This is a genomic window from Akkermansiaceae bacterium, assembly GCA_019634595.1.
Classification (GTDB): Bacteria; Verrucomicrobiota; Verrucomicrobiia; order Verrucomicrobiales; family Akkermansiaceae; genus Luteolibacter.
The window spans coordinates 1207036-1264706 of the sequence record JAHCBC010000001.1 but is presented as its reverse complement, the minus strand read 5'-3'; the positions used below and the strand labels follow the sequence as shown (position 1 = coordinate 1264706).

Genomic DNA, 57671 nt, shown 5'->3' with positions numbered 1-57671 from the left:
GCGGCATTCATGCCGGGAGAGTGGATGCGGAAACTGGTGCCGTGGATGTGGATCGGCTCCCTGGTGCTGCTGCTGCTCTGCTTCGTGCCGGGCATCAGCGTGGAGATCTACGGCTCGAAGCGCTGGATCCAGGTCCCGCTGGTGGGTCAGTTCCAGCCTTCCGAACTGGCGAAGATCGTCACGGTCATGTCGCTGGCCGCGTGGTTCGCCCGCTGGCAGACGGAAGTGTCCACCTTCTGGCGTGGCTTTGTCATCCCCGGCATCATCGTCGGGTGCCCGATCCTGGCCATCGCGGCGGAAACGGACGTCGGCACGGCGCTTTCCCTCTCCGTCGCTGCGGGTGCGGTCCTCTACGCCATCGGCACCCGGCTGTCCTTCATCATCCCGACGGCGCTCGGCGTGATCTCGCTGGCTTCGGTCTACGTCTACAACAACCAGAACCGCTGGTCGCGGATCGAGGCGTGGCTGGACCTTGAGAATCCCGTGCACCAACTGGACAAGGGGATGCAGCAATGGCGCGCTCTGCTGGCGCTGGGCAACGGCGGCCCGTGGGGCGTGGGCCTCGGCAACGGGGTGGAGAAATTCGGCACGCTGACCTTCGCCCACATCGACTTCATTTTCCCCGTCATCGGTGAGGAGCTGGGCCTGCCGTTCACGCTCGGCGTGATCGTCTGCTACGTCCTCATTGCGGTGGCGGGCACGGCCATCGCCGTGCAGGCGACGAATGTCTTCAACCGCTGCCTGGCCATCGGCCTGACGGCGGTGATCGTGGTTCCCGCGATGGTGAACATCGGCGTGACCACTGCGGTGCTGCCGAACGACGGCCTGCCGCTGCCCTTCGTGAGCTACGGCGGGACGAGCCTGGTGTTCAGCCTTGCGGCGGTGGGGTTGCTGGTGGGCATCCACCGCGTCTCCAACCAAGCTCCACCGAGCGCCTTCCCGCTGGGCAAGGATACCCGGCTTTCCGTGAGGCTGTGAGCGGGGAATGTGGCTGGGCCATCTTGGCCCAGGCCGTTGCCGGAGCATCCTGCTCCGGTCTTCTGCTGGGATGGCTCCCCATGGAAGATCACACTAGGTTTGAGAGCACTCCATTGTTCATGAACGGGCAGTGGTTCGGGGCGGGACGCCCCGGCAACGGTTTGCGGCCTTGTGGAAGACGCAGCAGGGCCGCCATGTCGCTTCGCTCCATTGAGGCAGGATGCCCCAGCCACGATGGCACAAAAAAACCGCATCCGGTGAGGGATGCGGCTTTCTGAAAGTCCTGTTCCAGCGGATCAGCGCTTGGAGAACTGGAAGCGTGCGCGTGCGCCCGGTTGACCAGCCTTTTTCCGTTCCTTCATACGAGGGTCACGGGTGAGGTAGCCGAGGGGCTTGACGAGCTTGCGGTTTTCCGGATCGACCTTGGTGAGGGCGCGGGCGATCGCGTGGCGGATGGCGATGGCCTGGCCGTGGATGCCGCCGCCTTTGACGACGACCTTGAGGTCGAACTTGTTCACCGCTGCGACGTGCTGGAACGGTCCGAGGATGGCGTTCTGCAGCTCGACGGTCGGAAGGTACTCTTCGAACGAGCGGTCGTTGATGATGATCTGGCCGGTGCCTTCGGAGAGCCAGACGTGGGCCACGGCGGTCTTGCGGCGGCCGGTGGCGTTTTGAGTTGCGGTGGCGGACATGAGAGGTCGTTATTTGGAATTATTTGACGGCGTAGGCGACCGGAGCCTGGGCTTCGTGCGGGTGGGACTCACCTGCATAGACCTTGAGCTTGCCATACTGGGCGCGGCCGAGGCGGTTTTTCGGGATCATGCCCCAGACGGCGCGTTCGACGAGGAGGACCGGACGGCGCTCGCGGACTTTGGCAGGGGTTTCGACCTTCTGGCCACCGACGTAACCGGAGAAACGGGTGTAGATCTTCGAGGTTTCCTTGGTTCCGGACAGGACGACCTGATCGGCGTTGATGACGACGACGAAATCGCCGGTGTCAACGTGGGTGGTGAAAGTGGGCTTGTGCTTGCCGCGAAGCAGCCGGGCTGCCTCCACGGCGACCTGGCCGAGGACCTTGCCCTTGGCGTCGATCACATACCACTTGCGCTCGACTTCGTGCGGCTTGGCGGAAAACGTCTTCATGTGCGTCAAATAAGGAAATCTCCGCGCGGTTCGGCGGAGGGGCGGGCAAACTAGGGAGCGGGCTTTGTGCTGTCAACCGGGAAATATTCCGACCGGGCGGGATTTTCACGGAAAGCGGGCGATTTCACTCCGGCGCGTCCGTCGGGCGGCTCATCGGGGCGTTGATGGGTGGCGGCAGGGGGCCGGTGCCGGAGTCGCCGATGGCGGCCTGGGTTTTGATCGCCCCGGCGATGGCCTTGGCGAGCTTTTCGCGGTAGGCGGGGGACTGGGCGAGGCGGGCCTCCGCGGGGTTGCTGAGGTAGCCGCACTCGATCAGGACGCAGGGGATTTCCGGATTCCGGGTGAGGCGGAGGCGGCGGCGGACCAGCCCGCGGTTTCCTGATTCCGACGGGCTGACGCCGGCCATGGCCCGCTGCAGGCGCACGGCCAGTCCGTGGCTGTCCACCCGCCAGTAGTAAGTCTCCGGCCCGCGGATGCCGGACGGTCCGCTGTTGTAGTGGACGCTGATGAGGATGGCGTCCCCATGGTGGTTGGCGCGGACGACCCGGTCATCCAGGTCGATGAACTCGTCTCCGGAGCGCATGAGGATGGTGCGGAAGCCGCCCAGTTCCGCCTTGATGCGCTTGGCCGTGTCCAGGGCCAGTTCTTTTTCCTGCTGGCCTGTGTGCCTGCTGACTGCCCCTGGGTCCTTTCCGCCGTGGCCGGCGTCGATGATGACGGTGCGGAATCCCTTCGGGCCGGGACGGTGGCCCCAGTGGTCGCGCCCGGAGGACGATCCGGTGCCGGAAGGCGCGCCGCAGGAGACGAGAAATGCGGTGACCGCCAGGGTCAGGACGGGTTTGAAGGGGAAATCCATGACTGGAGAGTGGAGGTTTTTCCTCCGTCAGGCGAGCGGGGAAATAGGTAGCTGGCGTTACTGGGACCGCGGGATTCATCCCGCTTGGCTTCGCCGGATTCCACGTGGCGGAATAAATTCCGCGGTCCCAGTCCGGAGCATTGGCATGCCCGGCGGTCCTTCACCGAAAAGTGCTTGAGAGCGTTGACGGTTCCGGAAATACTGTTCGCATGATCTCTTGTTTGTTCAGTTGCGAACACGCCACCTGTGCCGTGCCGGAGGCGTTCCGCGAGACGTTCAAGGGGTCGGAGGAAATCGTGACCTCGATCAAAGGATGGGATCCGGGGGCGCTGAATCTGGCGCAGGGGTTTTCGATGAAGTTCCGCACGCCTCTGGTCCATGGAGATGTGACGCGGCTGTTGATCGACCTGAACGAGGAGGGGGATCTGCGGTGGAGCAATTTTTCAGGCAAGCTGCCGGAAGCGACCCGGGCGAAGCTGGTGGACCGTCATGAGCGGCCCTACCGGCTGGCGTTGAGATCCCGCGTCACGGAGGATCTGACGCGGAACCACCGGGTGTTGCACGTGATGATCCACACGGAGGAAGGCGGGCCGGAACTGCTGCTGGAGATGGTGCGGGATGGATTTGCCCGTGAGGTGGCGGACGGATGGCGGAACGGGCTGTCCGCGAATGGGGTGGAGATGAGGGTGATGAAAATCGACGGCAACGGGCTGATGGAGCGGCTGGTGGTGAACTATCCGGAGGATCGCTACGGGCTGCTGCGGCTGAAGGTGCCTCAATCGTATTTCCTGGAAGGGAAGCCGCTGCGGTGGGAAACGCTCAAAAAATTCCTGCTGTCCTCACTGTCGCAGGTGGTGGCGGGTCTGGAGGAGTAAAGGGGGGCTGCCGCGAATCCCGCAATAGAGCGAATCTTGAAGAAGCCCATCTGTTGTCTTTGCGTTTCTTTGCGGCTTCGCGGTAGATTTTCCATAGTTCGCGATTGCAGTTGGAGGACAGGAATGGGAGCGAAGCGGACATAGCGGCGTAGCCGCAATGTCCTCCCTCCTTACCTCACCTTGCTCAGGTTCTCCGCCTTCCTCGCCAGGATTTTTTCCCGGATCGCGGTGAGGGGATCATCATTGCCCGCGGCGCTTGCATCCAGCATGGCGATGGCGGAGTCACAGGCCGCCGCCGCCTCCGCGTGGCGGCCGACGGCTTCGTGGATGTCCGCACGCAGCAGGGAGGAGGAAGCGGAGGGGCCGTATTTCTTCACCAGGGCGGCCACGCGGGCGAGCGCCTGCTCGTGCCGGGAAAGGGAGATCTCCAGCGGGATGGCCGCCTGCTGGAGCGCGACGATGGGGCCGAACACGGCGACGGCCTGATCGAGTGTCGAAAGGGCGAGCAGGGAGTCACCCTCCTGGTTCCGCTCCCGGATCCACGCGGCGGCGGTCAGGAAGTCGCCGGGGTCCACGGCGTCCTTGAACGAGACATGGCGGAGCTTCGCTGCGATGGCTGCGTTTCCGTCGCCGCTTTCCTTCCGCAGGCGGGCGAGCCATTTCCACGCCGGTGGGAACCCGGGGAAACGGCGGGTTGCTTCCTCCGCCTGGACCAGTGCATGCGGCAGGTTGCCTTCCGCATGGGCCAGCCTCACGGATATCAGGACAATCTCCGGATCGTCCGGGGAAAGGGCGAGCGCGCGGACCACGGACGGGCGGGCGGTGTCCGGGTGGTTCCTCCGCAGCAGCAGCTCCGCGCGGCGGAGGTGGAGCATGGCGTCGTCCGGTGTCTCCGCCAGGTGCTTGTCCAGTTCCGCCAGGCTGTGGGCGGGGTCAGGATGGGCGGTGGCGGGGAGAACGGAGAAGAGGAAGATAGGGAAGAGGAAGACGGCGACCGGTGATCGCCGCCACGATGGGAGCTTCTTCATGGGCGGACTGCCAGGCGGAGGAAAATGGTGTCGGCGGGTGGGCCGGCGGTGATGGTGAGGGTGGCCTCCACGGTTTCCGGATCGGCATCCGGGGTGGAGACCGTGCGGGTGGTGATGGTCGCGGTGCGGGTGCCGTCCCCTTGCCCGGAGGTCCGCCATGTCACCAGATCGGACGACCACTGGATCTCCCCGGTCACGTCCTCCGCCGCCTTCGAGCGGGGGAAGGTGGCGGTGAAGACGCCGCCGGTGGCGGAAATGGTGCGTATGCCGGAGATACTGCCTGTATAGTAGTCGATGAGGTCCGGCGAGCCGTTGCCATCCCGGTCGCCCGTGTGGGCGGTCTGCCCGCGGGCATGGAGCCACGCGCCCAGCGGTCGGTCGCGGATGACGGCCTGGGCGGAAGACGGTGTGCCCGTCACGTAGGCGGCGTTCGGGGACAGGGTGAGAATGAGGGTTTCCGGGCCTTCCGCCAGGTCATCCGGCAGGACGGTGGTGGTGATGGCCGCGTCCGCCTGTCCGGACGGGATGCGGACCATTCCCGGCAGCGCGGTGAAGTCCACCACCGGGGAGGCGGTTCCGGAAAGGGTGTAGCGGACATCCAGATCTCCGGTGAGGGAGCCGGTCCGTGCCACCTGGAAGGCCAGCGAACGGTCCGGCCCGAACTCGCCCGCATCGCCGTCCGTGGTGGTGAGCGTCACGGTCGGCGCGGCGGTCACTTCGATCTCCACGGGCATGGCGGCGGTCTCCAGCCCGCTGTTGTCCGTGGCCCGGGCGATGAGCGTGTGGATGCCCTGGGGCGCGTCGTTCCAGATGAAGGTGAAGGGAGCCACGGTCGCCTCACCGATGGGGGTGGTGCCGGAAAAGTAGCGCACGCGGGCCACGGTGCCGTCGCTGTCGGTGGCATTCACCTGCAGCGTGACCGGGGTTCCCTGCGCGAAGGACGCGCCGTTCGCCGGGGCGGTGAAGGAGACGCTGGGCGGGAACTGCGTGCCGCCGGTGGTGAAGGTCCGCACGGGCGTGCGGGTCACGCTTTTCCCGTCGCTCACCTCCGCATACCATTCGTAGCGGGTGGCGGGGGCGCGGCCGGTCCAGGTGAGGGAGGACGTGCCGGGGGCGACGGTGCGGCTTCCCAGCTCCACGAAGGGCCGTCCGCGTCCGGAGAGGTCCACATCCAGGTTGAAGCGGCTGTCCGCGTCCGTCTCATAGCGGTTGAGCGTGGGGGAGTAGGTCTGCACCTCCACGCGGTTGAGGGACGGGCGGAAGGTGAGGATGCGCAGCCAGCCGTTGCCGCCCTTTTCGCGGCTCTGATAGTCCGCCAGCAGGGAGTGGACGGTGCGGCCCTGGTAGGTGTCCGAGCGGCGCCCCTCCCCGGCGATGTGGCCGCCGTGCATGAGGATGAGGTTCGGGTTGCCCTTCAGCGCGTCATAGATGGCCTGGCCCTGCGGGCTGAAGGAGGCCGGATTTCCGGTGCCCACCGTCCAGTGGGTGGTGATGATGCCGCAGTGGTTCGGGTGGGACTTCAGCAACGCGTCCGCCCACGCCATGTCCTCCGCGTCCGGTGTGGTGTCATACTCGAAGGTGATGACGATGAAATCCAGGCCGCCCGCGGTGAAGGTGATGTAGTTGTTGTCCGCGCTGTCCGGGACGGAGGTGCCGCCGTAGTAGGGCTTGTTCCGGAAATGGTTCAGCCCTGTGGTGGGATGGACGCCGAAAAAGCGGTTGAAGCCCGTGGTGGTGCCGTCCGCATTGCCGATGGGCGTCTGGTCATGGTTGCCCACCGCCATGGAGTAGGGGATGCCGTGGGGCAGCATGGTGGTCAGCGGATTCTCCAGCCGGTACATCGCGTTGGAGGCGTTGTTCCATTGTTCCGTGGAGGTGGACGGGTTGTCGCCGTTCTGGGTGATGTCCCCCAGGTGGAGCACGGCCGCGATTTTCAGCGCGTTGCGCTGCGCGACGATCCAGTCCGTCTGCGCGGAAAAGATCGCTGCCAGATTCCCGCCCTCGTTTTCCGAATACCACTGCGTGTCCGGCAGGGCGACGACGGAGAAGTCGGAAAGCGGGCCGCCGTCCGTCTCCCGGCCGAACCAGCGCACGGTCAGCGAACTGTTGTCAGGGTCCGTGGTGGTGACGGTCAGCGCCGGGTCATGGATCACGCCGGCCTGCTGGTCGGTGGGCGTGGCCGGCTCGATGTCCGGCGGGACGTTGAGGTTGAAAGGCGCGCCCTGTGTGCGGAACACGCCGTTGGTGAGGGTGCCGGTCACGCCGGAGCCGCTGCCGTCCGTGAGGGTGGTGCCGGAGGCTTCCTCCGCGGAGTGGCGTGTCACCAGTCCGGTGGTGGAGGGTGGCGCGGCGTTCATGCCGCCGCGGATCTCCGCCTGGGTGCGCGCGCGGTTCCAGACGCGCACTTCATCCATCATGCCGAGGAAGAATCCCGCCGGGGTGCCGGACGCGTTCATGGCGCTGCCGTAGGTGGTGTTGCGGTCGGCGTCCGGGGATGGGGCCTGGTTGCCGGTGTCGCCCTCCGCCTCCAGGTTGCCGTTCAGGTAGAGTTTCCACGCGCTGCCGTCGAAGCTGGCCGCCGCATGGTACCACACGCCATGGGTGAGTTCCGTGCTGCCGATGAGCGGATGGTTTTCGCCCACGGCGGCGTCCTTGAAATCCGCGGCCAGCTTTCCGCTGTCCTCATCGATGCCCAGGAAAAAGTCGCTGCCGGTGCCGTCGGAGCGGCCCTTCGCGATCAGCGGTATGGCTTGCAAGCCGCCGCTGTTCACGGAAACGCCGCCCGGCTCGCGGCGGAACCAGCATTCGACCGTGAATTTCGTGAGCTGGTGGGCGGCCGGTTTGCCGAGGTTCACGTAGTCGTTGTAGCCGTCGAAGAACAGTCCGCCGGTGCCCGGTGCCGGGGTGACGGAAAGGTTCGCGGTGGAGGAACGGGTGACCAGTCCCTGGTTGTCCGTAGCCCTTGCGTTGATGGGGTGGAAGCCGAGCGGCGGATTGCTCCACACGAACTGGTACGGCGCGGTGCGGTCCTCCGAGATGAGCTTCTCGCCATCGTAAAAGCGGACCATCGATACGCCGCTGTCATCCGTGGCGGTGGCGGAGAGCGTGACCGCGGTGCCTTGCCGGACGGTGGTGTTGTTCGCCGGGGCGGTGAGGGAAACGGTCGGCGGTGTGCCGGCATTCGCGGTGGTCGAGAAGAAAGCGAAGCTGAACGCATCCTCCGTGGCGGAGCTCATGTTCTGAAGCGGGACGTCCGGGAGGTCGCGGCTTTCCACGATCCAGCGGCCATTGTCGCCATCCCACTCCGCGGATACGATGTTGTCCGCGTTGTTGGACGCGCCGCCCTCCGGACTGACGATCAGCACGCCGGTCGTCGCGCTGTGGCCGGGGATCTGGATGTACCACTGGCCGGTGCCGCCCTTTGTGACGGTGAAGCTGCCACCGGAGATGTCCGTGGTCGCATTGCCATTCACGCGTCCCATCGCGACCAGGCGGTTGGTGCCCACGGCGGAAACGGGCAGGTAGGCGAAGGCGACGGGATCATTCTCATAGGCCGTGCCGTTCACCCCGTTGTCATGGCAGTAGATGGTGAAGGTGCCGTCGGTGTTCGCCTTGGAAAGCGCGTAGTTGTCCTCGTTCTTCGCGCCGGAGACCAACAGGATGCCGTTCTGGGATGCGTTCGCCACCAACGGCGAAAGCCGTAGCTGGTAGATCCCCTCCGTCGTGGTGGAGTCCGTGAAATGGGTGCCCAGGGTGAGGCCGGGGGAGGCGGTCAGCTTGCTGATGTTGCCACCGTTCTCCGCATTCTCCGCCACGCCGCCGAGCCACGTGTCATAGGGCAGGAAGACGAAGGAGACGTCGATGTTCGCCTCATCGCCCTCCGGGGAGCGGAAGACGGGGATGTAGTAGCGGGTGCCGGAAGTCTGGATGGCGGTGGTGGCGTGGTGCGGGCCTGCGGCCGGGCCGCCGACCGCGCTGTCATCCCGGATGGTCTGCGCCGTGCAGGAGATGAGGACGCCCGCCGCGGGGTCGTTCGTGTTCTTCAGGTTGACGTTGTAGTCGCCGCGGTTCCCGCCGGTGACGAGGTTGGACGACGATCCCCCCGCTGCCTGGGTGAGCGTGACGGAGGAGGATTCGTTCCCGCCGTTGTTCTGCCTCACCCGGATGGTGCCGAACTCGGTGGCTGCATGCAGGGGCAGGATGATGAAGGCGGAGAAAAGGAGGGGCCGCATCTGGCGGGGAGGATCAGGGAGTGGTTATGAAGCGGCCCTTGCTCCACCCATCCGGAGATGGGCGGGGCAGGGGCCGTGCGGTGATTCGGGAAATGCCTTGTCAGGGCGCGGCGGGTGCCATGTTGGCGGCGGCGACCTGGGCCGGCTTGGCGGGTTCCGGCGCGTTGCTCGGTTCCTCCAGTTGCAGCACCTTCACCGGGTTGCGCGGGCGGTTGCCGTCGGCGGAGTAGATGACCAGGCGGCGGTAGCTGCCGCGGCACGGCTCCAGGGCGGCGGAGTGGCACAGGCGGTTGGTGCCGTCAGCCAGCAAGTACGAGACTTGTAGTGGAGTCATCCGGTCGGACGGCAGCTTGCGGGTGTAGCTCATGCCGGGGTTGAGGCGGATCTTCTCCTTCTCGATCTCCAGGCCCACCGGGTAGGCGGAGACGTTGGAGAAATGGAGGTTGCCCTCGGCGCGCGCGGCGGCACCGTCCGGCACGATGATGGTGTTGGCGGCGGTCCACTTCGGTCCTTTCCGCCAGACGATGGCGAGGCTGGCGTCACCGGCGGAGAGCGGGATGTCCAGCCATCTGCCGCTGTGGTCGGAGTTCAGCGAGACACGGCGGGCTTCCGGCTCCGGCATCACCAGCGGTGCGGAGGTCTGGCCCAGGCGCAGGCGGAGCTGCATGTCCGCCTTCTGCTTTTCCTCCCCCTGCTTCAGCGGGAACGGGATCAGCAGCGTGCGTGGTGGCACCATGTCCGCGGGTGGCGCGATCTCATGGCGCACGCCTTCACGGACTTCCTGCTTGAACGGCGGCTGGTCGCCCACGGCGAGGACCCTCAGGCGGTGCTGGGGAGCGTCCTGCGAAAAGGCGATGCCACACATGCAGGACCAGAATGCGATGAAGGAATTTCTCAACATACGGCGGCAGCATACCCGTCCGCCGCCGCCGCCGGGAAACCCTCCGTTGTGACAGCATCGCAACATTTCCGGGAATCCATTGTGCCTGCGTTGGCGGGGGCGGAAGCGACGGTTTCGTTGCAGTAATTCCATTTCGCCAGAGCGCGGATGGGCGTCATTTACGCCGCCGTCCGGCACCCATGCACGGTGTCCGGTTTCTTCCCAACATGCCTTCCTCATCATGAGATCATTTCAAAAATACCTCTACACCGCGCTCGCGGCGGCTGTCGCCACCGGCGGTGCGCATGCTTTCAGTGATCCTCCAGTGACGATCAATTTCCAGAACGGTCTGGACGACTATTGGGGCGGTTTCGAGCGCCGCATCAGCACCGGAACCATGCGCACCCCTGGTGCCTTGGAGTCCGCACCCGTCGGCTCCCGTGAGATCGACGGCATGGAGTCCACCGGCCAGGCCGAGTTCTACGTGGACGGCGGAGCGAACGCGTTCAACGACCGCGGCTTCGCCCACATCCTGATCCGCTTCGACGATCTCGTGGGCGCCGGCAGGATCCCGGCCGGCGCGAAGATCACCAGCGCGAAGCTGCACGTCATCCAGAAGACGCACGGCAACGCGCAGAGCGGTGACGTTTTCACGGTCTTCCGCCTCGCCCGTCCTTTCGACAGCAACTCCAGCTCCAACGTGCTCGAGAACCCCGAGGCCGACTTCGGCGCGGACGGCATCTTCGGTGATGTGGACTGGATCCTCGGCAGCTTCCGCCCGCCGAACACCGCCACCACCGCCGCCACCGTGACCGCGGACATCACGCGCGCCGTGCAGTCCTGGGTTGATGGCGCGCCGAACAACGGCATCGGCATCGCGCCGGAGCAGGGCACCAATGCCTGGAGCTTCCACAGCTCCGGCTCCACCCAGAACCTGCGCCCCCGCCTGGAAGTCACCTATGTGACCGGCACGGACGTGCAGGCGAAGGACTTCCAGCCCGGCCTCAACGGCTACGCCGGCCTGGAGGACATGACGCTCCGCACGGGTGGTGCCTCCATCCTTGGCAAAAACGCGGGCACCCTTGGCTTCGACTATCCCGAGCCGGGAACGACCCAGCCCGACATTCCCGGCCTGATGCGTTTCAGCGGGCCGGAGGTTGAGGCGCTCCTCAACGACCGCCGCGTGGAAAAGGCGACTTTCCGCCTCTATACCGCGAACGTCAGTAACGCGCAGAGCCCCGGACCATTCACCGTCCACCGCCTGCTGGTCCCGTTCTCGGAAACGACGGTCCGCGGTGACTTCGCCCCGGACACCGGCGGAATGATCGCAGCAGGGCAGATCACCCCGCCCATCGGCACGTTCACGGATCTTCCCCAGTTCCGGGTGGTGGACATGGATGTGACGGCGGCAGTGAAAGCATGGGGCTACGGAGCGCCGAACCACGGCCTCTACATTGCCGCCGGAACCTCGGATGCCTGGAGCGTCTATAGCTCCACCGCTTCCCAGGGTACCGGTGCGAACCTGATCCAGAGGCCCGGCCGCCAGCCGTCGCTCTCGATCGTGACCAGTCCGCGCCGCCCGGTGGAGGTGACTTTCCCTGAGTCCGACACGCGCCACACCATCGGCACGCCGGTCACCTTCCAGGCCACCGCCACCCCCATCGCCCCGGCGACCATCACCCGCGTTGACTTCGTGGTGGACGGCGCCGTGGTCGGCACGGATGCCAATGCTCCCTACACCTTCACCTACCCGGCGGACAAGCTGGGCAACTTCGTCCTGATCGCCAGGATGGTGGGCAGCGATGGCGTGGAGGTTGGCAGTGACAACGTGAACTTCTCCGTCGTGCCTCCTTCCGGTTCGGGCGGATTGTATTTCGACGGCATGGCCGACCATGTCGCCCTCGGTGACCCGGCGGAACTGAAACTCTCCACCTTCACCGTGGAGACATGGTTCAAGCGCGAAACCAAGGGCATCACCACCACCACCGGTGGCGTGACCGGCATCCCGCTGGTGGCAAAGGGCCGCAACCAGGCGGAGAACTCCACGCTGGATACCAACTGGTTCCTCGGCATCCGTGAAGCGGACGGCGTCCTGCTGGGCGACTACGAGGCTCTCTCCGGCGGTGCCAACGTGCCGATCACCGGTGTGACCCCCGTGCCATACGGCCAGTGGAACCACGCGGCGATGACCTTCGACGGTGCGAACTTCCGCCTCTACCTCAACGGAAAGCTGGAGCGCATCATCGCCACCACCGTCCAGCCCCGTGCGGACAGCATCCAGCACGCGTCCATCGCCACGGCCATGGACTCCAACGGTCTCGCCGAGGGCTTCTTCGGTGGCTACCTCGACGAGGTCCGCATCTGGAACGTGGCCCGCACCAGCGAGCAGATCCGTGCGAAGCTGAACGCGGAAGTCACCACCGAGACCGGCCTCGTCGCCCGCTGGGGCATGACCGAGGGCACGGGGACCACGTTGACCAGCAGCGTGACACCCGCCGTCATCGGCAACTTCTCCGGTTCGCCCGTGTGGGCTTCCGGCGCGGTCTTCAGCAACAACGAGCTGCCCACCGTGGTCTTCACCGCTCCGGCCAATGGATCCACCTATGCCACCGGCCAGTCGGTGGATGTCACGGTTTCCGCCGTGGATCCGGATGGAACCGTCGCCAAGGTGGAGTTCCATGACAACGGCGCGCTCGCACACACCGCGACCGCCCCACCGTTCACCTGGCCTTACACCGTGCTGTCCGGCAACCGCCGCCTCACCGCGGTCATCACGGACAACCTCGGTGGAGTGACCACCACGGATGCCGGCCTGCTGCTCGCCGGCACCCTCACCGCACCGACCATCCAGGGACTCAGCGCGGGCATCATCGACGGTGGTGACGAGGAGATCTTCCTCGGCGGCACGCCGAAGAACCCCGCCACCTGGGAAGTGGTTTCCAGCACGGATGCTCCGCTGTCCTTCACCAATCCGGGCACCACGCTCGGTGAGATCGCCGTGCAGGTGAACGGTACCGGTGTTCCATTCAACTCCGGCGTCCTCCTCACCACCAACGTGGTGCTGGACGGCAACACCGCCTCGCTCGACAACCTCGTCCCTCCCTACGTCTCCGGTGGCAACTACCGCGTGGCGAGCTGGGACAACAACGGTCCGGGCGAACTGGAGCCGCTCACCACTCCGGAGTCCTCCTCCTTCGCGATGGGTTTCTTCCCCTACAACAAGGGCTGGATCGGCACCACCATCGCGGCGGACGGCACCGTCGGAGCCGGTGCGGGCGCACTGCCTGCCGGTGTGACGGTGACGAACGGAGCCGTCGGTTCCTACATCATCGCCGGTCTCCCGACCGATGGCAATGTCATCGCCGTGGCCGCCGGCCAGAACTCGGACGATGTGGCGACCGTGAGGCGCTCCGGCTCGGACTTCTGGGAGGTGCTCATCCGTGACAACAACCAGAACGCGGAGAACGCATCGTTCACCTTCCTCTTCATCCCCTCCACCTCCGGCAGCGTGTTGAGCGGGCAGATCCAGAATGAAGCGCAGGTCGCCGGCCTCAACCGCGAAGCGGCGATGGTGGGGGTGAATACCCGCCAGACCGTGCAGGGCTATGAGATCACCTTTGGTGACGGCAGCGTGATCAATCCTTCCAACACCGCCCTTTTCATCACTGGTGACGGTGGTGCGGGCAACGGTGCGGACAACATCTACTCCTACATCGCCAACGGTAACTCCTTCACGGTGTTCTCCCATGACCTGCCGGGCCTCAACGGTGTGTTCCAGGCCGGTGGCTTCCGCTTCCTGGCCGTGCCGCTCAACCCGCGCGTGGCTGGCAATGACGAAGTCGCCGTGAGCGTGACCAAGGCATTTGCCACGGAAGGCGTGGAGGGTGACAACAAGCTGACTTTCACCGTGGGCCGCTCCGGCTCCACCACGGCGGCGCTCAATGTGAACTACACCCTCGGCGGCACCGCGGACGCCGGAACCGACTACACCACCCCGGCCGGCGTGGTGACCATCCCCGCCGGTGCGACTTCCGCGGTCATCACCATCGATGTCCTCGAGGACCAGCTCCTGGAAGCCGATGAGACCGTCACCGTGACGCTCGCCGCGGGCGGTGGCTACTCGCTGAGCCCCTATGTCACGAGCATGGGCACCATCCGCAACGCCGCATCCAACCTGGAGAGCACCACGCTCACCTTCCAGCAGGGACTCAACGACTACACCGGCACCTTCCAGCGCCGCATCGTCCGCGGCGCCACGATCGACTCCGCATCGAACGGTGACAGCAACCCGAATCCGAATCCGGAACTGCCGGATCTGGTGGTGCAGAACTACTCGATGGACGGTGGCGTTCCGGACGCGAACGACATGCTCCGCTTCGACAACCTCATCGGCTCCGGCCCGGGCCAGATCCCGGCAGGCGCGCGTATCCTGAAGGCGGAGCTTTCCATGCTCACCGTGGTGGCTGCGGATGCCCAGTCCGGCGGCCCCTATGTGGTCGGCAGGCTGACCGAAGCGGTGAGCCGTGATACGACCTACTCCATGGTCCACGGCGGCGCAGGGGATGTCGTCAGCGGCATCCGCGGCATCGTGGACCGGGAAAACCTCTCCGCCGGCTTCGGCCAGGTGGCGCAGGGTGAGTGGGGTGTGGCGGATGTGACCGACATCCTCCGTGGATGGGTCGAGCGCGGCCTGCCGAACCATGGCTTCGGCCTGTTCTCCGGCGGCACCTCGGATGCCTGGAACTACTGCACCATCGGCAACACCACCGTGGCCAACCGCCCGAAACTGGTGGTCACCTACACCACCGTGGCGACCGAGGAATACAACCTCGTCGCGGACCGCAGCGCGCTGTTCAATTCCCGCCCCGGCAGCAGCACCTTCGATGGTGCGGAACTCCCGGACCAGGGATTCCTGAAAACCGCCCCGAACGACACGCAGGAGGCGATGCTCCGCTTCCCCGTGGACTTCGCCGACGGTACCGTTGGCTCCATCCCGCTCGACCGTGAGATCGTGAAAGCGGAGCTGATGGTCCGTACGGGTGGAAACTTCGACTCCTGGACGACAGGTTCCGCTTCGATCCACCAGGTGATCACCCCGTGGACGCCCGCCACCAGCTACGGCGTCAACGGCGCGCAGGTTGGCGTGAACGTCGCCGCCAGCTCCGTCGCCGCGAAGGGCATGGGTAACCGCAGCCACTCGTGGGTGGATGTGACCCACATCGTCCGCAACTGGCGGGCAGGTGCTGCGAACGAAGGCTTCAATCTGAAGCTGAGCAACGCGCAGAACTGGGGCTTTCACTTCCCGGGTGACCAGAACAGCGCCTTCGTGCCGATCCTCAGGATCACCACGGACCGCGGCGCCAACATTCCGGTGGAGACTCCGTTCGAGGAATGGGCCCGCCTTTCCGACTCCGCCGGCATCCTGATGACCGACGACACGGACGGCGACGGCATCCTGGCTCTGGTGGAGTATGCCCTGGGCTTCAGCCCGAAGGCACACGACACCCTCCCCGGCGTGATCCGCAACGGCGACACCGTCTCCATTTCCTTCCCGAAAGGCACCCTTGCCGCCGGTGACGGGAAGATCTCCTACGAGATCCTCGGCAGCACGGACCTGGTTGACTGGACGGTGGAAACGGCTGCCACCCAGACCTCAACCGCCATCACGCTCAGCATCACTGAGAGTGAGACGAAGAAATTCTACCGCCTGCGGGTGGTTCACACACCTTGAGTTCATCCGGACGCCCAGCCCGCTTCACGGCGGGCCGGGCGTCACTTTTGTTTTTTGCTCCGCTCTTTGAATTTTTTGTTTTCCGACATGCCAGCCAACAAAGGAAAGAACATGGGAACGCCGGTTGAGGCGGCTCCACGAAAGCCCCGCAGGGGCAGGCCGGGCTTCTCACTCGTCGCGACCATGACGTGCATGGTCCTGCTGATGGTGGTGGCGATGGGGATGTTGAGCCTGTCCGCGGTCACCGTCCGCAAGGTAGGCAGGGACGGCGCCCGCCAGGAGGCGGAGGCGAACGCCCGCATGGCGCTGATGCTCGCCATTTCACAGATCCAGGAGCACCTGGGACCGGACCAGAGGGTGTCCGGTGACGCGCGGATCACCGCGCAGGGAAAGGGTAGGCCCACCAACCCGAACTGGGTGAGCGTGTGGCCCACCAACCAGAAGAGCGGCGAGCCATGGATCCGCCGCAATGGTGAGAAGGGGGGGCTCATGGACCTCCGCGGGGAGAACCGCAACCCCCGTGACGGACGGCTGGCCCTCCTGGTCAGCGGCAATGAAAGGACCATCGTCCATGAGGATGATGAGACCCTGGATGACGCGAACTCCGCCATCCTCGTGGGTGAGAGATCCATCGGCACGGATGCCGGGAAATCCGAGCTGGTCCGCGCGCCGCTGGTGGCGCTGAAGGATCAGGACGGGGAACGTGGCAGATATGCCTGGTGGGTGGGTGATCTCGGCACGAAGGCGAATGTCGCCACCAAGGACGCCGCGTCCGAAAGCTATTCCCCCGACATGGCGATGATGCTGGCGCAGGATGCCTCCTGGCAGGCATTCGGCAAGGATGACATCCCCACGGAGGCGCGTGGCGGCCTGGTCAGCGACGGCCAGTTGGCCCTTTTCGACGACAACCGGAAGCTCAGGAATTTCCACGGATACACCGTCTGGTCCTCCGGTCTGCCCGTCAACGTGCGTGACGGAGGCTGGAAGCGCGACCTCACCGCCTACCTGTCCAGCAACGGGAATGTCCCGGACAACAGGGGGGCGGGAGGCCTCCCCGGCCTGGATGACCGTGACAGTATGGTCGGTTCCGCGAACGACCGCGCGGACCGTGATTCATGGGACCCGGGCCAGAGTTCCCGCATCCGGCCGGTCGCGCCGAAGTTCGGCCTGCTCAGGAAGTGGGCCGCGCGTGCGGACTCCACCCCGGCCGGGAACTTCATCGCCGGCACGGAAACGGGTGACACGCTCACCACCGCCACGGCCCAGGGTGAGCTGAACGTCGGCAACAGCAACAAGGTCGCCGACTTCAAGACCCAGACCCAGAGCAAGCTCATGCCCATCCTCGCGGAGGGATCGATCTACTATAACCTTAGTTACTATCAGATCGTCCCCGCGGATCCGAGGAACCCCTACGGCCTGCGCGTCCACTACTACCCGCGGGTGGTGCTGTGGAATCCCTACAACTTCGAACTGAGGGTGCCTGACTCCGCGATCCTCCTGTTCATCAACGGCAGCAAGTCCGTCGAGCTGTCCCTCACCGGCGGCATCAAGCGGACCTACCGGATGAACTGGGGTGGCGGCGGGGCCAGCCGGGGTTCCATGTATTTCAAGATGAGCGGCGCCACGCTGGGGCCAGGTGAGTCCGCGGTATGGTCACCCGCGTCGAACAGGGTCTACAACGAGACGAGCTTCGGCCAGAACCTGCTGTCACCGTCCGTAGCCCCCAGCCCCACGCGCAGCTTCTACCAGGACCGCCGCACGCTGGACTCCGCGCCTCTCTTCGAGCTGAAGAACAACACGGACCCCTCGCTCAGGCTGGAACACAACAGGACCTCCGCGCCGCCCATCGACTGGCGGGAAGTGGTGCCTGGCACCAGTTCCACCAACCTGCAGGCGGCCATGTACACCCAGGCGGATGACTATTTCATGTCCTGGAAGCCGTTGTCGGCCTCATCCTTCAATACCACCACTTTCCGGGATTTCCCGATGGGACGCTTCGTTTCCTGCGCCTACCAATATGGTGATGAGGACGAGATGCCGGTGGAGTGGACCTCGCTGGATCCCGTGCCATTCCCCGCCATGTCCGGGACCACCGGCACGGTGAGCGTCACCCCGGACCGCCGCACCCGGGACGGCTTCCGCTTCCGCTGGTCCCAGGAAACGGAGTCGAACATGATCGGCTCCGGCAGCCTCAGCGGCTCGGCGCACCTCGAGGACTCGCCCATCGGCAACTGGAACGTCCGCGCTTCCTATTCGTTCCGCAGTCCTTTCGACAACGTGACGGACGTAGCCCCGAACTTCTTCGGCATCTACACCCGGGATCTCTTCGACACGGAGGTGGACTGGAACAACATGAACCCGCGTGCCCAGGACGGGAAGTTCCTGGGGGACCCCTTCGACCAGCCGGTCCGGGCGCCGCAGAAGCGCATCCTCTTCGACGTCCCGCGGAAGGGCACGGAGATCGCCTCGCTGGGTGCCTTCCAGCACGCCGCCCTTTCGGAAATGGTGTGGCATCCCACCTATGCGGTCGGGAACTCGCTGGTGGATCCGCGGGTGCCGCAGGACCGTACGGAACCGGACCGCAGCCTGCCGATCAACCGTGACAAGGGCGGCTGGAACCAGGACTCCATCGGCTTCTCCACCGAGGACGGCCGTTCGAACACCAATGGTGAGAACGCCACCACCAACGAGGACAACTGGGCCTTCCACGCGCGGCGGCTCCTCCAGAACGCCGCCTTCGACAACACCCTCATCTATGACCTCGCCTACGAGCTGAACCACACGCTCTGGGACGGCTACTTCCTTTCCAGCGGCACCCCCAGGCAGAAAAAGGCGTTCCTCGACAACCCGGCTGAGAACCCGCTGCCCAACGGACGCATCCTCCCCAACCGGATGGCCGGACCCATCGATGAGGATGACCTCACCGACTTCCACCGCGCCGCCTCCCGCCTGGTGGTGGATGGTGCCTTCAACGTGAACTCCACCAGCGTGGAAGCGTGGGAATCCCTGCTGCTGTCGAACCTGGGCGTGAAATACAACGACAAGGTCGCTTTCCCGCGCTTCCTCGATCCGCAGGAGGGAACCTGGAACGGCGGGGATGCCACCAGCAACAGCGCCTGGGCGGGACAGCGTGTCTTCAGCAAAGAGGAGATCCGGGAACTGGCGGAACAGATCGTCAGGCAGGTGGAGCTGCGCGGTCCGTTCCTCAGCATGGGGGACTTCGTCAACCGCCGGCTCACGATGGATGAGTATGGCAAGAAAGGCGCGCTGCAGGCCGCCATCGATGATTCCGGCGTGAACAACGCGTTCGAGCGGCAGTGGCCGCTGGACAACCAGAGGTCCCTCCCGGACTTCGTCCACCCGGACCACATCCGCGACGCCACCCGCATGGAGCAGACGTCGAAGCCGGACACCACCGCATGGGGTGCCCTGGGCTTCCTCACCCAGGCGGACCTCCTCCAGTTCCTCGGCCCGGCGCTGACCGTCCGCTCGGACACCTTCAAGGTCCGCGCCTACGGCGAAAGCCTCGACAAGCAGGGCAACGTCGTCGCCCGCGCCTGGTGCGAGGCCATCGTCCAGCGGACCCCCGGCTATGTCGATCCGGAGGACGACATGATGCTGCTGCCGAAGGACCTCAACGAGACGAACCAGAAGCTCGGCCGCCGCTTCCGGATGGTCTCATTCCGCTGGCTGAAGCAGGGCGAGGTGTGATGCCGGAATGTGGCTGGGGCGTCCCGCCCCAGGCCGTTGCCGGAGCATCTTGCTCCGGTCTTCCGCCGTTCGCTCTGGGGCCATGGACAAGCCCTCCATCCTTCCCATGGGTCCGCATGGAAAGGACGGCATCCTTGGTGGATGGGAAAAGAAGAACCCCTCAGAGGCTCTCCACCAACTTCTGCATCTTGCGGCCGTACTCGACATAGGAGTCGTAGCACTGCTGCCAGTCCACCAGCGTCGGATCCGGCGCGTGGAAGACCGTGGCGACGTGCGGCTCGATGGCGATGTAGCCCTGGTAGCCGTTGGCGAGCGCGTCGGCGATGATCTCGCGCACCTTCGCCTTGCCCTCGCCGGGCATGGTGTACTCCGGCTCGATGTCATCGGCGACGGGGTTCAGGCTGTCCTTCACGTGGATGTGGACCACGTGTTCGCGCACGGCTTGCCAGAACTCGAACGGATCCTGCCACGGATATGGCTCGGCCTTCGAGCGGTCCTTCTGGAACATCGGGTTGCCGGTGTCGAAGATCAGCTTCATGCCCGGGATCTCCTCCAGGAGCTGCAGCGTGTGGCTGGCGGAAAAGCCGCCCCAGTTCATGCAGTTCTCATGGGCGGCGATGAGGCCTTCGCCCTCGAAACGCTTCACGATCTCCCGCAGGCGGCGGACGCGTTCCTGTTCCTGCTGGTCCTGGCCCCATGGCTCCTGGCCGTAGGACATGATGCGGACGATGCCCGTGCCCAGCCGCTTCATGCGCGGGATGCAGCGGTCGATCTCACCGATGGTGATGTCGAAGTCGCTCGTGATCTTCTTGCCCCAGCTCCCCAGCAGCGAGCCGAACTCCGGGATGCGGACGCCGGCCTCATCCAGGCGGTCCGCCACGCGGTTGAACTCGTCTTCCGGCAGGTCGTGGATGTTCGCGCTGCCCACCATGCGGGCGGAAATATTGCTCCAGCCGATGTCCTTGGTGGCCTGGATCTGCTTGTCGAGGTCGCGGGAGGCTTCATCCGCGAAGCCGGTGAATCGGTCGGTGGGGAAAGTCATGGTTTCGGAGGTCGGTGGGTTGTGGATTCCCGCGGGGTTGGTGCGGGGACGGTCCATTGATCGACTGATCCGGAAGAAACTTCAAACGCAATGTGGCAATGCGGGTGATCTTGGTCATCATCCACGGCGGCGGAGCGGGGGATTTGCTCCGCCGCCAAGCCCATATCATGAAAAGGTGGATTTATTGCATGGGGTTGCTGGCCGGGCTGGTGACCGGAGCTTCCGAAGTGTCTGCGGTGGAGGTTCTGAAGAGCATGGGGAGGAACTCGGAGGGGCAGTTGGGGACGGGCATCCTGCCCTCCCGCATCATTGCTTCCGGAGTGGCGGGTGTCGCCACGGGGAGCAGCCACACGTTGTTCGTGCGGGACGACGGGGAGCTGTGGGGCATGGGTTCCAACTACTACGGGGAGCTGGGAAGCATTTCCAACCAGGGCACCAAGGTTCCCGTCCTTCTGGGTGGGGATGTCGCCCGGGTCGCCGCGGGGACTTACCACAGCATGTACCTGAAGAGGGATGGCACCCTGTGGGAAACCACCCGGTATGGTCCGGGCGGAGTATCTTTCAGCCAGATCGCGGCGGGTGTCTCAACGCTGTCGGAGGGGGCAGGTCATTCCGTTTGGGTGGATGGTGCGGGAGTGATGTGGGGGACCGGGACGAATTACTACGGCGAGCTGGGCGAGGGTTATAACTCCCTGGCATTCCACACCATCCCGGTGCGCGTGGGGGACGGAGTGAGGGAGGTGGCCGCGGGCTACTACAATACGTTCTATATCCTGGACGACGGAAGCCTGTGGGTGATGGGAGATTCCTACGGATCCCAGCGGAGAAAGCTGGCGGAGGACGTGGTGGCGGTGGCCGCCGGTGACGCGCACGGGCTTTTCGTGAAGTCGGACGGAAGCCTGTGGACCATCGGCAGGAACTACGAGGGGCAGCTCGGCACCGGGGACAATACGGCCCGTTCATCTCCGGTCCGGATCGCCGAGGGGGTGGTGTCCGTGGAGGCGGGGCAGTCGAACAGTTTCTTCATCAGGGCGGACGGGACCCTGTGGGGCATGGGAGGGAACACCGTGGGCAGTCTGGGAGACGGCACGAATGATCCGGTGAACGTCCCCGTGAAGATCGCCAACCAGGTGCGTGGGGTGTCCGCGGGAACGGCGACATCGTTTTTCGTGAAAGCGGACGGCAGCCTGTGGGCGATGGGGGCGGATGACTACGGGCAGATGGGGGACAGCACCGCCCGCGGCTCCAGCGTGCCGCTGCCGGTCGCCGCGGAGGCCAGCGGGATCTCGGCGGGACTTTATTGCAGCGGTTTCACCAAGGACGGGGACTGGTGGAGCGCCGGGTTCGAGGGGATCGTCGGTGACGGTGCCCGTCCCTATCCGGTGCGGGCGGCGGCGGATGTCCGTGCGACGACGGGGGATTTCAGGCACCGCCTGATCCTGAAGAAAGACAAGACGCTCTGGGCCCAGGGGGAAGGGGCATATGGAAAGCTGGGGGATGGGACGACCAACAACCGCCCGCAACCGGTGAAAGTCGCCGTGGATGTGGTGCGCATCGGCGTGGGGAACAACTACAGCGCCTTCGTGAAGGAAAACGGGGACGCATATGGCATGGGCTACCTGGTCTGGGGGCTGAATGTGCAGCCGCAGCCGCTGAAGTTCGCTTCCGGGGTGGCGGAGATCATCCCCGGCCAGAGCCATCTGCTTTACCTCACCACCTCCGGGGTCTTGTTCGGCTTCGGGGACAACACGTATGGCCAGCTTGGGACCGGCTTCACATCCGGCCCGTATGCCATCGAGTCCTCCTACAATGCGAAGAAGGCGGCGACCGGACGGTACCACACGCTGATCCTGGAGAAGGACGGCTCCCTGTGGGTGACGGGGCGCAACCACCGGGGCCAGCTCGGTGATGGTTTGGGCGCGAACCGGCACCTGCCGCACAAGCTGGTCGCCGGAGGCGTGGTGGATGTGGCGGCGGGCTTCGACCACAGCCTGTTCCTCAAATCCGACGGCACGCTGTGGGGGATGGGCGCGAATGACAAGGGGCAGCTCGGGATCGGCGGCGCGGCGGACCAGTCCTTGCCCGTGATGATCGCGGACCACGTGACGTCCATCGCCGCGGGCGGCACCCACAGCCTGTTCACCCAGTCCAGGACGCCGGCGGACATGTTCCGTGACTGGACGGCGCTGCGCTGGCTTTCAGGGGAGGACGCGCTGCCCTCCGCCACTCCCGCCGGGGATGCCACGCCGAACCTGCTCCGGTATGCCTTCAACATCGCGCTGGACGAGCGTCCGTCCGGTCTCGCCCCCGGGGCCGGAGATTCCGGCATGCCCCGCGTCGGACTGGTGGCCGGGGAGAGCACCTCGCCTTCCTTTTTCCGCTTCGAGTATGTGCGCCGCAGGAACAGCGGGCTGGTCTATACGCCGCGGCTTTCCACCACGCTGCTTCCCGGCTCCTTCACGCCGATGACCGGCACGCCACAGGTGACCCCCATCGACCACCAGTGGGAGCGGGTCATGATCCAGGAACCCTGCGATCCCTCCACCACGCCGAAGTTGTTCGGCCGCGTGGACGTCGGATTGCCCGCGGATTGATGCCAGGGCGGCGGGTGGGGACGCTCACTCCTTCGGCCGCTTCATCAGGATGATGAACTCCCTCTGGTGGTGGTCGGCGTCGGTTTCCAGCACCCCGGTCACTTCCCAGCACTGGTCGCCCAGGCGGTTGAGGTAGTCCTGGAGGTCGGAGGGGGTGGAGATCCCGCCGTGGCCCTTCGCAGCGCCGAATTTCACGGTGCGATATTCCCAACGGATCATGTCAGGAATACGCGGGCACCGGCGTTTTTCTTGCCGTTCCACCCCGGGTCTGCCGCCCTCACCCCTTGAAAACCAAATCGGCAGATGACGCCGCGGGGGGAATCACCTGCCGATCTCTTTTTGGGGGGAAATCTGCCGCCGTTCCGGTCGGGGGGAGTCCGTCGCGGCTGACGGATAGGACCATGTCACGAAACCGGCCATCAGGGTATTACGCGATCGCGGGACACTCCCATTGTTGCATCCGGCGGAAAACCGTGCCATTGTCTTCTCATAAGAACCGCAGCCGGTGTGCTGGCAGCGGGACTGTTATCCGGGGGGAAAACAGTCCTGCGAGGCCACCGGCTGCGGCTTTTTTGTTTTCAGGCCCTTGGTCGGATCATTGGCAGGGACCGCATTCCATGCGCTCAGGTGGTGGAAAGCCCTATCACCCCACGATCCTATCCTTTTCAAGACGCGCCGCCCCATTGTCCGCAAGTGGATGCCCAATCCATATCCGGGATCGGAAGATTTCATCCGCTATACCCCACCTGACCGCATGGAATGCGGTCACTGCCTCTTGTCCGACTGCCGTATTCGGCGATCACAGTGACCCACCAATCCAAAAAAGAAGGCCGGGGACTTTCGTCTCCGGCCTCCAGCTTCAGGAATGATGGGGAAGGAAGATCACAGATAGACCTTCTTGCCGTCGTTCTGCGCGCTCTCATAGATGGCACGGATGACGGCGACGGGCTTGCGCGCCTCGCTGGCGGAGACGGTCGGCTCGCGGCCCTCGCGGATGGCGTTGACCACTTCCTCGAAGTTGCGCTGGTGCTGGTAGTAGCTGATGGCGGACGGATCGTTCGCACCCACGCCGATTCCCACGCCCTTCATGTATTTCGAGCGGATCTCGGTGTCCTCCGGCTTTTCGTCGCGGAAGTCCCAGATCTCGAAGGATTCATCGGCCAGGAACACGGAGCCGTCCGTGCCGGAAAGCTGGACGCGGGCCGGGTGGCCGTCCTTCGACCAGGTGCAGGTGGACGCCTCGATCACGCCGCGCGCACCGTTCTCGAACTCGACGATGGCGACAACGATGTCCTCCACCTCGATGTCCGTGTGGGCCAGCAGGGCGGCGTTCGCCTGGACCGACTTGATGGGACCGGCGAGGTAGATGAGGGAGTCCACCGTGTGGATGGACTGGTTCATCAGCGCGCCGCCACCATCCAGCGCCCAGGTGCCCCGCCATGCGGCGGAGTCATAGTAGGACTGCTCCCGCCACCATTTCACATAGGCGGAGGCGCTGGTGAGCTTGCCGAAGCGGCCTTCATCGGCGGCTTTCTTGAAAGCGTCCATGCCGGGGTGGAAACGGCGGTTGAGCACGGCGGCCAGCGTGCGGTTGTTCGCCGCGGCGGCTGCCATCAGCTCGTCCACCCGCTCCACGGTCACTTCCAGCGGCTTCTCGCAGATCACGTGCTTGCCCGCGTTGAGCGAGGCGAGCGCGGGGCCGAGGTGTGCGCCCGACGGCGTGCCGATGGTCACGATCTCCAGTTCCGGGTCGGAAAGGAACTCATCGATGTTCGAGTAGGCCTTCGCGCCATATTCGGCGGCGAGTTTTTCCGCGCCTTCCGCCCGCAGGTCGAAGACGGAGTGGAGCGTGCCGCCGGTCATGGCGGTGATGGCCTTGGCGTGGAAGTGGCCGATCATGCCGGCGCCGATGATTCCGAATTTCATGGGAAAGGATGGGAGTGGGGTTTGGGCTGCTGGGAAGGTATTACGTGACGCATGGAGAATCGGATGGACCGGCGAGTTTTGGCAAGAGTCCATTCGGGTGAGTCCCCCGCACGGTCCTCAGAACGGCTTCGTGTAGCCCAGCCATGCGGCGTAACCGGCGGCTGCCAGGCTGAGGGCGAAGCCCATCCATGGCGGCAGGACGTTCCGCTTTACCAGCGCCGGGGCCACGCCGATGAACAGCCAGATGCCCAGCTTCACCATCCACCAGTACTGGCCCATCGGCGGTTTCTTGAGGATGGCGAAACCGATCAGCAGGATGAGGACCAGTGAGATGCCATGGAGCGCGCTCGCGCCCTTTTTCCCGGAACCACCGAGGAAGATCGCGCCGAGGGAACCAAAGAGGGCCAGCGCGCTGGCGACGTGGAGGGTGTGGAGGATGAGTGGATTCATGGGTTGTGGGAAACGGGATGCCGTGGAGCTTCTCCACCCGCTCCGGCGGGCGCAAGACTCTTCCTGCCGGATGGAAACCGCGGGCGAAGTTGTAATGTGGCGCGGCGGAAACCGTGCTATGATACCCGGTCATGAAAAGGTTCATCCTCTGGATCGTCGTGCTTGTTTCCGGGTTCTACGCCTTCATCGCGGGGCCGTTCATCCCGGATCCGCTGCCGTTCCTGGATGAGGCCATCGCGCTGGCCATTTTCCTGAAGGCCACCTCCGCGCTGGGCTATGACGTCCGCCGTTTCCTGCCCTTCCTCGGAAAGGCGAAGGCCGCGGGCGGAAAGAAGGCGGGCCAGCCGCAGTCGAAAGACATGACAGTCGATGTTTGATTTTGCGGCTCCACCATGGAAGATCCACGGCCTCCCGACCGTAAGATCGCATCCCCATGGACGAACCCATCCAAGAATCCGCCGCCGCAACCGCTCCAGACCAGAAAAAACGCCGGTGGGCATTGACCCTGTTCGGGCTGGCCGCCATCGGCGGCCTCGTCGCGATGCCATTTCTCGCCGGTCCTCCGGATGGGGACAAGATGCCGGACATCGTGCGCTTCATCGGCCACTTCCACCCGGTGATGCTCCACCTGCCCATCGGCGTGTTCTCGCTCATCGCCCTCCAGGAAATCGGCGCCATCTTCCTGAAAAAGCGCGGCGAGCGCCGTGAAACGCCGCTTTTCCCGATGTTCTTCGGTGCGATCACCTGCATCATCGCGGTCATCGCCGGATTCATGCTCTACCACGGTGGCGGCTATGAGGGGAACGAGCTGGCGGAGCGCCACCTGTGGGGTGGCCTGGCCTTTGCCGTGGCCTCCGTGCTGGTCCTCATCGTAAAGGCATGGACCATCGCCTCCGTGGCGAACCAGGCGTTCTACCGCCTCCTGTTTTTCGCGAACATGGGCATCATGAGCTTCGCCAGCCATGACGGTGCCTCCATCACCCACGGTTCGGACTACCTCACCTCCTACGCCCCGGACCCCATCCGCAAGCTGCTGGGCCTGCCGGAGCGCAAGAAAAAGGGCACTGGAGAGGGTGGTACGCCGGAGAAGGCCGTCTCCCCGCAACAGAAGGTCGTCTATGACGACATCATCGCGCCGATCTTCGAGAACCGCTGCAACCAGTGCCACAAAGAGGAAAAGGCGAAGGGCAAGCTGCGGATGGACAACTACGAGATGCTCATCAAGGGCGGCAAGGAAGGCCCGTCCATCGAGCCTGGCTCCGCGGAAAAGAGCAACATCATCGTCCGCATGTCCCTGCCGCTCGACGAGGACGAGCACATGCCGCCGGATGGCAAGCCGGAGCCGGAACCGCATGAGGTCGTCCTCATCAAGTGGTGGCTCGACAGCGGCGCGGACCCGAAAAAGACCCTTGGCGAGATGGGTGAGATCCCAGCTCCGGTGAAAGAAGCGCTGGCCAAGCTGCCATCCAACCACGCCGCCGTCATGGAGGAAGTCGCCGCCAAAAAGGCCGCCGGTCCGACGGATGACCTGAAAGGCACCGTCATCCAGCTCCAGAAAGAGTATCCCGGCGCGGTCACCTTCGAGTCCCAGCAGTCCTCGAACATCACCTTCTCCGCCGTGTCCCTCCGGGGGAGCCTGGACGACGCTGGTTTCGCCAAGCTGGAGCCCATTTTCCCGAACCTCGTGGAAGTCGAGCTCTCCGCCACCAAGGTGACGGATGCCTCCGTGGCGAAGCTCTCCGCCGCTCCGAACCTGAAGAAGATCCGCCTTGCGGAAACCGACATCACGGACGCCGCATTCGATACGCTTGTGAAGCTCCAGGCCTTGGAGTCCCTCAACCTCTGGGGCACCAAGGTGACCAACGAGGGCGTAATGAAGCTGGCCGCGCTGCCGAATCTGAAGAGCCTCTACCTTTGGCAGACCGGCGTCTCTCCGGAGACCATCACCGCGCTGAAGGCGAAACTGCCGAACTGTGACATCTACACCGGCATCGGAGAGTCAGCACCTGTCCCGGCTCCAGCGCCCGCCCCGGCTCCAGCGCCCGCCCCGGCTCCAGCACCTGCCCCGGCTCCAGCACCTGCCCCGGCTCCAGCACCTGCCCCGGCTCCAGCACCTGCCCCGGCTCCAGCACCTGCCCCGGCTCCAGCACCTGCCCCGGCTCCAGCACCTGCCCCGGCTCAATGAAAACCCTCCGCCACCTGCTGCCGGGAGTGCTCGGCCTCTCTCTTGCCGCTCTGAGTTTCGCTCAGGAACCCGCCGTTGCGCCGGACATGACCGCCGGTCCGGCTCCGGTAGGAAAACCGTGGGAACCCGGGTGGGGCTTCTGGCCGAAGGTGCCCCAGGCATGGCAGCAGACCCACCAGGGCATGCTCAAAAAGCGCGACAAGGGCGGCATCGGCATCCTCTTCCTCGGTGACTCCATCACCGCGGGCTGGAGCGGCGCGGGCAAGGAAACCTGGGCCGCGGAGTTCGAGCCGCTGAAAGCCGCCAACTTCGGCATCGGCGGCGACACCACCCGCCAGACCTTGTGGCGCATCGGCCAGGGCGAGCTCGACGGCCTGAAGCCGGAGACCGTTGTCCTGATGATCGGCGTGAACAACATCTTCCAGAACAACGGCACCGACGCGGAGATCGCAAAGGGCGTGGAGGAAGTCATCAAGCGGATCCAGGCGAAGACTCCTGACTCGACCATCATCCTCCAGTCCGTCCTGCCGCTGAAGGCGGAGGCCTTTGACAAGCGTGTGCAGGCCGTGAACCCGCTTATTGAAAAGCTCGCCGTGGGCAAGGTCCGCTGGCTTGACCTCACGCCCACCTTCCGCGGCGCGGATGGAAAGAGCATCCAGGAACTCTACACCGAGGACGGCACCCACCTCGGCCCGAAAGGCTACGAAGCCTGGGCGAAGGTGTTGGCTCCGGTGTTGAAGTAAGGAGGGAGGACACTCTTGTCCTCCGGCGGCATTGGGAACCCGAAACAAAAGCATCCCGAATTGATCCACTCCTCCTTACCTCGCCATTGCAGCCGGAGGACAGGAGTGTCCTCCCTCCTTACTGCCATCCCACTTGGCACGCCTCTTGCTATTCTGAAGATGTCGCGAGACACAGGCGGTTCGACTGATTGATCTTAGGGTTATGGGTTTTCCCCGGGGATGATCATTCGGACCGCCTTTTTTGTATGATCTGGTGAAAAATCTTTTATGGAGTCGATTGCTTGAAGAAGTGCTTTTTGTGGAGCGGGAACTATTATAAATGAGACCCTTTGTCTGTGCTATTTTTCACCATTGGTTCTTTGAATCTTGAAGTAAGTACGGAGAAGCACTGCGAGCTGTTCCACTGATTGTGGATTGCTATCATCCAATTGTGCTCTTCTGGAAGTCGGTCTAAAGAGGTTTTCATGGCTATCTTTACCATCTCTTCTTCATTGAAATGGCCGAAAAGGCGATTAGTGACTAAAAGTAGAATTCCATTTTCTTGTTTCAAGTTAGACGGGTTTGAAAGTTTTCTAGTGACACTTGAAATGATTTCATCGTGCCAGACTCTATTGGAGTCATTTAAAGACTCCCAATTTCCTCCCTGTCCGTACATCCACTCTCTGGCCTCCTGAGCATCTTTTGGTTTTTTAGAAACAGGTATGTCTTGTCGGGCAATATTCCTTCCTGACTTTCCGTGCATAGCGTCGGATTGGAAGATGTGTCGGGGTGTGATGGAGGTGATCTCTATTGGGATTTCGCCCTTCTCGAAGTGGGCGATAATGTCTGGAGGGTCGTCGGGGTTGCTTAAGTGGCTTATACCGAGTAAATTGCCGTAATTATGATGAAAAAATATTTTCCATAAATCGAGGAATTCCTGAGCTTTCTGGAATTCTTGATATCCTTTGCGTCCTAGTTTTGAGAAGATCTCTTGATTTGTGACTCTTGAGTCCGCTCCAATGTTAATATCGAATCGCTGGATCATCGGATTTTTCTACCTCAGATTCACGAGAGAGGTGTGATCTGTTGTTGACTTATTCAAATTCGATTTATTGCTTTGGTTTGCCTCACCTCGTCCGGAACGTCCTGCTCTCCATCAGCGCCAGCATCAGGTCGCGGAAGCCGCCCTTGTCCTGCTCCACCTTCGCGACGATGCCTTTGATCTCCTGCTTCTCCGCGTAGCTGGGGACCCTGCCGGTGGCGTAGATCATGAGCTTTTCCGACAGGCACTCGGCGAAGAGGTTGATGTTTCCGGAGATCCATTGCTTCAGGTCCGTGTAGCCGGCGATGGGGGTGCCATCCGGCAGGACGCCGGACGGATCGATCTTCACGTTGATGCCGGGCCAGTCCTCGCGCCACCCGCCGACGGGGTCGAAGTTCTCCAGCACGAAGCCGATGGGGTCGATCTGCTGGTGGCAGCCGCGGCAGTCGGCGGACTTCGTATGGGCCTCCAGCAGATCACGCGGTGTCTTCGCTCCCTGGGTGTCGGGGGTCAGCGCGGGGACATTGCTGGGCACGGGTGGCAGGGGGATGCCCAGGATGTTCTCCACCACCCACACGCCGCGCAGCACGGGCTGGGTGTCCACGCCGTTGGCGGTGGCCATCATGACGGCGGACTGCCCCAGCAGGCCGCCGCGCACCCCGCCGCGCGGGATGGGCAGGCGCTCGATCTTCCGCTGCTCCGTGATGTAGGCGCTGGCGGGGTTCACCCGCTTTTCACCCTTCACTTCGTAACCGTAGTTCTCCATGGCGAACCGCTTCGAGGTGGTGATGAAATCCGGGTCGATGAAATCACGCAGCGGGCGGTTCTCTTTGAGGATGGTGAAGAAAAAGTGCTCCACCTCCGCCTTGGCCAGCTCCACCTCCTCGATGGAAAATCCGAATTTCTCATCCGGCATGATCTCCGGCAGCAGGCGGGTATCCAGCCATTGCTCGGTGAAATCGCGGATCATCGCGGAGCCGGGGGAGCGCGGCAGCAGGTTGCTGACAGTCTCACGATAGACCGCCGGGTCGGACAGCTTTCCGGCGCGCGCCTGGATGACGATGTTCGCCGTGGGTGCGTTGCGGGTGAGGAAGTAGGCGACGCGGCTGGCCAGGTCATGCTGGTCCATCTCGCCGGGGTTCAGCTCGCGGTAGAGGAAGCGCGGGGAGACGAGCGCGGCGCGCAGCATGAGGTGCATGCCCTCGTCGAAGGTGTGGCCCTGCGCCCAGTGGTTCTTCGCGATCGCCAGGTATTCGTTGCGGACGTCGTCGCCCACCGGACGGCGGAACAGGCGTGGCAGGAACAGGCGCAGGCCGCGTTCGGCGAAGGCCACGTCGCTTTCCCCGTTCCGCCGGTTGCTGAAGCTCCACTCCCGCCACTCGCGGCGGCGGATGTCCTGCGGGCCATCGACGGTTTTGAACGGTCCCTCGATCTCCACGGCGTGGATCTGCAACGACGGGCCGTTGTCATGGTAGTGGTAGGCCAGCGTGTCCGCCAGCGCGCGGGAGGTGCCGGGTTCCTGCGCCATCTTCAGCGCGGCTTCCGTGTAGCGGTTGTCCGGGGTGGCGTCCGCCAGGTTCAGGTCCGGATTGTTGTAGGCGCGGAGAAAAATGTCCCAGCCGTTGCGGCCGCGCAACGGGGTGGTGGAGACGCGCTTGCGCGGGTTCCCCGGGAAAAGCATTTCCTGCCACGCGGCGAGGAAACGGGGTTCCTTGAACCGCTCCTCCAGCAGGGCGGTGAAGCCCTCCGGCTCATGGTCCAGCTCCGCGTTCAACCAGCGGAAGGCGGGCGTCTGGCCCTCGTGCAACTCCGCCTCGAAGGTGACGGTCTCCGGCGTTTCGCTGGTGACGGAGATCTCCTGGAGCAGGCGGAAATTCGTGATCCGCATGCGGTCGCTGGCGGACAGGTCGCGCGCGCGCACCTCCAGGATCATCGGGTCCTTGCCCTTCGGCCGGAAGGCGGAGGTGGAGACGGTGATGCGGTAGATGCCGGAGTCCTGGATCTCGATCTTGCTGGGCCACGTGCAGCTCCGCATCAGGTCCGGGCTGCGGGAGGCCAGGCGCAGCGCGTCGCCATGCAGGGAGGCGGCGGAGAAACTCAGCACCAGATCCTGGATGCCCGCCGTGCGCTTCGTCACCGGCGGCTTCGGCCTTGGCGGCGGGAACAGCTCGTCCGCGATCTGGCGGGCGACTTCATGGTAGGACTCCAGCAGGGGAGGGGAAAGCACCAGCGCCTCCGCCACCGTGTCAAAGCCGTGGTCCCGCGTGTCGCGCGGGAATCCCGCGGGCAGGTCGAAGTCGTGCATCTGGAAAGTCGTCCGGATGGAGTTCCGGTATTCCAGCCGGTTCAGGCGGCGTGGCAGCGTGCCGCCGAACGGGGTGTGGCGTTTCAGCTCGCCATCCAGAAAGGAAAGCAGCGTCTTCTTTTCCTCCGCCGTCGGCTGTTCCTTGTCGACCGGTGGCATTTGCTGGTGGGCCAGCACGTTGAAGACCTTTTCCCAGTCTTTGCCCGCCTTCGCCTTGCTCCAGTCGATGTCCAGCCCGTCGAGGTTGATGCCGCCCTTCGCGTCGTCCTCGTTGTGGCACTTCACGCAGCGGCTCTCCAGCACGGCCACCACGTCATCCGGGATGGAGGTGGACTTGCCCGCCTCCGCCGCATGGACCGTGGACGTTACGAACCCGGCCGCGCCCACCAGCAGGAGGCGGCCACACATTCCGGCATCAGGCATCATGAAAAGAGCTGGTTCATGTTCCTCGATGCGTTGGAGAAGTTGCCGGACTCCATGCCGAGGCGTTGTTTCAGGGTGATGTAGAGGTCGCCCAGCAGCGGGGCGTCCTTCGCCTTGCTGTCGATGGCGATGTGCTGGCCGTGGCCGAAGCCGCCGCCCGCCACCAGTGTGGGGAGGTTCGTGTTGCTGTGGCGGCTGGCGTCGCCCATGCCGGTGCCCAGCAGGATCACGGTGTCATCCAGCAGGGACTTGCCCTCCGGGTTTTTCTTTTCCGAAAGCTGGCTCAGGAACCCGGCGAAGCACGCCATGTGCGCCCGCTCGATGGCGATGAGGTCGCGGATCATCTCCGGGTCATTGCCGTGGTGGGAGAGCGCGTGGTAACCGGCCTTCAGGACCGCGCCGTCGATGGCGAAAACCTGGCCCAGGCCGTCCAGGAAGAGGGACATCACGCGGGTGGAGCCGGTGTCCAGCGCCAGCGTCATGAGGTCATACATGATGGTGCCCGCCTCCATCTGCAGGTTCGGCGTGATGGGGTCGTAGCTGGGCAGCTTGTAGCCGGGATCCGGTGAAGGTTGGTCCAGCGCGGCGAGCTGGCGGCCCATCTTGTTCTCCACACTGCGGAAGGAATCGAAGAACTCGTCCAGCTTGTCCTTGTCCCGCTGCGGCAGGTTCGCCTGCAGGCGCTTCGCGTCCTCCAGCACGCTGTCGATCGAGCTTTGCCCGCTCTTGAGCAGGTATTCCGTGCGCTCGCGGCTCGCCTTGGAGGCGAACAACTGGCGGTAGAGCACGCTGGGCCGCACCGTGGCCGGCAGGCCGATGCCCTGCTTGGTGAAACTCATCGACTTCGCGCCCTCGCCCATGCCGGTCGCCAGTTCCACGGAGGCGAAACGCGTCTTCGCGCCGATCTCATCCGCGATCTGCTGGTCCACCGAGTAGGAGCCGGGGGCATTGCCGCAGAGGAAGTTCGACCACGCCTTGTGGCCATTGGGCGCGCGGTGGTCCAGGCCGGAGAAAATGGTGATCTGATCCCGGTGTGGCTCCAGCGGCGTGAGGCTGGCGGGCATGGTGTAGTCCCGCCCGGCGGTCTTCGGGAAAAATGCGGGCTGGTGCCAGCCGAGGTAGGAGCCGATGGCGATGAAATTCTTCGCCCGCTTCGCCGTGGCGGCGGTGGTGGCCGCGGCGGCGCGTGATCCGCCGAACGCTTCGAGGGCGGGCAGGGCGATCAGCGCGGTCGCGCTGCGCAGGAAACGGCGTCTGGAAAAAGTGGGCTGCATGGTGGCTGGCAACAGGGATACGTGCCGGATGACGCCGAGATTTCCGGAAATCCGTCAACTGTGGACACTCTTCCCCAAAGGTCTTCCAGAAATGGCAGACCCGCAACCGCCGGCGCGCTGAGGTTTTCCGGGCCGGGACCGCGGGATTCATCCCGCTTGGCTTCGCATGCTGGCTGGATTCTCCGGGGCGGGATGAATCCCGCGGTCCCAGTGGATCTTCCCCAGCCCCATCAGAACTGCCAGGTCGCGGAGAGGAAGAAATTCCGGCCTGGTGCCGTGGTCCGGTCATCGACCGCCGAGGTGTGGCCACCGCCGACCCCCGCGAGGCCCAGATGCCCGCCGCCACGGCGGACGGTGGACCAGTTCCAGTATTGTTCATCGAAGATGTTGTTCACCCCGGCGTTCAGGGTCAGGCCGCGGACCGGTTTCCACCATGCCAGCAGGTCGAGCGTGAACCAGGAGTCCGGGCGGAACATCTCCCCGTTCATGGTCGTGTCATCCGTGCGTGTGACCGCTCCTGTGTAGGTGCCGATCATGCGCGCGCCGTATTTTCCGTCCGGATCCGCGTAACCGATGAAGCCGATGGCTTTCCACGGCTCCACGGTGTTCACCGGCTCATCCTTCGTCAGGTTCTGGCCGATGGTGTATCCCGCGCTGAGGCCCAGAGAGACACCCGTGAGCGCGGATTTCCAGGAACCCGCGTCCCATTCGCCGCTGGCCTCGATGCCGTAGATCTCCGCCTCACCCTGGTTCATGGTGGTGGTGATCACATGGCCGCCCGGCAGGACTTCGAGTATCTGGTTGTTCTCGATGAAATCCTGGTAGCGGGTGTAGAACAGCTCCACCCCCACACGCCCACGGTCGTCCTCCGCCTTGTAGCCCAGCTTGAAGGCGTGGCTGGTTTCCTCCTGCAGGCTGGGATTGGGAACGGTGGTCTGGCTGCTGGCTCCCGTCGCCGGATGGTCGAAAACCATGGTCAGTTCCTCCGCGGTCGGATTCCGTGTGCCCAGTGCGTAGCCGGCATACACGCGCGAGTTCTCCGTCGGCAGGAACGCCACGTCGAACCGCGGTGAAAGGGTGAGATTGTCATACCCGTCGCTCGCCTGCGGAGCGGTCGCGGCACCGCCCAGTGCCCCCTGCAGCCGGTCGAGGAACTGCTGCGTCAGGTTCGTGTCGATCTGGTGGTAGTCCAGCCGCAGACCGGGGGAGAACTCCCACAGTGTCCCCAGCTTCACGTCGTCCTGGAACACCAGACCCACCCGGGTGGTCTCCGAAGGGGCGAAGGAAATGCGGTCGGTGTCCGTCGTGGTGACGATGGAGGTGATGATCGGGTTCAGGGGATCGGTCAGATCCCGGACCACCTGTCCGCGGGTCTCCGTCCGGTCAAACCTGTTCGATGACTTCTCCATCGAGGCGTCGATGCCGAAGAGGAATTTGTGCTCCTGGTCGTCGAATTCCACCGTCTTGTGGGCGAACGAAGTGATGCCATAAAGTTCGGTTTCGAACTCTATCTCCTGGGTGCGGTTGCGCCCTTCCACCATCAGGCCGGGGTTGTTGGCGAGGAGCCATGTGCGCCATGGCGCCGGGATGGCAGGCAGATAGGGGACCAGTGGGCCGCCCAGATCCAGCGCGCGGACCGTCGGGTTCGTGCTGGCATTCCGGCTGCCGCTGGTGGCGCTCTGCCAGTAGGCCTGCGTCTCCACCTTGTCCACCCAGCCGCCCAGCGGTTGGTAGAGCCATTTCAGGCTCAGGCGGCTGCGCTCCACATCCTGCCAGTTGTCGATGCTCTGCCGGAAGATGGTGAAGATGCCCCCGGCGGGATCGATGGCGCTCCGCATGTCAGCGTGGAGGTTCCGTTCGTAGTGCTCGAACGTGAACTGGAACACATGGTCCCCGGCGTCGTAGCCGACCTTCGCCAGCCACGCGGAGCTGTCGATGGACATCGGGTCCGGCGGGATGCTGCCGTTGTTGGCCGTCTCATTGGACTCGCGGCCCGCGTAAAGCAGGAGATAGTCCAGTCCACCCGAGCGGCCACCCCCGCCGAGCTGCCATGCCAGGCCGTCATTGCGGGAGAAAAACTGGGTCCGTGCCAGGCCGCCCCAGGTCTTGTCCACGTAGAGATCCCGGGGATCGAGCGTCTTCATCGAGATGACACCCCCCATGGAGTCGGAGCCATACTGCGCGCTGGCCCCGCCTTTCAGGATCTCCACGAGCTGGAACATGGACGGGTCGAAATAGTCCCTCCCCATGCCACCGGCTCCGCTCTCCTGTCCGGCGTCGAACGAGGTCGAGATGTATTCCGGCGGCTGGCGGATGCCGTCCACCTCGATGCCCACCCGGTTGCCCTCGATGCCCCGGATGTTGAACGATGCGGAGCCTGAGGAAGCGTAGCCCACGGAGCCGTCGCCGGTGGTGGAGTCAAAGGGCACGACGACCGTCGGGTCATATTTCACCATCGAACCCAGATCCTGCACGCCGTTCTCCGCCATGGTCCGGGAGTCGATGCGCGTGGTGGTTCCCCGGATGTTCAGGAAAGGGTCCCGCACGGCGGACACCACGATCTCCCCGAGCGTTTCCTCGGTGGCGGAGGCGGGCTTGTCGTCCGCCGCCGTGGCTTCACCGGAGATCTCCTTTTCCAAGGGGATATCCGTCTCTTCCACCTGCGCCTGGAGCGGCGCGGCGGCGATGAATGGGAGGAGGAAGATGGATTTCATCGGCAGATGGCCAGGGTTCGCTGACCTCAGTAGGAGATGCGGATGCGCATGAAGCGGCGGGCATTCCCGCTGACGGTGACCTCATCCTGGATGGTGAGGAGATTCCCGCCGGTGACAGGTTGTGAGGAGATGCCGTCCGGCCCGTCCCCGCTCCAGATCCATGGCGAGGCTCCTGCCTTGCTCGCGATCACCTTCCAGTCCGCCAGATCCGCGCTTGAGAGGACCTGGTAGGTGAGTTCCTCAGGCGGGGTGGTGGGGAGCCTGAAGGAAATGGATGGCCGTGGACCCGCGCTGGAGATGGCGGGGAGATTGGACGCCCCGTGATCCACGTCCGCGGAGTCCGGGCGGGTACCCAGCGCATACTCGATGAGGTTGGGGATGCCGTCGCCATCCGGGTCCGCGTCGTCCGCTGCATCCCCGCTGTTGGCGGTGGTCTGGAAATACTGGTCACGCCAGGTCTGGAGCGGTGTGGAGGCCGGGGCCGCCAGATTTCGGAACTGCGAGGCGACGTCCACGCGCGCGCCGGAAACGGAGGTGTGGCTGGCGTAGGGCGTGGTGATGGTCACGGACGTGATGTTCACGCCGATCTGGGACAGGTCCCATTGCCACATGACCCCGCGGTAGGTGAAGGGATCGGTTCCTGCCTCACCGCCGATGCCGTTGTCTTCGACGCGGCTTCCACCGAAGATGACTGGCAGCGGCTCGAGATTCTGGCTCCCGCCGTTGTAGCTGAGGCGGGGGATGTTGGTTCCGGGATAGAGGGTGGCGGGATCCCAGAGGAGATCGACCTGGAAAACGGCCTGCTTGATCGCGAAACTGCCGGTCGTCTTGGTGGTGGTGGTCTGGTAGGCCCCGCCCCAACTGTAAAGCCCGGAGGTCGCGCCGTAGCCGGGTGAGTGGACACGGAAGTCCACGGAGGCGTCGGTGAAGTCATCCGGGGAGCATTCGTATTGCACCGGATTCGTCCCGGGAACCGGTACGGTGTTGGTGCCGGAAAGAAGGGACCACACCGCATTTTCGGTCGTGCCTTGGAGGGCCGGCGTGACCAGCAGCGACTGGCCCGCGGCGGGCAGCGTCAGCATCGCCGCTGCGAAGATGGACAGGAGTTTCAAGGTTCTCGGGATGGTTGCGTGTGGCGGGACGGGGAGGATGGCGGCCCGCCGTGTGGCGGACCGGCCATCACCGGAAGGTCCGGCGGGTTTCCCGCTCATTTCTTGCGGCGCAGCAGCAGCAATCCGCCCAGACCGCCGAGCAGGGCGAAGGATGGCTCCGGGATGAGGCTGCCGCCGGGGTTCTGGTCGAATTGTTCCAGCTTCATCCCATAAAGGCTGGAGTGCTGGACTCCGTTGAAAGTGATGTTGAAGCCGGTGATCGGCTCGGTGATCCCGCTCAGATCCCACTGGAATCCGTAGGTGTTGGTGTAGAGTGGCTCCGGTCCGGTGCCGGGATCGAAGGTTCCGTTGTCGAATCTGCTGATCACCCCGCTGTAGGTGGCGGCCACGCTGGTTCCGCCCTGCGCTCCCGCGGTGAAGCTCAGCACCGGCTCGACGTTGTTGTAAAAGTCGTAACCCATCGCCTCTCCGAACTGGATCTGGAAAACGATGGTGGTCAGGCCGCTGACCGGTGTGCTGTCGTTCACACTGAGCTGCGCTCCGTTGGTGTTGGGTGTGAGGAGCGTCCCGCCGAAATAGATCGAGCCGCTGGCGGGATACGCCGCGCCGCTCACCTTCGTCAGGGTGGCGGAGTTGTCTCCCGCTCCCTGGGAGGAGATGGGCGATGGCCAGGCACCGAAGCCGGGGAAGCCGCCATAGCCGGGCAGCGCGCTGGCATTGAGGTCATTCCAGGTCGAGGTTCCGGCGGCGCCCGGAGAGGTCAGGAATGGATCACCCGTGACACCGGCGCCGACCAAGGTCGTGATCGCTTGTGAAGTGGCGCTGGCCAGGATCGTTGCAACGAATGCACCGAGGATCGGGCGGGGAACTGGGGAAGTCAGGTTCATGGTATTGTTTCTGTGTTCGGTGGGGTGCGCCCGTCGGGCCGGGAAGCGTCCGGCCATCGGTGCGTTGTTGGGGGGATGGTGGAGGGTGAATGCCGTCCCTGCTCCCGGTGGGTTGCTCGAAAGTAGCGGTCAGTTGACCTTTCCGCTGCGTGGGGCCACCTCCGGTCGATGGCCAGGCACAGGGAGAATCCCGGTTACCGGGAAAGGGAGATATAGGGCGTCAGGCTCTCGGAGATCTTCGCCGCGTCCGGGGATGCCTTTTCCAGTTCCTTGAACTTGGCGGCCAGTGGCACACCGTCCTGTTCACTGCTGTAGGAGAACTGCGGGCCTTCCTTCTGGACGGCATCCAGCCAGAAGGCGCGGACGTTGTTCCAGAACGGGCTGCTCTTTTCCCACCAGGCGATGGCTTCCTGCGACAGCGGGCTGTCGGTTTTCACATACTGGTTGAGGCCGGTCTCATAGGACAGGACGGTCTGTTTGCCTTCGCGGTCCACCACCTTCCGGTTGTCCTGGGTGTGGACCCAGCCGTTGGCGGTGATGGTGTGGCGGTTGGTGCCCAGGAGGTAGTCGTAGTCCTTCCGCTTCGTGTATTCCCGGCGCGGCAGCGGGCGGCGGGTCGGTTCGCTGGTCCAGGAGGACTCGCCGAAGCGGTGCGTCCATTTGCCGAGCGATTCGTAGCGCGGCGTGTCGTCGATGCTGGTGACGAGCTGGGACCATTTGCCCGCGGCTTCCTCCTTGGAGACCACCTTGCGGCTCCACTTCGGCGCGTCCTCGCTGCCGGAGTAGTCCAGGATGTGGGTGTCCTCCCAGGTCCAGACCTGCGTCCAGTGCTTGATCACCTGCTTGCGGGGGCCGGCTTCGACGACCAGCAGGTGCTGGAGGGCGATGCGTCCGGGCGTGTCTTCCGCCACGACCACCGTTTCAAAAGCATCCTCGTGGTAGGGAACGCTGAGAGGCTTGTAGTCCGGGGCGATGGCCACGGTTTCGATGAATTCAAAGGAAACGTCGAACTGCCCCGCCATGGCGAGGATGGCGCGGCGGTCTTCTTCAGGTGGAGCGCCGGCGGCGAGCAGGGTGCCTGCGAGGAACAGGAGTGAGGTCAATTTCATGCCGCCCGGAGACTGCCGGGCCGCGGCGGGGGTTGCTAGCGGTTGGTTGCTTCAAATTAGCGGAGGAATGTCATTGCCCGGGTAGGGCTACCTCATTTCGGGAATCCAACCGCGAATGGACGCGAATGAACACGAATGGAGGCAGGCTGATCCTGATGGAGGAGGAGAGGGGATTTTCCGGATGGAGAACATCACCACCCAACCCTGATTCACGGGAATTCGCGTCCATTGGTGTTCATTCGCGGTTCGGATTTTGTGAAACAAGCCGACAACCGTCCTGACAATTCCGAAATGAGGCGGCCCTGCATTGCCGGGAAAGGGCGGGGAATCTTCTGAATCGCGGCATCTTTTCCTGCTTTTCCGTAGGGCGTATTCCTTTGCGATTGCCAAGGGCCGGGGATTGTCGGAACGGATGGCGGATCAAAGGGTGTTTCTCCCTGCATTTCCGTATCCCATGAATTCTCCCGTTCGTATCCTCTGTGTCGGTGCCGGTCATATGGGGCGCTCCCATGCGCTCGCCTATCACCAGATCGATGGCTTCGAGATCTGTGGCATCGTCACCCGCTCCGCGGAGTCCGCGCAGCGGCTCAACGGGGAGTTGGGCGCATCTTACCCCGCATTCACGGACTTCGATGAAGCCCTCCGGGCGGCGTCGCCGGACGCGGTCTCCATCTCCACCTACCCGGACACCCACGCGGCCTTTGCGGAAAAGGCGTTCGACGCGGGCTGCCACGTGTTCATCGAAAAACCGCTCGCGGAGACGGTGGAGGACGCGGAGCGCATTGTTGCCAAGGCGCGGGAAAAGAACCGCAAGCTGGTGATCGGCTACATCCTCCGCCACCACCCGAGCTGGATCAAATTCATCGAGCTGGCGCAGACGCTGGGCAAGCCGCTGGTCATGCGCATGAACCTCAACCAGCAGTCCTACGGGGCGAACTGGAACACCCACAAGGCGCTCCTTTCCTCCATCTCCCCGGTGGTGGACTGCGGTGTCCACTATGTGGACGTCATGTGCCAGATGACCGGGGCGAAGCCCGTGCGCGTGTCCGGCCTGGGCGCGCGCCTCACCGACGAGCTGCCGGACGGAAAGATCAACTACGGCCATCTCCAGGTCACCTTCGACGACGGTTCCGTGGGCTGGTACGAGGCGGGGTGGGGTCCGATGATGAGCGAGGTGGCGTTCTTCGTGAAGGACGTCGTCGGGCCGAAGGGCTGCGTCTCCATCGTCGCGGACAAGGCCAGCTCCGAAGGCCAGAGCGCGAATGTGGACGCCCACTCACAGACCCAGTCGCTCCGCCTGCACCACGCCACGCTGGGGGAGGATGGGAACTTCACCCGCAAGGATGAGATCATCCGCCTGGATGATGAGCCGGACCACGACGGCCTCTGCCACCGGGAGCAGGAATATTTCCTCAAGGCCATCCGTGAGGACCTGGACCTGGGTTCCCACATGGATGACGCCATCGCCTCCATGCGGATCGTCCTGGCGGCGGATGAGAGTTTCCGCACCGGGAAAACCGTTGATCTCTGAAAAAATAGGCGTTTTCCGGAAAAACGTCATAAGAAGGCGGAATTTCATCCCGTAACCGGATTCCCGCGCGGGGATCGGTCTGATCCGATCCCACCGGGATACGACCATGGGAAAACCGATCCAGGAACAACTCGCGCCGCACTCCGCTCCGGATGTGGTGGCGTGCGCCCGCATCGAGGGGGACAACTTCGGCTGCCAGTGGCATTTCCACCCGGAGCTGGAGTTGACGCTGGTCCAGTCCGGCGGAACCCACCGCTGGATCGGTGACAAGATCACGCCGCTGAAGAACGGGGATCTCACCTTTCTCGGCTCCAACCTGCCGCACGACTACCGCAACGAGGTCATCCCCGGAAAGCCGTTCCGGAAGGTGAAGGCGCTCAACGTCCAGTTCCACCCCCAGTTCCTCGGCAGGAACTGGCTCGCCCGGGCGGAAATGATCCCGATCAAGCGGCTTTTCGAGCAGGCGGAGAGCGGCATCCAGGTGACGGGCACCACGCGGGACCGGGTGGCTCTGGCCATGGGAAAGATGATCCAGGCGCACGGGCTGAAACGCCTCATCCTGCTGATGCAGATCCTCGATGACCTCGCCTCCTCGGATGAACTGGTCCGCATCTCGTCGCCCGGATTCACGCCGGAGATCCACATTTCGGAAAGCGAGCGCATGGGGCTGGTGTCCGCCTACATCCAGGAGAACATCGCGAAGCCCATCTACCTCGCGGATGTGGCGAAGCACATCGGCGTCAGCGAGGTGACCTTCAGCCATTACTTCCGTTCCCGAACGGGAAAGACCTTCCCGTCCTACCTGAACGAACTGCGGATCGCGCGGGTGTGCCGCAGGCTGGCGGAAACGGATGACACGGTGAGCCAGATCGCCTGGGCCTGTGGGTTCGACTCGATGGCGAACTTCCTGAAGCACTTCAAGCGCATCCACGGCTGCACACCGCGGGAGTACCGCCAGCGGGTGTTCCGTCCATGACGGAAAAAGCAAGTATTACCACCGAAATAGCGAAGATCGCGCCGCCGGAATGTGCTATGTTCCGGGGCTGTGAGATGCCAGATCTTCCCATCCCCTGAGAGTGCCTGCAGAGCCATCGCGCATGAGATGCGGTCGCTCATCGAACGCCGTGCGGCGGAGGGCCGGACGGCGGTGCTGGGGCTGGCCACGGGAAAGACGCCGCTGCCGCTCTACCGGGAACTGGTGCGCCTGCACCGTGAGGAGGGCCTGTCATTCTCGAACGTGATCGCTTTCAACCTCGATGAATACTTCGGCCTGCTGCCCTCCCACCCGCGGAGCTACCGGACCTTCATGCAGGAGCATCTTTTCGGCCACATCGACATCCGTCCGGAGAACGCCCACATCCCATCCGGGAGCCTGGACCCCGGCGATATCGGCCCCCATTGCCGGGCTTATGAAGCGCTGATCGAGGCGTGCGGCGGGATCGATCTCCAGATCCTCGGCATCGGCAGGACCGGCCACATCGGCTTCAACGAGCCGGGCGCGGGCCGGGGGTCGAGGACTTCGCTGGTGAGGCTGGACCACATGACCCGGACGGACGCGGCGGGGGACTTCGGCGGGGCGGACAGGGTGCCGTCGCACGCCATCACCATGGGCTGCGGGACCATCCTGGAGGCGCGGCGGATCATCTTGATGGCGTGGGGCGCGGCGAAGGCCGGCATCGTGGCGGAAGCATTCGACAGGCCGGTTTCCGATGAGGTGCCCGCCTCCTATCTCCAGGAACACCCGGACGCCTCCGTCTATCTGGACAAGGCCGCCGCGGCGGACCTGGAGGGGCATCTTTGTGTTGAAGAAAAGCAGCATGTTTTAAAGGATTAGGATGAACGGAGCCGGAAGCCGCACCCGTTCTATCCCCCGCTTGTCGCAGTCTCACTGAACCAATCTCCCAACAACCCACTACCCTGATGAATCCATCCGACCCATCCCGGCGCCAGTTCCTGACCGCCGCCGGTGCCACCGCCGCGGTGACCGCATTCCCCGCCGTCCTGCGGGCGCAGAACGCGTCCAACAACGCCACCCTCAAGATCGGCCTCGTCGGCTGCGGCGGCCGTGGGACCGGTGCCGCCAGCCAGGCGCTGGAGGCCGACCCGAACGTGAAGCTGTGGGCCATCGGTGATGCGTTCGCTTCCCAGATCCCCGCCTCCCTGAACAACCTGTCGAAGTTCGGCGGCAAGGTGGAGGTCCCGGAGGCCCGCCGGTTCTCCGGGCTGGACGCCTACCAGAAAGTCATCGAAAGCGGTGTCGATGTGGTGATCCTCACCTCACCTCCCGGCTTCCGGCCGCAGCACCTGCGTGCCGCCGTGGAAGCGGGGAAACACGTCTTCTGTGAGAAGCCGATGGCGGTGGATGTCGCGGGCGTGAAGTCCGTGGTCGAGTCCGCGAAGCTGGCGAAGCAGAAGGGGACCACCATCCAGCACGGCTTCTGCTGGCGCTTTTCCCCGAACACGCGGGAAGGCTACGGCAAGGTGCTCTCCGGTGAGCTGGGCCGCGTGATTTCCGTCTATGGAACCTATCTGGCCGCCGTGCCGAAACCCTCCACCGCGATCGACCAACGGAACCCGGAGTGGGGTGATGTGGAATGGCAGATCCGCAACTGGATGGGCCATGGCTGGCTGTCCGGCGGACCACTGGTCGAGCAGGGCATCCACACCGTGGACAAGATCGCCTGGGCTATGGGTGACGTGGCTCCCATCGCGGCGCGTGGCTCCGGCGGCCGCGCCCAGCGGGATGACGACGGCAGCGTGTGGGACCACTATGACGTCGCATTCGAGTATCCGGGCGGCGTCGTCTGCCACATCGGCCAGCGCCAGTTCAAAGGTGCCTTCAGCGAAGTGGTGGACCGCGTTTATTGCGAGAAGGGCACGCTCGAGGCCCCCAGCCGCGTCCTGACGAAGGACCCCGCCGGCAAGATCACTTGGGCCTTCCGCGACCAGCCGGAGAACATGTACCAGGTGGAGCACAACGAATGGTTCGCCGCCATCCGCGCGGGCAAGGAACTCAACACCGGCGAATACATGGCCAACAGCACCATGCTCGGCCTGCTGGCGCGCGAGGCCGCACAGACCGGCCAGCGCATCACCTGGGACGAGATGTGGAAAGCGAACCAGGACCTCGCGCCCGACGACCTGAAGATGGGCGACAAGTTCGCCGTGCCGCCGGTCCCCGTGCCGGGCGTCTACAAGCTCGTCTGAGAATGCTTTTTCCCGGAGCCGCCGCACGGGGCGGCTCCGGGAGTTTCGTGAGACTCCCATCTTCCATGATGAACCGACCTTCCGCCATCGCCATCGCGGCGCACCCCGATGACATCGAATTCAAGATGTGCGGCACGCTGCTGCTGCTGAAGCGGGCGGGCTGGGACATCCATTGCTTCAACCTGGCGACGGGCAGTGGCGGCAGCACCGTGCATGACGCGGAGGAAACCTCCCGCATCCGCGCGCAGGAGGCCCGCAACGCGGCGGACCTCATCGGCGCGACCTGGCACCCGCCGATCGCGGATGATCTGGAAATTTTCTACAACGCGGAACTGCTGCGGAAAGTCGCGGCGGTGATCCGCGAGGTGAAGCCCGCCATCGTCCTGACGCATCCCCTTGAGGACTACATGGAGGACCACATGATCACGGCCCGGCTGGCGGTGACCGCGACCTTCGCCCATTCCATCCCGAATTTCCGCACCGACCCCGAGCTGCCCGCCTACTCCGGGGATGCCACGGTCTATCACTGCATGCCCCATGGCGGCAGAGATCCCCTCCGCAGGCCTGTCACCGCCGGATCATGGGTGAACACGACGGACGTCCATGAGACCATCCGCGGGGCGTTGTCCGCCCATGAGAGCCAGCGCGGCTGGCTGGATGCCACGCAGGGCATGAGCAACTACATCAAGTCACTGGACGACCATGCCCGCAACATGGGCGGCCAGTCCGGGAAATTCGCCATGGCGGAGGGCTGGTGGCGGCACCTCCACCTCGGCTTTTCGCAGGAGGATGTGGACCCGCTGGCTGAGGTGCTCGGTGCTGACTACGTGCTGAACCCGGAGTTCGAGGCGCTCATTTCAACGGATGCCCCGGCCATCCGTGAGGTCCCGCATTTCCAGCGGGCACAGTGAGAGGGGAGGACTACTGGGACCGCGGAATTCATTCCGCCCCGGAGAATCCAGCCATCATGCGAAGCCAGGCGGAATGAATTCCGCGGTCCCAGTCTTTCAACCCGCTCCGCCACCAAAATCGCCGTCTTGATTTGCATTTGGCACATTTGCCGCTTAGTGTGACAGGGTTATGCATCAGCACCCGATTTTCGTAGGAGGTTCCCGCAACGGAACCGCAGTGGAGGACCAGACGGACCGCCGTTCGTTCACCTTTGTCGATGGCTACCTGGTGGAGCCGGGGCATTGCCCGCTGAAGTTCCCGATCAACGCCACCATCGAGCTGTATCTGCTCGACCATGTCGAAAAGGAGAATGGCGAGTCCGTGGAGGCGTATTTCCTCGCGGATCTGGATGAGAAGCAGCGCCGCGAGCGTGTTTCCCTGCTGACGGCCGCCTGAAGTTTCCGGCGGGCGGGCAACCATCCGATAAGGTTGGTGTTCCATCCGGGCGGGCATACAGTCCCGCTGTCCGTGATGATGGTTCCCATGAAAACATGCGCCGCCGCCCTTGCGGCATTGCTGCTGGCCGCCTGCCAGGGCGGAAAGGAAGAGGAAGCGGGGAATTTCCCCGTGAAGGACGGCATGGTCGCCCTGCCGGGCGGAACCTACCAGATGGGTTCGTCCGGATCGTTCGATACGCCGTATGGCATGAAGGAGTTCCCGGAGGAAGCTCCCGTCCGCACGATCACAGTGAAGCCATTTTCGATCGACCGGACGGAGGTCACCAACGACCAGTTCGCCGCGTTCGTGAAGGCGACCGGCTATGTGACCTTCGCGGAGCGTCCCGCGAGGCTGGAGGACTTCCCACCGGAAGCGCGGGCGAGCCTGCCCCAGGGTGGCTTCAACCAAGGGAGCCTCGTTTTCACCAAACCGGCGGAATCCGTCGGTGACCCGAACACCGCGGACGCGGGATCATGGTGGCGGTGGGACCCGGAGGCGAACTGGCGGCATCCTTCCGGAAAGGCATCGTCCATCGATGGTCTTGGAACGCACCCCGTCGTCTGCGTGAACCATGAGGACGCCGCCGCCTATGCGAAATGGGCGGGCAAGCGTCTGCCCACGGAGGCGGAATGGGAGTTCGCCGCGCGCGGCGGACTGTCCGGAAAGACCTACACCTGGGGGGATGAGATGAAACCCGGCGACAAGTGGATGGCGAACACCTTCCAGGGGGAATTCCCCGCCGGTGACTCCGCTGCGGACGGATTCACCTCCACGGCACCCGTGGGCACCTTTCCCGCGAACGGCTACGGCCTCCGCGACATGGCGGGGAACGTGTGGGAACTCTGCTCCGACTACTATGATCCGGCCTACCCGACATACTGCGCGAAGGACAATCCCGCCGGGCCGGAAACGTGGCTCAACCGCACGACCGGGGCGAAAAAATCCGGTCCTCCGCATCATGTGACGAAGGGCGGATCCTACCTCTGCCACGTCTCCTACTGCATGCGCTACCGTCCGGCGGCGCGGCATTCACTGGAGGAGGATTCACCCGCCAACCACACCGGCTTCCGCTGCGTGAAGGATTGAGTAGGAAAAAGATTGGCAGGGCGTGGCGGCCCTGCCTTCCCCCCGGTCCAGCCGTAGCGGCGGAACCGTTCCGCTGGCTGGATCACTTCTTCGACAGCGCTTCCATGTAGTCGAGGAGGCTGGCGAATTCATGGATGGTCAGGCCGGATGCGAGGCCGGGTGGCATCATCGAAATCGGGGGTTTTTCCCGGGTTGCGATGTTCTTCGTCTCCACGGTCGTCTCCTGGCCGGTGATGTTGCGGAGCGTGACCTTTTCCGCGCTTTCGAAGGTCACGAACCCGACGTGGCTCTGGCCGTCCTTGGTGGTGATGGCGTTGGTGGCGAAGCCCTGGGAAACCGTCTTGTTGGGATCAAGGATGGCTTCGGCCAGCTCGGCGCGCTTGTAGGTCTGCGCGATGTTGCCGAGATAGGGGCCTTTCGGCGCCTGGCTTTCGTCGGTGGTGTGGCAGGTGTTGCAGGAAACACGGGCGAAGATCTGCTCTCCGGTGGCGGCATCACCCTTGGTCTTCAGGACCAGGGCGATGACCTCCTCGTTCTTCAGGCTGCCGACGAGCGGGCCGCTGGCCGCGGTTTTCTTTTCGAGCTTCATCGCCTTGGCGGCGTTCTTTGCTGCGTTGGAGACGCCCTTGTCCGGATCGTCGATGGCTTCCAGCACCTTGTCCGCGTAGGGGTTGTGCTTGAGCTGGGCGACGGCGCGGAGGATCTGCGCGCGCCGCTTCACGTCCTTCCAGCCTTCCTCGAGGGCCTTTTTCGTGGCTTCCCTGGACTCCGGCGTTCCGCTGGTGCGGGCGCTCAGGGTGAGGAGCGCGGCATCCGCCCACTGTGCGGTGGGTGTTCCGGTTTTCTCCGCTTCCTCTTCCAGGGCGTGGTGATGGTTCTCCAGTTTCTGGGACGCGAAGTAGGCATTCCGCGCCGCCTCGGCCTCCTTGCCGGAACCCTGGATCTTCGAAAGGTTGAGCAGCGTCTGGAGCGAGATGATCGCGCCCTCCGCGCTGTCCGTTTTGGAGAGGGCGATGACGGCATTCATCAGCATGGTGGCGGCGGCGGTGGATTCCATGCCGGTGGTGTCCGCCTGGGCGGCGGAGAGCAGCAGCGGGATGGCATCGACCGGGATGGTTTCCGCGGTGGCGAGCTGGGCGGCGGCGTCCGGCAGCAGCTTCGGGTCCTGCTTGGCGAGCGCGAGCACCCGTTCCAGCGCGTCATTGGACTGGATGCGGTTGCGGTTCATCTCCTTCACCAGGAAAGCCGCTTCCTCCGGGGGCGCCTTGGCGAGGATCTCCTTGAGCGCCTCACCGACACGCGGGGTCTCACTCCACGGTTCCGGCTGGTAGTAGGGTCCGCGGGTGTCCGGGCGGGTTCCCCAGGAATCGCCCTTCCACTCGCCGTCGTGGAAGTAGAGGCGGCAGAGCGCGGAAAGGAGGCCTTGGCGTTCTTCCAGGTCCTTCGTCCTGTCCAGCCACCCGATGAGGCCGGTGACGACTTCCGGCTTGTGCATCCGTGCCAGCGCCAGCAGCGCGTCCGGACGGCCGCGTGACTCCGGATCGTGCTGCGGGCCGGCGGCGCTTTCACCGGGATCGGTGGTGTCACCCGCGGCGTCGGCCAGGTAGCTGAAGGCCAGTTCGTGGTCCTGCATCTTTGCCAGCGCCTGGACGGCGGTGTGGCGGACGAGGGTGTCGGAGTTGCCCAGCGTGAGGTTGAAGACGGCTTTCCGCGTGGCGCGGTTCCATGCCGGGGAGGCGGAGATCATCCGGTTGAGCTGGACCAGGGTGGAGGGCTGGTTTTTCCACCCCTTCGGGATGGTGAAGCTGCCGTCGTGCTTCTTCGCCACCCAGTCCGCGTCTTCCGCGGTGCCGCGGGCGACCAAGGCGTCGAACGCGGGATCTGCGGGGAGTTTGGAGATCGCTTCGGACAGAGCCTTGCCCTTCTCCGGGAAAAGCGTGAAGGCCAGCAGTGCGGTGGCCCGTGCGGCGATGGGCTTTTCGGGATCCGCGGCGAGCGCGGTGAGTCCTTCCACGGCGGCGTCCGGCAGGCCCCGGCGGATCAGCTCGCGCTGGGCCTCGATCCGGCGGCGGTAGCTTTCGGATTCGCAGAGTTTCACCAGGTCCGCGTCGGAGGCCTTGCGGAAATCCGGCAGCGGCTCGGGTGTGAAGCCCTTCGGTTTCACCTGCACGATGAAGCCGACCTCCGGGCCTTCCCAGTTGAAGGTCGCGCCCTTCCAACTGGCGAGATAGACGCGGCTCATGGCGTCCACATCGCCATCGGTCGGGCGGTAGAGCTTGATGAACGGCTTCGGCGGTTCCGTCTCGGTGAAGGCGGCGCTCTTGATCTTCAGGGTATGCCGCCACAGCGCGCCGGTGCCCCAGTCCGCGGTGAACGGCGCGTTGTTCCACTCACCGAAGCCCGGCTCATCGATATAGACCGCGCCGCAACCGGAGCCACCGCCGTAGTCCGCGATGGGCTGGATGATCTCGTCACCGAAGTTCTTGTAGAGCCGCGGGTAGCCGTGGTCGCCCAGTCCGGTGAACTGGTGGAAGCGCACGTTCCAGCCGCCGCCGTCATTCGTGTTGTCCCGGGTGAACATGTCCATCTCCGGGCTGATGGCCACCTCCAGGATGTTGCGGGTGCCGGTGGCGTAGATCTGGATGTCGGAGCCGTCCGGCCGCACGCGGATGACGCCGCCGTTGCGGTGCTGGAGCGTCTTTCCGTCGGAGCCGGTCGCCTTCATGAAGGCGAAGTCACCGCCCGCGATGTAGAGCCAGCCGTCCACCCCCATGCTGATGCCGTTGGTGGTGTGGTCCGCCGGGCGGTCCGCGAAGCCGAAGGCGATGTCGCTGACGAGCCGCTTCTCCTCCTCCGCGACTCCGTCCCCGTCCTTGTCGATGAAGGCGGAAAGGTGCGGCGGGTGGACCACATACAGGCGGTCGTTGTCCCACAGCACGCCGCGGGGCGAGTCGATCTCACAGAAAACCTTCGTCTCATCCGCCCGGCCGTCGCCGTCCGTGTCGCGCAGCCGGATGACCCGTCCGCGTTTCGGCGCCTTGCCTTGCGCGCCGTTGCCATCGCTGGCCACGTAGAGGTCGCCGTTCGGAGCGGCGGCCAGGAACACCGGATAGTTCGCGGCGGAAGCCGTAGCGAACAGGGAAACGTCGAAATCCTCCGGTACCGTGACTCCTTTCAGGATCTCCGCTTCCTGCTCCGGGGTCAGCTTCGTGATGGAAGGCGGCGGGTTGCCCTCCTTCGCGAAGGGATCGGTTGCCTTGTCATAGGGTTTCTTGTCCTGCGCGTGGGCGGCGAGGGTGAGGGCGAGCAGCGGGGAAAGTCGGCGGATCATGGGTTTCAAGGCGTCAGTCTGGGAGATTTTGCGGGAAGGGGAAGCTATTCGTGGAAGACGGCGGGAATCTTTCACGGCTCCGCCGCCGGGGTAACGTAATGGCTCCGCAATTCCGGCTGGGGAAATCCTCCTTCCTCCCCATGGATCCGCATGGAAAGAACGCCATCCATGATGCATTGGGATCAAGGGTTCCCACCCATCCACCCAGCCGTGATGGCGCAGCCATCCCGCTACGGAAGATTTGGCATCAAACGGAAATCCTGCGGCGGCGCATGGCGAGGGCCAATGTCCCCATCGCTCCGGTCAGCAGCACGGATGGCTCCGGGATGAGGGGGACGATTTCGTTGCCGATGAACGCGGCGCCGTAGGTTCCCGGCGCGAAGCCTTCCGGATTGACGAAAGTGATCTGGGCGAGCTGCCCGGCGGTGAGGCCCGCGTTTTCGAAGATGACGCGTTCCGTGCCGCCTCCGCTTTCCAGTCCATTCCATCCGGTGATGGAAAGGGCCCCGCCGGTCCAGTCGGCCGATATCGATTCCCCGAAGGTGATGATCCCGTTCGTGCCGGACATGGCCAGGACCGCGTTTCCGGAAACGGTCAGGGCCGCGAAGGTGTTGGTGAAATTCCCGGCCTGGAGCACCGCGCCTTCGGCGAGGATCACGGTCGCGCTGTGGTTCACGGCATCCGCGGCTCCGAGGGTGACCGTGGCATGGTCCACGGTGAGTCGGGTGGTGCTGTTGAGCTTTCCTGTGATGATGAGGTGGCCTCCCCGCGCGGTGGTGGCTCCGGTGTAGGTGCTGGCCCCGGAGAGTGTCCAGGTGCCGGTGCCATTCTTCTCCACGCTGGTGGCGGAGGCTCCCCCATCACTGATGACGCCGCCGAGTTCACCGGTTCCGGAGGTGGAACCCTGCAGGGTGAGTGTCTTGGCTTCCGTACTGCTGGCCGAAGTGATGGTTCCCGTGAGCTTTAGTTCGCCTCCGCCGGATTGGTCGATGATGCCACCTCCGGAGCTGGTGGAGCGCAGGATGAAAGGGCGCGTGCTGGTTTCGTTCCCCGCTCCGGTGTAGAGCAGGCGACCGGTGGAGGCCCCATCACCCAACTGGATGGACGCCGTGGCCAATGAACCCAGGCGGCTGGAAATAGAATCCACTGAGATGGTTCCGGCGTAGATGTTGGTGGCGCCGGTATAGGTGTTGGTGCCGGAAAGGACCCAGGTGCCGCTGGAAGTCTTGAAGAGGGTTTTGGCTCCGGTCCCGCTCTGGCCGATGTTGCCGCTGATTTCGCCATCGGACGTGCCGGTCAGGACCAGTCCGCTCGAGCTGTTGCCGGAGATGGTGACATTCCCCCGGATCTCAAGGTGTCCGGAACCGCTTGCGATGCGGACATTGCCGGGGACGACGTTCGCATTGATTGTTCCCGCCCAGACGTTGTTGCCGTCTCCGTTGACGAGCGCGTTGCCGGAACTCGACCCGTTGATGGTGAGGGCTTCTCCGGTGACGGTGATGTTGTCGTGGAGGCGCAGGACGCCGGCGGAACCGATGGAAGTGCCTCCCGCGGTGGAGCCGAGCGCGTTGTTGTGCCCGATGGCCAGGGTTCCATTGGTGACGGTGGTTTCCCCGACGTAGGTGTTGTTGCCGTTCAGGCGCATCACGCGGTTGGCGCTCGCGGAGTTCTGGATGACGCCGGTCACGTTGGAACCGATCACGGAGTTGATGACCACCATGCCGTGCGCCACATTGGTGGAGGTGCCTCCGGTCACGTTGGTGAGGGTGCCGGTATGGTTGATCTCACCGGTTGAGAAATTCAGCGCGGAGGTGTTCGCGCTGGCACCGAGGGCGTTGCTGATCTCGAAGTTGTTCGTGCCGGTGATGTTGCTGTTGACGTTGATCGCCGTGCCGGTGTTCATGCCGCCGATGGTGATCTTCCCCGTTGTGCCGGAAGCGAGCGAGATGGGGGTTGTGAATGTGGCAGAGCTGCCCTGGAAGATCAGCGTCACATCGGCGGCATTGGCCACCGTGTCGCCGAGGATGATCTGGGCGGAGGCGGCGATGGGGGTGGTGGAGTTGGAGCGGACCTCCACGGTGCCCGCCTTGACCGTCAGGTTGCCGTAACCCGCCACACCACCCGCTCCGAAGATGGCGAGCCGGGAGGTGGTGGAGTTCTGGATCACGCTGGTCACGTTCGCCCCGATCTGTGAGTTGATCGTGACGGTCCCCGTACCCGTGCCTTCGTTGGTGAGCGTTCCTGCGTGATTGATGGCTCCGGTTGAAAACGTGAGATTGCCCGTGCTGTTCGCCTGGAGGGAAAGGCTCGCCGTACCGGTGATGCCGCCGGTGATGGTCTGGTTGCTGTCGTCGTCGCTCCGGAAGGTGGCGGCGCTTCCCAGAACCAGGGCGGAGTTGATGACATTCGCCCCCGTGCCGTTGTTGAACGTCAGGCCGGCCAGGGTGATGTTCCCGCCGTTCAGGGTGTAGATGCCGCTTTCCTCGAAGGTGATGGTGCCCGCCGTGCGCCCGCTGGCGACGGTGATGGTTCCTGCGGTGAGTCCGCTGCCGGATGAGAAAAACAGATCGTCCGCCGAAGTCGTCGCCGCCCGCAGGTTGCCACCGGTGCCGGTGGCGTCATCGTTCCAGAAAGTGTTGCTGTCGTTCCATGTGCCGCTGCCGGTGGCCCCTGTGTTCGGATCCGTGCCGTTGATGTCCCAGTAGAGGTTGACGGCTTGCGCGGATGAGGCGCAGGCAAGGCTGAAGGTCACCGCCAGATGGATGGAGAGACATCCGGATGACAGGGAACGCGGAAAGCGGCTGGACGGGGGTTTCATGAATTCGGAATGCCGGAGCATCCGGAACGCTGCCTGGAAGATCAGGCGACGGGGGTTTTGGGTTTTGGGCAGAGAGAAACTGACTCTCCTACTAATCAGCGGGAAGGCGGGTATCAATCAAAAAAGCCGTTCCGGTAAGGAGGGAGGGCATTGCGGCTACGCCGCTATGTCCGCTGATACCTTTCGCTCCCATTCTTGTCCTCCGGCGGCATTGGCGAATCATAAAGGATTACCGCAAAGCCGCTAAGGTCGCGAAGAAGGCGCAAAGTCCAGATATGGATATCTTCAAGATTCCGCTGATCCGCGGTCGGCCTTCTTTCTTCCCTGAAAACTGAACACTTCTCCTTCTTGATTCGCCAATGCCGCCGGTGGACAGGAGTGTCCACCCTCCTTACGGAAAACGCCGGACTCCCTGCCTGGGGAATCCGGCGTTGGAGAGGGATCTCTCTTTTATCAGCCGAACAGCGCCGCGATGGGCACACCGCCGTCCGTGATCGGCACCGGGCGGGTGGAGTCCATCAGTTCGTGGCTCGGGTTGATGCCGAGGGCGGCGTGGATGGTGGCGTGGAAATCCGGAGTGGAAACCGGGTTCTCGACGATCTTCTTGGAAAGCTCATCGGTGGTGCCGTAGGCGCCCTTGTGGTTGAGTCCGCCGCCCGCGAGGACCATGGTGAAGGCGGATGCCTGGTGGCCGCGGCCACCACCGCCGTCGAACTCCGGCGGACGGCCGAACTCCGTGGCGACCACAACCAGCGTCTTGTCGAGGAGCTTCTTCTGTTCCAGGTCCTTGATGAGGGTGGCCAGCACCTGGTCAAGTTCGCGGATGAGGACGTGCTGCTGGAGCTGGCCCGCGTTGTGGGTGTCCCAGCCGGTGCCGTTCACCCATCCCGGATTGTGCGACACTTCCACGAAGCGCACGCCATCCTGGATGAGGCGGCGGGCGACGAGGCAGCGCTCGCCGAACTCGCCCGCATAGCCGTTGCGGATGTCGGAGGATTCATTGGACAGGTCGAAGTTGCGCATGAACTCCGGTCCGGCGAGACGCAGCGCCTCGACCTGCGCGGATTCATAGTCGGCGATGGTGGAGTCCTTCGGCACACCGGCGGTGATCGGCTCCAGCAGTTGCTTGCGAGCGTCCATCCGCTTCGTGTCGAGATACTCCGGGCGGGTGAATCCGGCGGGACCGGCCTTCACGTCGGTGAGGTAGATGTTGCCATACTTCGAGCCGAGGAAGCCCGGGCCGCGGCTGACGCTGGGGAAGCCGATGAGCATGTAGGCGGGCACCTTCGGGTTCGCGGCACCGCGCTGGTGCGCCACGATCGAGCCGATGGACGGATAGATCGTGCTGCCGCTGATGGGGCGGGCGGTGTGGACGAAGTTGGTGGCGATGGCGTGTTCCTGGCCGGAACCGTGGAAGACGGTGCGGACGGCGGTCATGCGGTCCATCAGCTTCGCGCAGTTGCCCAGGTGCTCCGTGACATTCACGCCGGGGACGACCGTCGGGATCGAATCATAATCGGATCCGGCGACCATCGGCTTCTTGCCGGTGCCGCGGCGTTTCGGGTCGAAGGTGTCGATCTGCGACATGCCGCCGCCGAGCCAGATGAAGATGCAGTGTTCCGCCTTGCCCTTCGGCATGGAGGCGACGTGGGTGGTGTTGGCCAGAGCCGGGCCGGCCAGCGAGGCGAGGGCGGAGGTTTTGAGGAAGGAACGGCGGTTCATGGTTTTTCGCGTTGGGATGAAATGAAGGGTTCAGCGGTTGAAGACAAGTTCCGGGGAGTTGAGGACGGCCCACAGGACGTCCTCCATGCGCTGGCGCCAGTCGGCGTCCAGACGTTCGGTCGGCGGGTCACCGGCACGGGCGGCCACCTGTTGTTCGTGGCGCAGCACGTTCGCCGCGGCGTCCAGGTGGTTCGACCAGGAGACATACTTCTCCGGACGGCGCTCCGCTTTCACGGAGACGGGGATGGTGGTGCCCTTCACCCGGGTGTCATATCCGGCGGAGAGGTAGGCGCTGTATTTCGCGCGTTCCTGGTCGTTCGGCTTGCGGGTGAGGATGCGGAGGAACACCTGGTCCAGCAGTTGGTCCACGGTCTGGTCCTCCAGCGCCAGTTCCGTCATGCCGTGGTCATCGCTCAGGCGGGTGAGCCAGATGCCCATGGTGCCGTTGCTGATGATGGCGGGTTGCAGCGCGTTCGGGGAGATCTCGCGGGCGTTGGTGGCGTCCTGGCGGGCGCCTTTCCAGCCGAATGCCTCCAGCACGTCGGCGACGGCCTGGATGCGTGGCAGGGCGAGGGACGGACGGTCGCGTTCGTTCGAGGTGCTGGTCAGCATCCACGCGCGGGTCGGCTTGCCAAGGGAGATGGAGTTCTTCAGGTCGCGGCGGCCGTCGATGTCCAGGCTGACTTCCTCCGTGCGGAAGGGCTTGCCGGTGGAGGCGAAGAGGGAGTCCACGATGGTCTCCGCATCCAGACGGCGCGGGGCGGGGGAGGTGTAGAGCGGGCTGGTGTCGCGCAGGCGGGTGTCGATCGCACGCTGGTAGGCGTTCGAATTGAGGATCACCCGTGCCAGGTTCTTCATGCTGTAGTTCTGGCGCACCAGTTCACGGCCCAGCCACTTCAGCAGCTCGGGGTGGGTCGGCTCGTTTTTCTCCCAGTCCTCGACCGGCTCGACGATGCCGCGTCCCATGAACTGCTTCCAGATGCGGTTGGCCATCACCTGGGCGAAGCGTTCGTTCTGCGGTGCGGTGATCAGCGCGGCGAGCACATCGCGGGTGCTCTTCTGGTCCTCCGCGAGGGAGAGGCCCACGTCTTCCGCGACGAAGTTCCCGAACGGCCATGCCGGGGTGACCTTCGAGCCGGGAGGCAGCGTCACTTTGATCAGCGGCTTGCGGCCACCGACGGAGAGCTTGTCCATCGGCACGCTGCTGGTGGCGGGGACGCCCACGGGCTTCGTCTCCAGCATCGCCGCGAGTTGGAAAAGCTGCTCCTGCGTGCTTTCATGGGCCGGTGCGTCATGGCAGCGGGCGCACTTCATCTCGATGCCGAGGAAGGCGGTGCTGACGATGGTGCCCTTCTGCGCCATCGGCACGTCGTTGCCGGAGGCCACCCCGAATCCGGCGGGACCACCGAAGCGGCTGCTGCCGTTCATCCGCACCAGCTCCGTGACGAAGAGGTCCAGCGGCTTGTCATCCAGCAGGGACTCATGGATCCACCAGCGGAACGGGCCGGTGTTGTTGAGCGTGGGGTTGAGCATGTTCGGGTTCTCCGCCAGGACGTCCTGCCAGTAGCCCATCCACTTGTCCGCCCAGCGGTCGTCGGCGAGCAGGCGGTCGATCGCCTTCGCGCGCTTGTCCTTGTCCGTGCTCTTGGTGAATGCCTCGATCTCCTCCACGGTCGGCGGCACGCCGATGGTGTCCAGCGAGACACGGCGGAGGAAGGAAAGGTCGTCGCTCAGGCCGGTGACGTCGGTGTATTCCACGTTCAGTTCGGGCCAGTTCGCGCCTTCGTCGATCCAGCGTTTGATGAGTTCCTGCTCCTCCTTGCTCAGCGGGTCGCCCTTCGGCGGCATGATGTAGTCCTCATCCGTCTGGGTGATGCGGTCGTAGAGGGAGCTCTTGTCCGCATGGCCGGGGGTGATGGCGGGACCGTCGGATTTGCCGCCCTTGATGGCGTGTTCCAGCGTGTTGAGCTGGAGATCGCCCTTGGTCTTGCTGCCCTGGTGGCAACTGAAGCATTTCGTTTCCAGGATGGGCATCACTTCCCTGTAGAAGTTCACTCCCTCTTTCTTCGCGGCGGAATACTGGTGGGCCACCTTGTCGATCTTCTCGTTCACGAAGCGGTCGATGGTGTTGCCTTCCGGATAACCGGAAATCGCGGCTGGCACCGGAACTTCCGGAGCGGAGCCGAGGAATTTCTCCGCTGCGTCCCGTCGTTTGTCCCAATAGGCGGAGTGCTTCGCACGGGCATCGGCGCGGCGCTGCTGGTTGAAGTCCTGGAGCCAGGCGCGGCGCTCGGTTTCATATTCCGCCCATCCCTTGTCATTGTAGGCCACCTTGCGGGAGCCGGGTGAAAGCAGTTCCCAGGTGTCCGTGCCCTGGTAGGAAATGGCGACGACAGCCTCACCGATCTCCGGCCTGCGGCGGGCGTTGCCGACCACGCCGCCGACCATGGTTTCGAAAGACACGAGGTGTTCGCCGCCCTTCGTTTCGAACTCGCACCATGCTTCCTCCGTGCCGGGAGGCGCGAAACGGTAGTCCGCGCCGCCGAGGTCGAGGAACTTGTCCTGTTCGGAAACATGGTTGTGTCCGCCGCTGTCCGCCTTGGTGAAGGAGGTGAGGATCAGTTGCTTGCCATCGATGTGCAGACGGGAGCTGCTGCGGGCGCGGACGAGCAGGCGGTGCTTCCCGGCGGGAAGTTCCACCTTGGCGGAGGCGCGCATGACGCTGGGGATGGGACGGTCCTCGCGCACGCCCGTGCCTGCATACTTGTGGGGCAGCTCGAAGAAGCCGAAGACGTCCTCGGTGTAGTGCTCGCTTTCCGGCGGCTGGATCGCCGGCCAGGAATTCTTCGCAGGAACATTCTCGCAGATCTGGACGAGCACCTTGCCCGCCGGGATCTTGGCGACCTCCACGACGGCCGGCGGCGGGACGAAGACGTAACGCTGGGACAGGGTGGCGTCCGCCACCGCACCGCGATAGACGGCGATCTCATCGATGGAGCCGTTGAGCGTGTTGCCCTTTCCTCCGCCGTTGCCGGTGCCGATCATGACGTCATCCGCATCGTTCACCGGAGGCTCGGTGGTCTTGCCCGCCATGTCCCAGGTGCCCTTCCTGATCTTCTTGCCATCGACATAGGCGGTGACGCTGTCGGGCTTGCCGAAGGTGTAGGTGACGGCCACGTGGTGCCAGCCGGAGCCGGCGGTGAATCCCTCCGCGGCCACCCAGCGGTGGTAGCCTTCCTCTTTGGTCTTTTCGTTGCGGCTGCGGAAAAGGAAGGTGGGGAGAGCCTCGCCGCCTTCGTTTTTCAGGCGCAGCGACCAGTTCTGGTTCTCGGCCGTGAAGTCCTTCTTGCGGTTCCGGCCCTTGCCGA

37 protein-coding genes (2 of these 37 only partly in view) are annotated in these 57671 nt (G+C 64.4%); 15 read left to right on the top strand and 22 right to left on the bottom strand.

Going from position 1 to position 57671, the window contains the following annotated elements; translation table 11 throughout:
- Nucleotides 1–978, top strand: the 3' portion of a protein-coding gene (locus KF712_05375; GenBank protein MBX3740400.1) for an FtsW/RodA/SpoVE family cell cycle protein. 171 nt of this gene lie to the left of the window's left edge; the window shows 978 of its 1149 coding nt (coding positions 172–1149); its start codon lies beyond the left edge, outside the window; the stop codon is at nt 976–978.
- 296 nt (nt 979–1274) lie between these two features.
- Here the strand turns inward: KF712_05375 and rpsI are convergent, their stop codons facing one another.
- The 3 genes from rpsI to KF712_05360 all read right to left on the bottom strand — a co-directional run bounded on the left by rpsI (nt 1275) and on the right by KF712_05360 (nt 2977).
- On the bottom strand, nt 1275–1670 hold the full coding sequence (rpsI, locus tag KF712_05370) for a 30S ribosomal protein S9 (protein MBX3740399.1): 396 nt from the start codon (nt 1668–1670) through the stop codon (nt 1275–1277).
- A gap of 19 nt (nt 1671–1689) precedes the next feature.
- Nucleotides 1690–2121 carry a 50S ribosomal protein L13 gene (rplM, locus tag KF712_05365; protein MBX3740398.1) on the bottom strand — a complete coding sequence of 144 codons (432 nt, stop codon included), beginning with the start codon at nt 2119–2121 and terminating at the stop codon, nt 1690–1692.
- A 124-nt stretch (nt 2122–2245) separates the two neighbouring features.
- The gene (locus KF712_05360; protein ID MBX3740397.1) at nt 2246–2977 is read right to left on the bottom strand and encodes an N-acetylmuramoyl-L-alanine amidase; all 732 of its coding nucleotides are present in this window, start codon (nt 2975–2977) and stop codon (nt 2246–2248) included.
- A gap of 209 nt (nt 2978–3186) precedes the next feature.
- Between KF712_05360 and KF712_05355 the strand changes: the two genes are divergently transcribed.
- Nucleotides 3187–3852 carry an N-formylglutamate amidohydrolase gene (locus KF712_05355; GenBank protein ID MBX3740396.1) on the top strand — a complete coding sequence of 222 codons (666 nt, stop codon included), beginning with the start codon at nt 3187–3189 and terminating at the stop codon, nt 3850–3852.
- 170 nt (nt 3853–4022) lie between these two features.
- Here KF712_05355 and KF712_05350 read toward each other — a convergent pair whose 3' ends face one another.
- The 3 genes from KF712_05350 to KF712_05340 all read right to left on the bottom strand — a co-directional run bounded on the left by KF712_05350 (nt 4023) and on the right by KF712_05340 (nt 10013).
- Entirely contained in the window at nt 4023–4880 is an 858-nt protein-coding gene (locus KF712_05350; protein MBX3740395.1) for a tetratricopeptide repeat protein, read from the bottom strand.
- Nucleotides 4877–9112 carry a metallophosphoesterase gene (locus KF712_05345; protein ID MBX3740394.1) on the bottom strand — a complete coding sequence of 1412 codons (4236 nt, stop codon included), beginning with the start codon at nt 9110–9112 and terminating at the stop codon, nt 4877–4879. The genes KF712_05350 and KF712_05345 overlap by 4 nt, the downstream gene beginning before the upstream one ends.
- Before the next feature lie 100 nt (nt 9113–9212).
- Complete coding sequence (locus KF712_05340; GenBank protein MBX3740393.1) at nt 9213–10013, bottom strand: hypothetical protein; 801 nt, start codon at nt 10011–10013, stop codon at nt 9213–9215.
- Nucleotides 10014–10233: 220 nt separating this feature from the next.
- Here KF712_05340 and KF712_05335 point away from each other — a divergent pair, with 220 nt between their 5' ends.
- Nucleotides 10234–15723 (top strand): DNRLRE domain-containing protein, encoded by a 5490-nt coding sequence (locus tag KF712_05335; GenBank protein MBX3740392.1) that lies wholly within the window; start codon nt 10234–10236, stop codon nt 15721–15723.
- Between the two features lie 41 nt (nt 15724–15764).
- Here the strand turns inward: KF712_05335 and KF712_05330 are convergent, their stop codons facing one another.
- Nucleotides 15765–15908, bottom strand: coding sequence for a hypothetical protein (locus KF712_05330; GenBank protein MBX3740391.1), 144 nt, complete (start codon nt 15906–15908; stop codon nt 15765–15767).
- Here KF712_05330 and KF712_05325 point away from each other — a divergent pair.
- A complete protein-coding gene (locus KF712_05325; protein MBX3740390.1) occupies nt 15907–19434 on the top strand; it encodes a hypothetical protein in 3528 nt (1175 codons plus the stop codon). The two genes, KF712_05330 and KF712_05325, sit on opposite strands and share 2 nt — an antisense overlap.
- A 160-nt stretch (nt 19435–19594) precedes the next feature.
- On the opposite strand, the gene KF712_05320 is transcribed toward KF712_05325, so the two are convergent.
- Nucleotides 19595–20476, bottom strand: coding sequence for a sugar phosphate isomerase/epimerase (locus KF712_05320; protein MBX3740389.1), 882 nt, complete (start codon nt 20474–20476; stop codon nt 19595–19597).
- A 167-nt stretch (nt 20477–20643) separates the two neighbouring features.
- Between KF712_05320 and KF712_05315 the strand changes: the two genes are divergently transcribed.
- Complete coding sequence (locus tag KF712_05315) at nt 20644–23070, top strand: hypothetical protein (GenBank protein ID MBX3740388.1); 2427 nt, start codon at nt 20644–20646, stop codon at nt 23068–23070.
- Between the two features lie 24 nt (nt 23071–23094).
- On the opposite strand, the gene KF712_05310 is transcribed toward KF712_05315, so the two are convergent.
- From KF712_05310 to KF712_05300, 3 genes are all read right to left on the bottom strand, one after another.
- Complete coding sequence (locus tag KF712_05310) at nt 23095–23289, bottom strand: DUF4177 domain-containing protein (protein ID MBX3740387.1); 195 nt, start codon at nt 23287–23289, stop codon at nt 23095–23097.
- Nucleotides 23290–23952: 663 nt separating this feature from the next.
- Nucleotides 23953–24996, bottom strand: a complete 1044-nt coding sequence (locus KF712_05305) for a Gfo/Idh/MocA family oxidoreductase (GenBank protein MBX3740386.1) — start codon at nt 24994–24996, stop codon at nt 23953–23955.
- A 117-nt stretch (nt 24997–25113) separates the two neighbouring features.
- Nucleotides 25114–25446: a hypothetical protein gene (locus KF712_05300; GenBank protein MBX3740385.1), complete on the bottom strand. Its 333-nt coding sequence runs from the start codon at nt 25444–25446 to the stop codon at nt 25114–25116.
- A 131-nt stretch (nt 25447–25577) separates the two neighbouring features.
- On the opposite strand from KF712_05300, the gene KF712_05295 reads away from it, so the two are divergent.
- The 3 genes from KF712_05295 to KF712_05285 are packed head-to-tail and all read left to right on the top strand — an operon-like array spanning nt 25578 to nt 28374.
- Nucleotides 25578–25823, top strand: coding sequence for a hypothetical protein (locus tag KF712_05295; GenBank protein MBX3740384.1), 246 nt, complete (start codon nt 25578–25580; stop codon nt 25821–25823).
- A gap of 56 nt (nt 25824–25879) precedes the next feature.
- A complete protein-coding gene (locus KF712_05290; GenBank protein MBX3740383.1) occupies nt 25880–27631 on the top strand; it encodes a hypothetical protein in 1752 nt (583 codons plus the stop codon).
- Entirely contained in the window at nt 27628–28374 is a 747-nt protein-coding gene (locus KF712_05285; GenBank protein MBX3740382.1) for a hypothetical protein, read from the top strand. Before KF712_05290 ends, KF712_05285 begins: the two co-directional genes overlap by 4 nt.
- Nucleotides 28375–28687: 313 nt before the next feature.
- On the opposite strand, the gene KF712_05280 is transcribed toward KF712_05285, so the two are convergent.
- The 7 genes from KF712_05280 to KF712_05250 all read right to left on the bottom strand — a co-directional run bounded on the left by KF712_05280 (nt 28688) and on the right by KF712_05250 (nt 39219).
- A complete protein-coding gene (locus KF712_05280) occupies nt 28688–29398 on the bottom strand; it encodes a hypothetical protein (protein MBX3740381.1) in 711 nt (236 codons plus the stop codon).
- Nucleotides 29399–29480: 82 nt separating this feature from the next.
- A complete protein-coding gene (locus tag KF712_05275) occupies nt 29481–32108 on the bottom strand; it encodes a DUF1588 domain-containing protein (GenBank protein MBX3740380.1) in 2628 nt (875 codons plus the stop codon).
- A 14-nt stretch (nt 32109–32122) separates the two neighbouring features.
- Nucleotides 32123–33397, bottom strand: coding sequence for a DUF1552 domain-containing protein (locus KF712_05270; protein ID MBX3740379.1), 1275 nt, complete (start codon nt 33395–33397; stop codon nt 32123–32125).
- Between the two features lie 230 nt (nt 33398–33627).
- Nucleotides 33628–36111: a TonB-dependent hemoglobin/transferrin/lactoferrin family receptor gene (locus tag KF712_05265; protein ID MBX3740378.1), complete on the bottom strand. Its 2484-nt coding sequence runs from the start codon at nt 36109–36111 to the stop codon at nt 33628–33630.
- Between the two features lie 26 nt (nt 36112–36137).
- Nucleotides 36138–37223, bottom strand: coding sequence for a hypothetical protein (locus KF712_05260; GenBank protein ID MBX3740377.1), 1086 nt, complete (start codon nt 37221–37223; stop codon nt 36138–36140).
- A gap of 95 nt (nt 37224–37318) precedes the next feature.
- Nucleotides 37319–38110: a hypothetical protein gene (locus KF712_05255; protein MBX3740376.1), complete on the bottom strand. Its 792-nt coding sequence runs from the start codon at nt 38108–38110 to the stop codon at nt 37319–37321.
- 194 nt (nt 38111–38304) lie between these two features.
- Nucleotides 38305–39219 carry a hypothetical protein gene (locus KF712_05250; GenBank protein MBX3740375.1) on the bottom strand — a complete coding sequence of 305 codons (915 nt, stop codon included), beginning with the start codon at nt 39217–39219 and terminating at the stop codon, nt 38305–38307.
- A 454-nt stretch (nt 39220–39673) separates the two neighbouring features.
- Between KF712_05250 and KF712_05245 the strand changes: the two genes are divergently transcribed.
- From KF712_05245 to KF712_05215, 7 genes are all read left to right on the top strand, one after another.
- Nucleotides 39674–40750, top strand: a complete 1077-nt coding sequence (locus tag KF712_05245; protein MBX3740374.1) for a Gfo/Idh/MocA family oxidoreductase — start codon at nt 39674–39676, stop codon at nt 40748–40750.
- A gap of 106 nt (nt 40751–40856) precedes the next feature.
- Entirely contained in the window at nt 40857–41726 is an 870-nt protein-coding gene (locus KF712_05240; GenBank protein ID MBX3740373.1) for a helix-turn-helix domain-containing protein, read from the top strand.
- A 126-nt stretch (nt 41727–41852) separates the two neighbouring features.
- Entirely contained in the window at nt 41853–42584 is a 732-nt protein-coding gene (nagB, locus tag KF712_05235) for a glucosamine-6-phosphate deaminase (GenBank protein ID MBX3740372.1), read from the top strand.
- Between the two features lie 86 nt (nt 42585–42670).
- Complete coding sequence (locus KF712_05230; protein ID MBX3740371.1) at nt 42671–43957, top strand: Gfo/Idh/MocA family oxidoreductase; 1287 nt, start codon at nt 42671–42673, stop codon at nt 43955–43957.
- 68 nt (nt 43958–44025) lie between these two features.
- Nucleotides 44026–44868: a PIG-L family deacetylase gene (locus tag KF712_05225; GenBank protein ID MBX3740370.1), complete on the top strand. Its 843-nt coding sequence runs from the start codon at nt 44026–44028 to the stop codon at nt 44866–44868.
- A gap of 169 nt (nt 44869–45037) precedes the next feature.
- A complete protein-coding gene (locus KF712_05220) occupies nt 45038–45304 on the top strand; it encodes a hypothetical protein (GenBank protein ID MBX3740369.1) in 267 nt (88 codons plus the stop codon).
- Nucleotides 45305–45379: 75 nt separating this feature from the next.
- The gene (locus KF712_05215; GenBank protein MBX3740368.1) at nt 45380–46432 is read left to right on the top strand and encodes a formylglycine-generating enzyme family protein; all 1053 of its coding nucleotides are present in this window, start codon (nt 45380–45382) and stop codon (nt 46430–46432) included.
- 82 nt (nt 46433–46514) lie between these two features.
- Here KF712_05215 and KF712_05210 read toward each other — a convergent pair whose 3' ends face one another.
- The 4 genes from KF712_05210 to KF712_05195 form a co-directional block, all read right to left on the bottom strand.
- Nucleotides 46515–49940, bottom strand: coding sequence for a c-type cytochrome (locus KF712_05210; GenBank protein MBX3740367.1), 3426 nt, complete (start codon nt 49938–49940; stop codon nt 46515–46517).
- A 70-nt stretch (nt 49941–50010) separates the two neighbouring features.
- Nucleotides 50011–52581: an autotransporter-associated beta strand repeat-containing protein gene (locus KF712_05205; protein MBX3740366.1), complete on the bottom strand. Its 2571-nt coding sequence runs from the start codon at nt 52579–52581 to the stop codon at nt 50011–50013.
- Nucleotides 52582–53034: 453 nt separating this feature from the next.
- Complete coding sequence (locus KF712_05200; GenBank protein ID MBX3740365.1) at nt 53035–54303, bottom strand: DUF1501 domain-containing protein; 1269 nt, start codon at nt 54301–54303, stop codon at nt 53035–53037.
- Nucleotides 54304–54333: 30 nt separating this feature from the next.
- Nucleotides 54334–57671: the 3' portion of a DUF1553 domain-containing protein gene (locus KF712_05195; protein ID MBX3740364.1), read on the bottom strand. It continues 436 nt past the right edge of the window; 3338 of the gene's 3774 nt are visible here — the last part of the coding sequence; the start codon falls outside the window, past its right edge; it ends in the stop codon at nt 54334–54336.

What these genes read in the sequence shown, in the direction of transcription:
- rpsI (MBX3740399.1), bottom strand. Translation starts at nt 1,670, where the DNA reads ATGTCCGCCACCGCAACTCAAAACGCCACCGGCCGCCGCAAGACCGCC.
- rplM (MBX3740398.1), bottom strand. Translation starts at nt 2,121, where the DNA reads ATGAAGACGTTTTCCGCCAAGCCGCACGAAGTCGAGCGCAAGTGGTAT.
- KF712_05360 (MBX3740397.1), bottom strand. Translation starts at nt 2,977, where the DNA reads ATGGATTTCCCCTTCAAACCCGTCCTGACCCTGGCGGTCACCGCATTT.
- KF712_05355 (MBX3740396.1), top strand. Translation starts at nt 3,187, where the DNA reads ATGATCTCTTGTTTGTTCAGTTGCGAACACGCCACCTGTGCCGTGCCG.
- KF712_05350 (MBX3740395.1), bottom strand. Translation starts at nt 4,880, where the DNA reads ATGAAGAAGCTCCCATCGTGGCGGCGATCACCGGTCGCCGTCTTCCTC.
- KF712_05345 (MBX3740394.1), bottom strand. Translation starts at nt 9,112, where the DNA reads ATGCGGCCCCTCCTTTTCTCCGCCTTCATCATCCTGCCCCTGCATGCA.
- KF712_05340 (MBX3740393.1), bottom strand. Translation starts at nt 10,013, where the DNA reads ATGTTGAGAAATTCCTTCATCGCATTCTGGTCCTGCATGTGTGGCATC.
- KF712_05335 (MBX3740392.1), top strand. Translation starts at nt 10,234, where the DNA reads ATGAGATCATTTCAAAAATACCTCTACACCGCGCTCGCGGCGGCTGTC.
- KF712_05325 (MBX3740390.1), top strand. Translation starts at nt 15,907, where the DNA reads ATGACGTGCATGGTCCTGCTGATGGTGGTGGCGATGGGGATGTTGAGC.
- KF712_05330 (MBX3740391.1), bottom strand. Translation starts at nt 15,908, where the DNA reads ATGGTCGCGACGAGTGAGAAGCCCGGCCTGCCCCTGCGGGGCTTTCGT.
- KF712_05320 (MBX3740389.1), bottom strand. Translation starts at nt 20,476, where the DNA reads ATGACTTTCCCCACCGACCGATTCACCGGCTTCGCGGATGAAGCCTCC.
- KF712_05315 (MBX3740388.1), top strand. Translation starts at nt 20,644, where the DNA reads ATGAAAAGGTGGATTTATTGCATGGGGTTGCTGGCCGGGCTGGTGACC.
- KF712_05310 (MBX3740387.1), bottom strand. Translation starts at nt 23,289, where the DNA reads ATGATCCGTTGGGAATATCGCACCGTGAAATTCGGCGCTGCGAAGGGC.
- KF712_05305 (MBX3740386.1), bottom strand. Translation starts at nt 24,996, where the DNA reads ATGAAATTCGGAATCATCGGCGCCGGCATGATCGGCCACTTCCACGCC.
- KF712_05300 (MBX3740385.1), bottom strand. Translation starts at nt 25,446, where the DNA reads ATGAATCCACTCATCCTCCACACCCTCCACGTCGCCAGCGCGCTGGCC.
- KF712_05295 (MBX3740384.1), top strand. Translation starts at nt 25,578, where the DNA reads ATGAAAAGGTTCATCCTCTGGATCGTCGTGCTTGTTTCCGGGTTCTAC.
- KF712_05290 (MBX3740383.1), top strand. Translation starts at nt 25,880, where the DNA reads ATGGACGAACCCATCCAAGAATCCGCCGCCGCAACCGCTCCAGACCAG.
- KF712_05285 (MBX3740382.1), top strand. Translation starts at nt 27,628, where the DNA reads ATGAAAACCCTCCGCCACCTGCTGCCGGGAGTGCTCGGCCTCTCTCTT.
- KF712_05280 (MBX3740381.1), bottom strand. Translation starts at nt 29,398, where the DNA reads ATGATCCAGCGATTCGATATTAACATTGGAGCGGACTCAAGAGTCACA.
- KF712_05275 (MBX3740380.1), bottom strand. Translation starts at nt 32,108, where the DNA reads ATGTGTGGCCGCCTCCTGCTGGTGGGCGCGGCCGGGTTCGTAACGTCC.
- KF712_05270 (MBX3740379.1), bottom strand. Translation starts at nt 33,397, where the DNA reads ATGCAGCCCACTTTTTCCAGACGCCGTTTCCTGCGCAGCGCGACCGCG.
- KF712_05265 (MBX3740378.1), bottom strand. Translation starts at nt 36,111, where the DNA reads ATGAAATCCATCTTCCTCCTCCCATTCATCGCCGCCGCGCCGCTCCAG.
- KF712_05255 (MBX3740376.1), bottom strand. Translation starts at nt 38,110, where the DNA reads ATGAACCTGACTTCCCCAGTTCCCCGCCCGATCCTCGGTGCATTCGTT.
- KF712_05250 (MBX3740375.1), bottom strand. Translation starts at nt 39,219, where the DNA reads ATGAAATTGACCTCACTCCTGTTCCTCGCAGGCACCCTGCTCGCCGCC.
- KF712_05245 (MBX3740374.1), top strand. Translation starts at nt 39,674, where the DNA reads ATGAATTCTCCCGTTCGTATCCTCTGTGTCGGTGCCGGTCATATGGGG.
- KF712_05240 (MBX3740373.1), top strand. Translation starts at nt 40,857, where the DNA reads ATGGGAAAACCGATCCAGGAACAACTCGCGCCGCACTCCGCTCCGGAT.
- nagB (MBX3740372.1), top strand. Translation starts at nt 41,853, where the DNA reads ATGCGGTCGCTCATCGAACGCCGTGCGGCGGAGGGCCGGACGGCGGTG.
- KF712_05230 (MBX3740371.1), top strand. Translation starts at nt 42,671, where the DNA reads ATGAATCCATCCGACCCATCCCGGCGCCAGTTCCTGACCGCCGCCGGT.
- KF712_05225 (MBX3740370.1), top strand. Translation starts at nt 44,026, where the DNA reads ATGAACCGACCTTCCGCCATCGCCATCGCGGCGCACCCCGATGACATC.
- KF712_05220 (MBX3740369.1), top strand. Translation starts at nt 45,038, where the DNA reads ATGCATCAGCACCCGATTTTCGTAGGAGGTTCCCGCAACGGAACCGCA.
- KF712_05215 (MBX3740368.1), top strand. Translation starts at nt 45,380, where the DNA reads ATGATGGTTCCCATGAAAACATGCGCCGCCGCCCTTGCGGCATTGCTG.
- KF712_05210 (MBX3740367.1), bottom strand. Translation starts at nt 49,940, where the DNA reads ATGCATCATGGATGGCGTTCTTTCCATGCGGATCCATGGGGAGGAAGG.
- KF712_05205 (MBX3740366.1), bottom strand. Translation starts at nt 52,581, where the DNA reads ATGAAACCCCCGTCCAGCCGCTTTCCGCGTTCCCTGTCATCCGGATGT.
- KF712_05200 (MBX3740365.1), bottom strand. Translation starts at nt 54,303, where the DNA reads ATGAACCGCCGTTCCTTCCTCAAAACCTCCGCCCTCGCCTCGCTGGCC.